Origin of the sequence: Capnocytophaga sp. (assembly GCF_030532915.1) — a bacterium.
Lineage (GTDB): Bacteria > Bacteroidota > Bacteroidia > Flavobacteriales > Flavobacteriaceae > Capnocytophaga.
This window is the reverse complement of the sequence record NZ_JAUNKD010000008.1, coordinates 42,031-98,817: the sequence shown is the minus strand read 5'-3', so window position 1 is coordinate 98,817 and position 56,787 is coordinate 42,031. Positions and strand designations below refer to the sequence as shown.

Genomic DNA, 56,787 nt, shown 5'->3' with positions numbered 1-56,787 from the left:
AAGAGCTTAAAAACGGCGGCGAATTAAGGTTTGTTATGGGGTCGGTAGCACCGACCGGCAATTAATTTGAAAAATGTAGGGGCGAAAGATTTTTCGCCCTTTTATCTTTAATTTACATAAACTTATGATTAAAAGAGGATTGGAATCAAAAGAGAGGTATGATTATCTTATCAAAGCAAGAAATTTTCATTACGAAAATTTTAATAAATGGATTTCTTATTTTTATATAGCCATCGGGGCTTTGTTTGTGGGATATTACACTATCTTACCCCACAAAGAAATGGATACCGAAAAAACCATCGTTCTTGTGCTAGGATACACAACTTCTCTTTTTTTATATTGGTCAAGTAAAGGATATTATTTTTGGAATATCAACTTCATTATGCTTATTAATGATTGTGAAGAAAACACTCTAAATTTAGACAACGAAGATAGGGTTTATTTTGTATTTGCGAACAAAAAAATTCAAAATAATTATCTAAAACCTCATACAGGAGCTAACATATCTACTTCAAAAATTGCAATATTCTTTTCATTTGTCATTACCTTGGCTTGGGGAGTTCTTTTAATGAAGGCTATCTATTCAGAACTGAACTTGTTTTGTAACTTGGTGTCAGTCGTGTTGGTTACTCTATTTTTAAGTTACATCGTACCTAAAAATTTCCTCAAAAGTAAAATAAGTCATTTTCCAGATTTAAAAATCAAACAACACAGAAAAAAATAATCAATCATAGCTGATAAAATCAGGAATCGGCTTGCGAATGCGCAACGTTGCGTTCTCGGAAGTAATCCGGACGGATGCACCCGCAACAACGGAAGGCACTATCCTCCTTCCGCAGTATCTTACCCAAGAAGGAAACCATCTCGGGATTAATCTAAACTTTGATGCACGCATCGGTTACAGATTCTGAAAATAAGTCAATTGCCTGAAATGGTTCAAGTTACATTAAACCATTTCAAGCAATTTAGTTTGATGCCTACCATTACGAAAATCTTGTAACAATCTTATCTACAATTACTTGCGCTAATTTTGTTTTGCTTTCGATAGTCCATCCGGCAATATGTGGCGTGAGCATCACGTTATCGGCTTGCAACAAATATTTAAAATCGTTGGGAAGGTTGTCATCAGAAAAGAAATCTTCAAACGACGATTTTTCGTATTCCAACACATCAAGCCCTGCACCTAATATTTTTCCGGATTGTAGTGCTTGAACTAAATCACTGGTAACCACACTTTTACCCCGAGCCGTATTGAGCAACCAAAACGGATTGGCAAAGCGATTGATAAAATCGGCGTTTACCATTTTCAGTGTAAGCGGAGTTTGTGGCGTGTGCAAACTGACGATTTCCGCTTTTTGGAAAAATTCGTCAAGCGACACCTGCCGTGCGTTTTTATCGCCCACATCAGGTTTGATGTCGTAACAAATCACTTGACAATCAAACCCTTGCAATTTCTTAGCAAAGGCTTTTCCCATATTTCCGTAACCAATAATGCCCACGGTTTTATAGTCGAGCTCCCAACCGCGATTTTCTTCACGCAACCACACTCCTTGCCTGATTTCGGTATCGGCTTTTTTGAATTTGTTGAGCAACGCCAGCAACATTCCCAACGTATGCTCGCCCACCGCATTTCGGTTTCCTTCGGGGGAAGCAATCAGCTCAATACCTTTGCTCTGAGCAAACTCACAATCAATATTTTCCAATCCCGCCCCCACACGCGCTATAAATTTGAGGTTTGTGGCTTTTTCGATGAACGATTTATCAATAGAAAAACGACTGCGCAACACAATGCCGTCATACAAATGGATTTTGCGCTCCACTTCCGCCTTGGTGCCGGTGTAATCTTCGTGATTTTCAAATCCGTTTTGTGCAAGTTGCTCAATTAGTAACGGATGATTTGTGTCTAAATGAAGTATTTTCATTCTTGTTCTTTTAAACTATTTATTATAATGTTGATATCGGCTGATATTCATCTCGTTATCAATTTCCGTATCGTTAAAAACCTTGTTGTAAAGCGCTGTTGCCGTAAATGGAGCATTCATCACGCCACGCGTACCTAATCCGTTGATAATCCAAACGTTGTTGTAATTAGGATGCTTCCCCACCAATGGGCGACGGTCTGAAACGGTCGGGCGAATGGCGGCTTCCTGCTCCACAATTTCGTATCGGCAGGTTATCAATTTGTTGAGTTTTTCGATTAATTCGCTGCGCGCTTCATCGGTAATGGTATCACTTAAATCATCCCACCGGTAAGTAGCCCCAATTTTGTAAAAATCATTACCCATCGGGAGCATTACGCCATCGCTTTTAACGATTTCTTTTAATTGCAAATCAGGCACATAAATCGTTAATGTTTCACCTTTGCAGGGTTTCATTGGCAGGTAATTGAAAAAAGGATTTTTCACAATTCCGTAACCTTCACAAAAAACAATGTTTTTAGCCGGTACGGATTTGTAGTGAATCGCTGTATCAGTAATTTGTAACTCACTGTAATCAAAGGTTTTTTGATGGAATACGCCCTCGTTTTTCCAGCGAGTAAGGCACGCATTGAGATAGGTTTTTACGTCCAGCCTGCCCGTTTGCCACACCTGTCCAAAACCAAATGGTGCCGGAAGGTGGTTTTTATCTACTGAAATAACATTCGGATTCAGATAAGCCGCAAGTGTGTTTTTATCAGAAGCACAAAACCAGTTGTTTTGCTCTTCCACCGAAGTGAATTTTCGTAAAACCGGAATGGGAATATTGATTTTTGCGTTGATTTTTTGCTCAATTTCGGCGTAAAAATGCGTTAAAAGTTGCATTTGCTCATCGGCTTTCCAAACAGGCGTAAAACGCTTTAAAACAACGGGATTGTAAACCCCTCCGGCAACCAAACTTGCAATTTGCGAGTTGTTACTGATAATGCAAAACGATTTACGATTCTTTTCCAGTAAGTTACAAAAAGTAACCCCCGCCAAACCCGCGCCTACAACGATAAAATCAAACATAAAAATCAGATTAATTTTCGCGCAAAAGTAATTTATATCTCGCAATAAAAAAACTGTTTTAAAAACAGAGTTGTTCTTAAAACAGTTTTATAAAGATATTTCTGTGAATTTAAATTAATTAGCCCACATATCTTGTTCTTTACTTCGGATTGATTCTTTGATTTTATCCGATTCCAAAAGTTGGAAAAGTGAGTTGTCTGGCAGATAGTCCTTAATCGGTCTGTCGCCGTAAACGTTGGCTTCCTTATAGATAACGGCACTGAACAATCGCGCGTTGAGCAAATGGTCAAATGACATTGGTTTGGCATTATTCTTACGGTTAAAGGTTTTTGCCTCGTGCAATACCTCGCGCGCTTGCGGGTAGAACACCCAGAACAATTCCACTAAGGCAGAACCCGTTGCGTCATCAGCATCAATGAAGTTCACATCGGGAGCTACGGGCGCAATTGCCAACAAACGATACTTTAATTCGCCTTGACGCTTATCAAAGTACCAAAGCCCTCTGATGCGATACTGAGCGATGTCAGCCGCTTCTAAATTTCGGCGTGTTACGTACTCCGGAGAAAGCGATTCTCCGGCATTGAGTTGGTCGTAACCTGCTGAAAGTGTGTCCACTTTTGACAGGGCTGCACTCAAATCATTGAATGTTCTTTTTTCCGTGAAGTACGAATCAACGTAAACATCCTTTAATTTTCCGTTTTTGATGTTTTTCAACAACACATCGTAAAGCGAACGACGATACGAATCCACATCAAGGGTGTCTGTCGGGAAAAGCAACGGGAAGTTCATTCTTTCGTTCAAATCAATTATTTCCCATACTTCAACAGACCAAAGAATGTCTCTGTCATCCACATATCCATAAGGCAGTGGTTTGTCGTTGTCAGCCTCAATTTGAGCTTCACTTTTTTCTCCAATTTCATTTACTTCTCTTGCGTTCAAGAGGTTAAACTGAGCCGAAGATTGCTGAAAAGCAAAAAGGGCAACAATACATAAACCGATACTTTTCCAATTAAACATAATCATATTTTTAGTTTGTTATCTCTACTGAAATAGGAGCAACTTTAGGCAAGTGATAACTTGAATTACCTACAATTTCGGCTGAAATGTCAAAGATTTGAATCACATCACCGCGTTTTGCTCTATTTAAAACAGATTTTGCTTGGTCGTTCATTCTACCTCCATTAACCTGAACACTTGGTTGTCCCGGAACAGAAACTTTGAATGATTTCACACGCACTTTCAAGTCAAAATCAAAATCTTCCATTGCAGCCTCAATAGGAACGACTGCCAAGTTTGCTTTTGGTAATTTAACATTACCGATTTCGCCCGCAATTTTTGCAACAGGGCGCGGTAAATTTTTAATTCGGAACTGACGTGAAGATGAGAATTTTTTCCCGTCAATTTCACCTGTTACGTTAATGGTAACCTCACGCCCTTGACCGGGTCGCATTACGTAATTTGTACCTGATTTTTTTGACAAACCGGCAGCACTTGCCGAAATTTTGTTATCAGGAACGCCCGGCATTGAAATGGTAATCGGGTTATCAACACCGCGGTACACCACATTCATTTTATCGGCTGAAATTACGGCAGCATTCGGTTTCGGGATAGTTGAAAACGATTGACTTACAGCTACTGCAATACGCTCACCATCTTGATCAAAATATAAATTTCCTTCAATTTTGTGCTCACCTGCATTACCTGCACCTACGTTCAACTTAACACGACCGTCTTCAATGGTGTAATCAGAAGGTGTAAGCGGACGCCCGTCTAACTTCAACTCAACTGAGTTAGGACGTGTAGTGGCATCTTTTCTACCTAAAACGATAGCCCCGTCAAACTTCTCACCTTGATAGTACGCACCTTTTGATTGTTCAAGCAAAGTGGTATAGTTGGTCATTGAAACTTGTTGTTTTAAAGCTCCTTCCAAAGCGGCGCTATAAAAATCTTGCTCAATGGTACGGATATCTGACTGCATCATTGAAAGTTTGGCAAGTGATGCAACGTATGGGAAGCCTTCAAAGTTGTAATTCAACCATTTTTGTGTGGTTCCGTCCGTTTTCTTTTCATCAGCGGTGCTAAACTCTCTGTTGATTTTGTCAATAACGGGTTTGTATCTCGGGTCGTCGCCCAAAATTTCTTTTATTGATTTTTTGTAGGTTTCAATAGCATCTACGAACTGCTGACCTTTTTCGGCATACCCTTCTCCTTTAAAGAAGATTCCGTCGGTATATTCTGATTTATCCAATTTTTGGTAATCAATTTTACCGGTAGCGGCATCTTTTGCCTCTTCAATGGTGGTGTTTAACCCGCCTTTGATTCCTTGAATATGGTCATAAAACACATCCGAAGCACTTTTAACGAGTTTTGCTTTATCGTAGTTATCTTGCCATAACGCTTTGTTTTCATCTAACTTTTCTTTCAAAGTTTGCATTGCGGCGTTGTTATCTTCGTTTGCTTTTCGGTTTGATGCTTCAAATTTTTCATTGACTAACCCGAATGCATTTAGCACCTCTTTACCCATATTCAATGCAAGCATTGCGATAAAGACCAAATACATAAGGTTAATCATCCTCTGTCTGGGACTTAATTTTCCTCCTGCCATAGTATTATTTTTTTAAATTGTTACTAAAAAAACTAAATTATTTACCCATAGCAGATAACATTCCTCCGTAAACTGTATTTAGCGATTTCAAGTTGTTTTTGAATGACAACATTTGCTCGTTCAATGAGTTTAAGTTATCAACCACGCCTGCTTGTGCAGTAACTTGATTTTCGGTTCTTTCTAATTGTAATTTGTAAAGACTGTTTAATGATTCTAAGTGAGTTGCTGCCAATGAAAGCTCTTCACCGTATTTGTGAGTTGCTGCCATTGAGTCTGCCACCGGAGCAATTTCTTTAGCTGCACCGGCAAAGTTTTCAATTGAACGTCCTAATGAACGCATTAGGTTAGCGTCTAATTTTGCTTCGGCTAAAATTCCGTCAAGTTTTTGTGAAAGCGACTCTTTCAAAATTTTGTCTTCTTTCTCTTGAACAGGAGCTGCTTTTGCAAAGTTTTGACGTGCAGCGCCTCCTGCCAATTCCGGATACACCAATGACCAGTCATATTCTTCTTCAACAGGCTCAAATGCTGCGATAAAAAAGATTATAGCCTCTGTAATTAGCCCCACTGCCAATAGAACGGTTCCGTTAAGCGGACCAAAGCTCCAGTGAGTTAATTTGAACAATGCACCCAAGATAACGACTGACGCCCCGATGCTGTAAACTGCGTTGAAGATTTTTTTTCTTCCTGTATTCCCTTTTGCCATAAGATAAAGTATTTAAATGTTGTTTTTAATATATTTGTTTACTTAATTTAATTTCTTGATTTTGTTTTGAGATTATCTAAAACCTCTTGCGCTCTTGGCTTGTTGTGATTCGCTCACCCCCATAAAGTCTTGTACGGTTCTGAACCCGATGTAACTACGTGCTGAATCTTGATATTCAAAATCACGTGTGTTTACACGAAGCATATACGCCACGTCTTTCCACGAACCACCACGAATTACTTTTCGTTTGTTTTTCTCGTCAATCACACTGGGGTTCATTGTTGACATATACTCGTATGAGTTGGGGTCGTATGAAGTGTTTGTCCACTCCGAAACGTTTCCTGCCATATTGTACAGGTTGTATCCGTTTGGTTCATACGATTTTGCTTCAACGGTGTACAAAGCATTATCAGAAGCATAGTCACCGCGCAAAGGTTTAAAGTTTGCCAAGAAGCAACCTCTGTCGTCAGTTGTGTAGGGTCCTCCCCACGGATAGGTAGCTCCTTCAAGCCCTCCGCGTGCGGCATATTCCCACTCTGACTCAATCGGCAAACGGAATGCATTTACTTGGTCATTCCCCTTTGCTTTTTGGTATGAGTTTTTGTTTAAGGTTCGCCACTCACAAAATGCCTTTGCCTGAATCCAGCTCACACCCACCACCGGATACTCTCCGTAGGCTTCGTGCCAAAAATAATCGTTGTGCATCGGCTCATTATATGAGTAGTTGAAGTCACGAATCCAAACCGTTGTGTCAGGATATACCTTTACCAACTCTTCTTTGATAAAGTCTTTTCGGTTTCCTTTGGCACGAGCGGCTTTCTCCATATCTAACCACTGGTATTTGAAAACGAACTTTTCAACATCCATAATGCGCTTTCCGTTATACGATTGTTCTTCGGGCAAATACATCTGATCCATTACCTCTGAGTAATACTCATCAGGGAACTTTTTAGTATCCCAAATAAGGTTTACTTTTCGGTTGAGACGACGACTGCGCTCATCACCGTAAGTGTTTTGCAAATATTGCTCATAAGGCGTTAATTTCTCAGAATTTGCATTTTGGTAAGCGTAATCACCCACGCCTCCACTGGATTGACCGGTTTGTTCAGCCAACTCAGCCAGGTTAGTACGGATGATTGAGTCACGTACCCAATTCACAAACTGACGGTACTCACTATTAGTGATTTCGGTTTCATCCATATAGAATGAGCCGACACTAACCGTCTTCACAGGGGCATTCATACTTCCTGCCCTGTCATCATCGGAGCTTCCCATAATGAAAGACCCACTGGGAATCAGCGTCATACCGTAAGGTTTGGGTTGTTTCCAACTCTTGCCTTTTACCCCAACAAGCTCTCCTTTGTTATCTCCACCTCGACCGCAAGCGTAAACTACAACAAGCATCAGTAGCATTACAAATATTTTTCTTGCCATAAACATTGTTTAAATTCACATTATTTCAGGTTGCAAACGTAGATAATTATTTTCACATCTGCAACACAGTTTCCTTGAAATTTATCCTCGACCAATTAAGTTTAACACTAATTTTACAATTCTTTAATAGGAAATGCCCAAATATCTAAAAAAAACCAAATAAAAAAGTGATGACAAAATCAATTTTTTAACAAAACATTATTTTTATCAACAACCCAAAAAAGGCAAAAAAGCCGTTTTTTGGAATGATGAAAACAGCTTTTTTGCAATTGAGTGTAATTTGGAAGCTGATTTTTCTTCCTTTTTTACGGAATTATTTCAATTCTGTCACGCCCACATTCCATAAAATGAAGGCCTGCATATCGGCTGCCTGCTCAATTATTTTGCTCACGGGCGTGCCTGCTCCGTGTCCGGCGTTGGTTTCAATGCGGATTAACACGGGGTTGTTACCGCTTTGTTTGCTTTGCAATTCGGCTGCGAATTTGTAACTATGCGCCGGCACTACGCGGTCATCGTGGTCGCCGGTGGTTACCATCGTGGCGGGATATTGAATGCCTTCTTTTACGTTATGAACGGGTGAATAGGCTTTCAAATATTCAAACATTTCTTTGCTGTCGTCGGCTTTACCATAGTCATACGCCCAACCGGCTCCGGCTGTAAAGGTATGATAACGAAGCATATCCAACACGCCCACGGCAGGAAGCGCCACTTTCATCAAATCGGGGCGTTGGGTCATTGTTGCCCCTACGAGCAGCCCGCCGTTTGAACCTCCGTGAATAGCCAAATGCTCGGAAGAGGTGTATTTCTGGGCAATTAAATATTCCGCGGCTGCGATAAAATCATCAAACACGTTTTGTTTTTGCATTTTAGTGCCGGCATCGTGCCATTTTTTGCCGTATTCACCGCCTCCGCGAAGATTGGCAACCGCATACACACCGCCATTGTCAAGCCATACGGCGTTGGAAACGCTAAACGAAGGCGTCAGGCTGATGTTAAACCCGCCGTAACCATATAATATGGTAGGATTTTTTCCGTTTAGGGGCGTTCCTTTTTTATAGGTGATAATCATCGGAACTTTTGTACCGTCTTTTGAGGTGTAAAACACTTGTTTTGATTCGTAATTATCGGAATTAAAATCAATTTTAGGCTCCCAATATAAATCATAGTTTCCTGATTTTAAGTCGATTTTATAGATTTTAGACGGCGTATTGTAATTCGTGAATGAAAAATAAGCATCGGTATCTTCTTTTTTGGCAGAAAAACCACCGGCAGAACCCACGCCCGGAAGCGCCACCTCGCGGATTAATTTCCCTTCATAATCATATTGTTTCACTTTTGAAACGGCATCAACGATGTATTTAGCAAAAAAGTAATCGCCTGCCAATGAAACAGATAATACATTTTCGGTTTCGGCAATAATGTCTTTCCAGTTTGCGGGTTTGGGGTTGGAAGCATCAACGCTTACCAAACGCTTGTTAGGTGCATTTAAATTAGTAATTAAAAACAACTTGCCTCCTTTACTATCAATCACCTGCGTGTCGTTGTCAAAGGTTTCGGTGATGCTCACGAAATCGGAATTCGGTTTGGATAAATCCTTAACAAACAATTTGTTACCCGAAGTTGAATTTGCCCCCGAAATGAACAAAAACTTCCCGTCATCCGAAATTTCACCCGAAACGTAGCGGTATTTTTGCTCGGGCGTTCCGCCAAAAATGAGTTTATCGTCTTTTTGCGCCGTTCCTAATTTATGATAGTACAACTTGTGCGTATCGGTTTTTGCCGAGAGCTCGCTTCCTTTGGGTTTGTCGTAGCTGGAATAATAAAACCCGTCGTTGCCGTTCCACGAAGCACCGCTGAACTTAATATCAACCAGCGTATCGCCCACCACTTCTTTGGTTTGGGTTTTGATAACGATGAGTTTTCGCCAATCGCTTCCGCCTTCGGAGATGAGATATGCCAAGAGCGAGCCGTCCTTAGAGAAACTCAATCCGCCGAGCGAGGTTGTTCCGTCTTTTGAAAATTCATTCGGATTCAAGAAAACTTCTTCCTTGCCGTCTTTGTCTTTGCGGTACAACACGCTTTGGTTTTGCAATCCGTCGTTTTTATAATAATAGGTGTAATCGCCTTCTTTGAAGGGTGCACCGATTTTTTCGTAATTCCAGATTTTTTCAAGTTTTTTCTGAATGACTTCCCGATACGGAATTTTTTTCAGATAACCGAAGGTAACTTCATTTTGGGCTTTTACCCACTGGGCGGTTTCTTCACTACGATCGTCTTCAAGCCAGCGATAGGGGTCTTTCACTTCCGCACCGAAATAAACATCGGTCGTGTCCACTTTTTTGGTTTGCGGATAGGTGATTTTTTCAGTTGAAGGCTGTTTTTCAGGCTGATTGCAAGCCACTGCCAGCAACAAACATCCCAGCGGAACCATTTTTTTCTGCATCTTGTTCATAATTCGTTTTGATATGTTATTTTATAATCCTTTATTTGATTTTGCGCCGAAAGATAGCGCTTTTTTTGTAATAAACAAAAAGAGCTGCCGAAGGACAACTCTTTTAATACGGTTTTCAACTTTATTTGATATTAATAGAACAAAGCCACACCAATACCTACGCCAAACGTACCACTATTGAGTTCTACCTTTCTGTCTTGCACATTTGTATAGCTTTTGTAATCATACCCCAAAAAGCCTGTTAGGGCAAAACCTTCATTTAAGAAGTAAGCCACACCGGCTTTTGCTCCGGCAATCAAACCTCTGTATTTTTGAGCGTCGCTATCGCCTCTTGATAATGTACCGTAGCCAACTTTGGCTCCTACAAACGGAACAATATCACCACCTAACGGGAAGAAATAGTGTGCGTTAGGGGCAATGGCAAATGCATTGGTTGACGAACTGGCTCCTTTCACTTTTGAGTATTGGTACTCCAAGCCCAAACCTACCGCCAAGTTATTAATAATAAAATAATTGGCATTCGGAGCGATTTTAAATGTTGAAGTTGTAACATCGGCTGATTTGTTACCATCTCTTCGGATAACGGTGCTTTCTGATGTGTAAGAAAGTCCAAAATCAGACCCTACAAAGAAACTTCCTTTTTCGGTTTGTGCATACGTTAAAGCACTGACCATCACTGATAAAACGAATAAAATCTTTTTCATATTGCGTTTGAATTTTAAAAATTATCAGGGCAAATGTACTACTTTTTTTGTGTTGTCCAAATTTTTGGTTCGTTTTTTCGGCGTAAGTATAGACTTGTGAAAAAAAATCAGCTGTGATTGCCAAAATGATTGTACATTGCTTTTTTTCTTTTACCTTTGCCGAAAAACGATGAAAATTAACGGCTTTTTCAGTGTGTTTCTGCGCTACTTTCTGCAAGGTATTTTAATTATAGGTCCTTTAAGCGCTACCATTTGGATTATCTGGGCGATATTTTCAAGCGTGGATAACCTTATCCCCGGCATTTCAAAGGAATATCCCGGTGCGGTTTTTGTACTGTTGTTTTTAAGCACGACGCTCATCGGTTTTATTGGGAGCAAATTTTTTCTGGGCAGGCTGCTTGTGGGCTGGCTGGATTACCTGCTTGAACACACCCCCGGCATCAAATTTATTTATTCATCTATCAAAGACGTACTGACTTCGTTTGTTGGTGATAATCGGAAGTTTAACAATCCGGTATGGGTAAAAGTGCAGAACCAGCCCGAGGTTTGGCGCATTGGTTTTCTTACACAGGAAGATATGAGCTTTGCCAATATGCAAGCGATGGTGAGCGTGTATTTGCCGCACTCGTATGCCATTTCGGGTTGGGTTATTGTTACCGCAGCCGAAAACATAAAACCTGCCGAAGGGCTTTCGGCTCACAAAGCAATGGAATTTGCCCTAAGCGGTGGAATGACCGGTAACACCAAAAACGATTGAGATACGGAACAATACGATTTTCAAAAAAACTCAAATCACAACCTGTTTTATTTTTTCGTACCTTTGCAAAAAATATAAAGTTATGAACGCAACAACTAAAAAATCAGAAAAGAAGTCCGTTTTGGATAAACCTGAAAAAACTACAGAAAAAAAAGAAACCATTTTTTACGACGAAAACGGTAAAAGAATTTCCAGAGCCGGATATATGATGCGGTTACTGTCAGGTACCGGCAAAATTTTAGATATGAAAGCCGTTTTAAAATAATAGCTTTATGGGTAGGTATTTGATAGACACGAATATAATGGCTTTTCTGATTACGGACAAAGCCAATTTAAACGAAAACGTGCAAGATATCATTGATGATTATACAAACCAAATATACGTGAGCTCTGTTACGGCAATGGAGCTGGTACAACTGTTTCGTATCGGAAAAATTCGACCGAAATACAAAACGGCAGAAGCTATGATTAAAGCCATTGTGAATGATTTTTACTTTACCATTTTGCCTTTCGGAGCAGAACAGGCAAAAACGCTGTCAAAATTGGAAATCGTTTCGGGACATAATGACCCGTTTGACCATTCCATCATATCACACGCCATTAGCGATAAACTTATTTTAATCTCTTCGGATAAAAAATTTGAGTGCTACACCCCACAAAAACTCAAATTTATATACAACAAACGTTGATTTTATAACTCACTGTTACTGCTTTATTTATAAATACATTCCCCGCTAAAAACGCTTTTGCTGTCGGAATGATTTTTTTCGTACCTTTGCAAAAAATATAAAGTTATGAACGCAACAACTAAAAAATCAGAAAAGAAGTCCGTTTTGGATAAACCTGAAAAAACTACAGAAAAAAAAGACTATTTTTTACGACGAAAACGGCAAAAGAATTTCCAAAGCCGGATATTTTATGAGAAAAATTAAAGCCGAAGGAGGATATATTAAAATTTTGGATATGAAAGCCGTTTTAAAATAATCCGTATGAGATGTTTATTGGATACCAATATCGTTATCTTCATCATTCACTGAAAAGAATGACGACATTTCAAAAGACACAAAAAGTATTTTAGAAGATTATCACAATGTCTTATACGTTAGTTCATTAAGCCTAATGGAAATTAAATACTTATTTGAGAAGGGTAAGCTAAAAACAAAATTCAAAACCACCCAACAAATATTTGACTTTATCACAAATGAGTTGGATTTTAAAATTCTCCACACCAAAAACGAACACACCCAAACTTATGCAACACTAAACATAATCGAAGAAAAAACCGACCTCATTGACCGTTTTATTATCTCACAGGCCATTACTGAGAAAATAGCACTGGTAAGCTCTGATAAGGCTTTTGAAAACTACACCCCACAAAAACTCAAATTTATATACAATAAACGTTGATTTTCAACCACTCTCAAAATACTCAAACCACTTTAAACCATAAAAAAACCGAACTTGCGCAATGCGCAAGCCCGGCAAATGTATGAAACACTAATTTATTACCATCCCGGATTTTGTTGTAATTCTCCGTGTTTTTTATCCCAAGCGGGAATAGGCCACACAAACTTGAAATCATCAGCCGAGCGATTCAGCTCATAAAACTGATTTACAGGAGTTTTTGACAATATACTCATCGCTTGTTGTTGGGGTTCTTTGCGTATTACGGGCTCTTTCCAACGTTTTAAGTCGAGTAATCGGAAGCCTTCAAACGCTAATTCACGCAAGCGCTCGTTTTTGATTTCTTCCCAAAGAGCATTTCCAGAGGCGGTAACCGCTGAAAGCCCGCGTGCCTGTCTTAACGTGTTTAGGTGTTCACGAGCTTTTGTTTCGTCACCCTTCTTGAAAGCGGCTTCACTGGCTATCAAATACATTTCGGCAATACGAAAAACTTTTGGTGCGTGAGCATATCTAGGTTCACTGCCCGACTGTAAAGTGGGATTTCCAGGAAACTTGTTAATAATCTGAATATTAGGCACTTTTGTACTTCCAAAACCAATTCTTACATCTGTTTTCTTGAAATAAACAGCTTTTCTGTAATCGGTGTCTTCGTACAAATCAACCACCCATTGACTTGGGATAAATTGAGGGCTGTAATTTCCTTCCGTTAACGCTGCATAAATGCTATTTTCTGATGGCAATTGGTCTTGGATAGATACGAACAATTGTGTAATACTTTCTTGTCCGTTATCTTTATACCAAATGTCTTGAAGAGTGGAAGCATTTTGTGCTAACGGATAATTTGCCAATAAACTTTCGGCAACTTCTTGAGCCTCTTTCCATCTTCCCATAAAGAGCAACACACGAGCTTTAAGAGCTTTTGCCGCATCAATGGTAAAGACTTCAGCACCGGGTCGAGGCTGTGGTTGAGGTTGGGGCATTTCCCAAGGCAATTGAATCATAGCTCCATTTGCATCTTTCAAATTCAATAGTTTTTCAGCCTTTGCAATGTCTTCAAGAATAAAATCATAAACCTCTTGCACGGTAGCTCTTTTGTTTTGGGTTTTTACGTTGTAAACCTTTTCTAACGGAACGCCTAAATCAGATGATGCTGTAGCAGGGTCATAGATTTTACAGAAAGAAGTTACCAAACGGGTGTACATATACGCCCGTGCTAAATGTATCTCACCAATATAAAGATTGAGTTGTAAACGCTCAGCATCATTTTTAGGTGTGATGTTTGCCTGCCCCTCCAAAGCGACATTGGCATTGGAAATAAGACTATATGCCCCTGACCATATGCTGTTGAATCCGGAGTGAGATGAGTTTAGCGTTTCCCAACGATGTATAGGACCATATCCTTCAGCGTAATGGCTCCGCAGCGCATTGATTAAATCACCTTGTATGTCATTATAGAGCATATACTCTCCGTACACTTGGTTACGAAGTTTAACGTACATACCGTTGCGCCACAACTCTATATCACGTATGTTTTTAAAAGTTCTGCCCACTGCGATGCTTTCGTACGGAGACTGATCCAAATCAACACAACTACCCAGCGTTAAAGCTCCTGCAATCGCTATTATGTATTTATTAACTATTTTCATTGTTTGTCTGTTTTAAAATTTAATATCTATCCCGAAAGTATATTGCTTGGTATTCGGGTTACCGCCCCCTGCTGATGGTGAAAGGGATACATCAAACTCAGGGTCTATGCCTCTGTAATTTGTGAAAGTCAACAAGTTACGACCCGTGGTATAGAATCGCAATTCTTTAAAGAAACCTATTTGTCGTAATATATCTTCCGATAAGGAATAACTCAATGTAATATCTTTCATACGTATATACGACGCATTTTCAATCAAACGGTCGTCTTTCTCCGTGAAAGGTTGGTTATGTTGATAGCTCGGGAAGGTGGCAATATCACCAGGTTGTTTCCAAACATTTTCCAACACTCTTCGGCTTTGATTTGAATTCGGCCAACCGATGGTTGCAATAGGATTTTCGGTACGGTATCGGTCTATATTGACGCTATATTTCCCAAAAGTATAGGCAAATGCCATATTAAATCGGAAGTTTTTATATCCGGCTTCCAAACCAAATCCTCCATTAATCGGTGCATAACGACTGACTCCTGTGTTTTGTTTTAATTTTTCCGAGTTAAAATCAGTTGTTACCTGCGCTGTGTTATTATTCATTACCGTAGGGTCATCACCCGGTAAAAACCATTGCGCTCTTCCGTCATCGGGGTTTATCCGATAAAACATCGGGTAGTAATAACGTATAGGCTCACCTACGATGTATGCCTCTGATGTCACATCAACTACAACCGATTTTTTACCTTCATGAAGCGATAACACTTTCTCTTGATTGTAGTTAAATGATAGAAAAGGAGCTATGAAAAAGTCTTTTCCTTTAAGCACATCAACCGATAACGATACGTCAATACCCCGATGGCGCAATTCACCTCCGTTTTCTGAAATTCCCGCATTTCCTGAGAAGGTGGGACGAGCGATACCGGTGAGCATATCAGAAATGAGACGATAGTACAATTCCGTATTCAAATACACGCGTTTGAACAAGCCTACGTTAAGCCCCAAAGTCTGTTTGATTTGCTTTTGCCATTGCAAATCAGGATTTCCGGGTGATGACAACACGTATGAAGGTCTGTCTTTATAAAACTGTGTGTTACTGGCTAACGACAGATGCAGGTAATCGTTTATGGCATCAGCATTTCCGCTGGTTCCCACGCTGTATTTTAAATCCAATCGGTCAAGCCACGAGGCTTTTTTCAGGAAGTTTTCCTCACCCGCTTTCCAAAGCGCTCCCACCGCCCAAAAGTTGGTATATTGATTGTTTTTCCCGAAACGAGATGACCCGTCTCTACGAACTGATACATCAAAGAAATACTTATTGTCGTGGATATAATCCAAACGCAAGAAAAACGAGTTAAACGTAGTAACCTGGTGCCCGTCATACACCTTTATATTCTTGTTTCCGTGAATAATCATCGTTGCCTCGTCAGAAGTTTGTCCCTCTGACCTACCTCCCAGCGTAGAATATTCATCTTTTATACTTTCTTGCCCCAACAAAAAGGTTAGTTCTCTCTTGGGTGCAAAATCAAGTTTGTATTCAGCCGTGTTGGTCAATGTTTGTTTAAGAATAGGGGTACTTGAACGAGAGGTAAATGGAAGGTCTTCTCTATAATTACGTAAGTTGCTTTCTTCTCGGTAAGAAGGTTTTTCATACGAATGCGCTCTACTATCCCGATATTCTATTCCGAGTTGTGATTTAATGGTCAAATTTTTAATTGGTGTAGCTGTTAAACTCAATTGCGGAATCAAACTAATATTTTTAGTTACTGACGGAGTGTTCTCGGCAATATAATGTGGGTGAGGCAATAACAAATCCGGAATTACATCATAACGTTTCCCTTTCTCATCAACATCTCTGTAATGTGGCGGATACAAGATTCCCAAACTTCCGTAATCGGCATTTGATCCCGTGTTAGGATTCTGCATATATTCACTATACCCCGTTGAAATACTTATATTAGTTTTAAGCCAATTGTTAAGTGTAGCATTTAAGTTAAGTCGTGCTGTAAAACGCTCAAAGTTAGATTTATACATCATCCCTTCTTGGCTGAAATATCCTCCCGAAATATAGTAACGTGTTTTGGTGTTCCCCCCTGATGCCGAAACGGTAATTTGCTGACTGGGGCGATAATCTCTAAAATACACTCTGTCCCAACGTGTATTGGGTGGGTTTTCCTGACTTAAAAGATTATTTCGCCACTCTTCGGTAAATTCTCCGTTGTATCCAAACCCCATTTTTTCTTTTTCAACCATATATTGGCTATATTCTTCTAAGTTCATAAAGTCATCAAAAAAGGCACGACTGGCTAAAAATGACAATCCATATTGTGAACTTACTGAAAAAGTAGCCGAATCACTACCCTTTCCTTTTTTAGTGGTGATGTAAATAACCCCGTTGGCGGCTCTTGTTCCGTAGATAGAAGTTGCCGAAGCATCTTTCAAAACCGTAACACTCTCAAAATCATTTGGATTCATAAAAATAACCACACTTCTTGACACCGGCGACCCATCAAGAACATACAAAGGTTCTCCCCCACCATTAACGGAACCTATTCCGTGCAAGCGAATCGTTCCGGCAGAGCTAGGCTCTCCCGAACTTGATGAAATCGAAAGACCCGCCACTTTTCCTTGCAAGGCATCAAGCAAACTCGCCGAAGGTTTGTTCGAGATTTTTTCACTATCCACCTTCACCACCGAACCCACTACCGTGCTGACGTTTTTAGCAGTTCCGTAGCCGACAACCACCACATCATCAAGTTCGGTAACATCTTCTTTCATAACGATGTTAATCATTTTTGTGCTTTCACCTACTCTTTTCTCTTCGGTTTTAAAACCAATAAACGAAAAGCGCAACACGTCACCGGTGTCTGCTTTAATAATATACTCCCCTTCCATATTGGTCATCACTCCAAGATTTATACCCTTGATAATGACGTTTACCCCCGGAATGGGATGATTGTTGTCATCAGTAACACGCCCTTTAACCTCTCGCGTTTGCGCAAAAGAAACACCCATCAGCAAAGTAAAAAATAATGCTGATAGTTTCCATTTCAAATAACTTTTCCCGTGATTTTGCATAGTAAAAATTAATTATTTTTTTATGTATCGGGACAAAGATATAAAATATATCTTACCATCATCAAAATAAGCAAAAAAATATTTACGTTTTTTAAACTTTATTTGAAAATAGCTTAAAAGTTTGTTTGAGAATTGTTTGAGAAAGTTTGAAATGGTTTGAGAATTGTTAACAATTGTAATCTTTGGCAAAGTTTGCAAACTTTGCCAAAGATTAAATGTTTAAAGATTGTTTTGAAGATAGTTTGAAATGGTTTTGAGGTTGTTTGAAGGTTCAAACAACGCTCAATCACAAATTTTATCGTACAAACACATAGCCTTGCTTGGTGAAATGATTTCCGTGTTGGTCCTGATATTTCAAAATATAGAAATACGTTCCGGTTGGGAGGCGTTTCCCTTTGCCAACCACACCGTTAACGTTGGCATAACCTCTGAAAATTCCGCCTTTACGTTGGTAATCTTTTGCTTGAAAGACCTTCTGACCGAGTTCATTAAAAATTTCAATATGCAAGTTTTTGTAAGCCTCAATCGGTTCGATTTTCAAATAATTTTCCGAGCCGTTTTCGGTGGAAACGCCGTTATAAATCACCATCTCTTTTTGTAATTGCGGTTCGGTGTCGGTTGGCGGAAGGCTCAAATCGGGTTTCTTTTGCAAAACGGTGATTTTTTGTATGTACTCCGAGGCATTTCCGCAAGCATCAGTGGCTGTCCATTTATAAACGATAACTTTTTGTCCGTTTTCGGTAATTTCATCGCTATCTTTAACAATTCGAAGCGATTTGGTGCAGTTATCGGTTGCCAAAAGGTCGGTTTGAGCCGGAATTTTTCCTTCCTCAACGGAAATATCTTTCGGTAATTCGCCCGTAAATTCGGGTTTTTCAGTGTCGGAAACCGTGATGAGTTGCGTGTGTGAAATGCTGTTGCCACAATCATCAGACGCCGTCCAAACACGGGTAATGGTGTAAAAACAGCTCTCGTTGCTTTTTGTTTCTTTGAACGATACTTTCGGGTTACAGTCTCCTGAAACAGAAAGGTTTTTAGGCGCCGGTGGAATTTCACCTTCACAAGAAACACCTGCGTTTTGAGGTAATTTTTCTGTAAAAGCTAAATGTGAGGTAGTTACAATTATTTTTTGTGTATGTTCAGTTTTGTTACCACAAGCGTCTGTAACTTCCCATTTGTAAATAACCACTTCATTTCCATTTTCTTGTAAAGTGTGCTGTGATTTTACAACAGTAAGATTTTCCGTACAATTGTCGGTAGCGGTCAATTCTTTTTGTTGCGGAAGTGCTTCGCCTTTTTTGACAGTCATATTCGCGGGCAACTCACCTACAAATTTGGGTTTTTCATCATCGGAAACCGTGATGAGCTGTACGTGCGTAATGGGAGTGCTTCCGCAGTTGTCAGAAGCGGTATAAGTGCGTTCAAGTACGTAATTATTCGCACAGGTCTGATTTTTAATCGTTTCGGTAACCTTTACGGAAGGATTACAACCGCCCTCAACACTCAATGTTTGCTTTTCAGGAATAGCCTTCGCACAGGTAACCGTTTCATTTTGAGGCAATACGCCAACAAACTGCAACGGCAACAACGAATTACCGTCTGCCGGAATGATTTTAAATCCACCGTAAGGAATCCTCGCATTGTTTGTTATTTTATACGGGGTTACATTAGTAATCGCATAGGCAATATGGTCAAGCACTTCCACCTTAAAAACACCCGCCGGTAGGTTTACTTTTTTCCCTTTGCCGAAAGTGGTAACGCCCACCAACACATTAGGAATGGTAAAGGTATGTTCGCCATCGTTTTCGGTTTGTTCTGCAATCACGTGCTTGTAGGTTTTCCCCAAATCATCTGAAAGCAAGATGCGCACCTTGCTGTTTCTGTCAAAAAAATTATTATCAACCGCCCATTTGAGCGTTACGCTTTCGCCCACTTGGTACACATCTTTGGTGGAAGAGGTAATCTCGAAAGTTTTTCCTTCTTTTAAATTGACTTGTGTTTCAAATACATCGTACATCACGGGGCGTTTTTTCTGTGAATTTCCATCACTTACACCCAACCAAAACGTGTAAGTTCCGTCTTTAACGGGCTTGGCGTCGGGGTTAAAAGCTCCGGTATCAACATAAAGAGGTTGAAAAGAAATAACGTTGTGCTCGGTTCCTTTCAAAGTGATAAATTTTGCTTGATTTTTTTTGTGAATATCTGCCTGATGTGCCATATAGGTCAGTTTGGCGTCATCAGGGTCGGTAGCATTAATTTGAAACTGAAAATACGTATATTTAGGCAAATCATAGCTTTTTTTGAGTTTACTACGGTCAATCACTGGCGGTTGATTGGGAATTTTTTCCCCAAATGGAAAATTAACGTAATTATTAAACACAGAATCTTTAACCAGTTTTGTACGTTCTCTATCCTCATAATAGTGTAATTTTGCCATTTTTTGACGTATAAAATGAAGACTAACTAATGAAAAGAAATCACCTGACTCATCACCGTAACTCATTACAGACTGCCCACGGTTTGTTTCGGTAAAATAAGTGTAGTCACCACCTGTGGTAAAAGTATGTGATGACCCAAACATATGTCCCATTTCGTGAGCAATTACATCCAAAACCGGAACAGCCATTGACCCCCCCTTTAAAACGTTATATGCCCCATCAAAATAGGCAAGTCCACCTGCTGACCCTACCCTATTCCCACCTATTTTCATATTGGTGGTCATTACCATTCCCAAATCATAATTTTCATTTCCGATGAGTTTATCAAGGTCAAGTGTAGCTCTGCCAATCATTCCTTCGGCTGTATTTGCTTTAAAAAAATCTGTATTAGAGTCTGTTATAATTAATTTTTCATCGTTAATCACTTCAAAACGGATACCTAACTCACGCATAAAAAAAGCATTGAGTTGCACTTCGGCATTTGCCCAAAAGCTTTTCACGTTTTCAACACTGCCCTTAAATACACGAGAATAATCAGAGAATGATATATATGAAACAGGTAATGCCAAACGATATGTAAAAAGCACATCGCGATTGGCAACTTTGTTTTCACTCGCAGCAGTTTTGCCCGAACGAGCCGCCGGTCTGCCGGTTTTTGAAGGCATACAAGTCCCGTTTTTGCAAGTTCCGCATTCGTGTTTGTGTTCGGAGGCAATCTCTAAAAACCCTTCGGAATTAGTAACAAGCTGAATGCGTTCGTGTTTGTATGTAACTTCACCCGAAACCGTGGTTTTGTTGATGGAAAGAATCCCCACGAGTTCGCCCTCTTGAAAACTGACAAAAGTGCGAATACCCTCCTTTTTGGTAAAAGACGTTTCTTGCTCGTTCCACCGCAACAAAAGTTTTTCACTTTGCGATACGGGAACTTCCCATAAAACATCGTTACCTTTTGAAAATAAAGCAATCACATCAATTGCCTTAACCTGCGTTTTAATGGTTTCTTGCGCATAAATCGTTTGTAGAAAAACCACAAAACAGCATACAAATGTTGTTAAATATTTCATATTTTTAACCTATTATAATTATCTAAAAAAAGAAGAGGCTCCGCCGGCAGAGCCTCTGCCGAATTACCGCACAAACAAATAGCCTTGCTTGATGTGTTTTTGCTTTTTCGGGTCTTGGTATTTCAAAATATAGAAATACGTTCCGGTGGGTAGGCGTTTGCCTTTGCCCACTACACCGTTTAGGTTCGTATAGCCTCTGAAAACCCCGCCTTTACGCTGGTAATCTTTGGCTTGATATACTTTCTGACCGAGTTCATTAAAAATTTCAACGGAAAGTTGCGTAAAATGCTCCAAGGGTTCCATTTTAAAGTAATTTTCAGAGCCCGTTTCGGTGGAAACTGCATTATACACAATCAGTTGCGCATCGGCAAGATTATCAGGGTTAGGCGTGCCGCCACCGGGTGTTTCGGTTTTCTTTGAAAGTACGGTTACTTTCTGGTGATGCTCGGCGGTGTTGCCGCAAGGGTCGGAAATAATCCATTTGTAAATCAGCACGCGATTGCCGTTTTCTTGCGTTTCTTCGGTACGTTTTTGCATTTGAACAGTGTTGGTGCAATTGTCTTGTGCCGTTAATTCCGCCTGCGAAGGTATGTTTCCTTCCTCAACAGTAATGTCAACAGGCAAATTACCCACAAAAACAGGAGCTTGCGTATCCGAAACTGTGATGATTTGCGTGTGCGACAAACTTTGTCCGCAGCCCGTAACGGTGTACGTACGTTCAATCGTGTAATTATTCAAGCAATTTCCGTTTTTACGAACATCTGAATGCGTTATGGTAGGCTTATCACACCCGCTCACTTGCACCGACGAAGTATCCGCATTGGGGATGTTATCACAACTAACCGATACGTTTTCAGGTGTTTTTGTCAGCTCCATACGTGTTGCGTTTCTCGGCAAGATAGTAATCGTCTGGGTGTGTGTCACTATATTAAAACAATCATCTTGGGCTTGCCACGTGTATATTTTCTTTACAACGTCTCCTTCTTTTTCTTCCTTCTCATTTCTATCTACATACATTTCCCTTGTTCGGCAGTTATCTTTTACTGTAAGAAATGCTTGTTGAGGAACGGTTTCTCCTTCATAAATCGTTATGTTTTGCGGAAGCGTTTCCTGAAATACGGGTGGTTCGGTATCGGCAATGGTGATATACTGCGTATGCGAAATGGCAGGTTGGCAATCATCAGTGGCTATCCATTTACGTACAATTTGTCTGCCACAGGCATTTTCACCCAACGGATTTTCCGTATAGATCAGTTGCGGATTGCACCCACCACTGACGGTTACATTTGCCGGCGTTGGGATAGGGTCTTTACAACCAAGCACCACATCGGCAGGAACGCCCGCAAGTTGCAAAGGCTGTGATGTTCTATCGGTTTCATAATAAATATATTGCGTGTAAGCCGCCATATTGTTGCAACCATCGGTGGCTGTCCACGTTCGGGTAATCGGGTTTTTGGTTGCATCTTGTGCGTAGGCTATCGAAACGTTACCCGTGGTGCAAGTTGATTCGGCTTTCACATCTGCTTTGGGCGTGCTTTCAGCTTCCGACTTGGTTTTTACGTACAACACCGAAGGTGTATCAACAAATTTAATGGCAGAACGCGTTACCTCAAAACCACCCCTAAACGGGTCATCTTCGGTAATAGCAAAGGCAATATGGTCAAGCACTTCGATTTTAAAAGCTCCCTGTTCGATGTTAGGTCCTTTTGTTCCTCCTTCAAAATAAAGTTGCTTTTTCCCGATTTCAATATTGGGAAGCGTTACCTCACAACTGCCGTTGTTAGGGGCTTCGGCTACCAGCACGTGTTTGTAGGTTAGTCCCAAATCATCAGAAAGCAAAATGCGTACTTTGCTGTCATTGCCAAATATAGCACTATCCACGCCCCATTGCAAGGTAACTTTTTGTCCGGCTTGATACTGCTTGTTAATAGCACTCGTGATTTTAAACGGCGTTCCGTTTTTGATTTCTACTTTGGTTTCCACGGCATCGTAATGCGTGGCGTGGTTTTGGTCAGCAGGGTTGTAATCATTTACGCCCAACCAAAAGGTAAATTCCCCTTGTGGGTGGTTTTTTGTAAAATCTGAATAAGGAATGTCATAATATGCAGTAGGGTGATATTCTTTTTGAAACGTAATCAGCGGATTGTTAGTCGGTTTTTTAGCTATAAACTTAGCTTTACCTTGTTGTTTTAAATCGGCTTGATGAGCAGCATACCAAAGCTGTGATTGCTCCTTATCCGTAGCATCAATACGGAACTGAAAATACGTATCCTGCGGAAGCACGTACTTTGCTTTGACTTTGGCTCGGTTGATAACGGGTGGTGTGTTGTTTGTCCGATATCCGTAGCTGTGGTTAGTGTAGTCACCGTCTTTACGGTTGAACTGCGTACGCTCGGTATTGATATAATAAGCATTTTTCGTTAACCAATAATTACGTATAAAGTGGGTACTTACTAATGAAAAAAAGTCACGTGGGAAATTAAACCCATAACTCATTACTGATTGTCCTTTTTCAGGTTCAGTAAAATACGTAATGACACCTCCGTGTGTAAAGGTATGCTGTGAACCAAACAGATGCCCCATTTCATGAGAAATTGTTTTAAAATTATAAATCGCAAACCCCGATCCCTTTAAATTGTCATAGTAAGCACCCCCTACAACTGCCTGACCGGAAACATTGCCTCTAGCTTTTGTGATAACAATTCCTACATCATAATTTTCCTTTCCTATCAAGCTGTTTATGGAATAAGTGGTCGCTGAAGAACTTAAATAATTAGCCGATTTATAACTATAGTCATCTTTGCTGTAATCAGTAATAATAAGTTTGTCATCTTGCACCATTTCAAATTTAATTCCAAGGTCACGCATATACAATTCATTAAGATAGCTTTCTAACTGCGCTAAAAAGGCTTTAGTAGCAGTCATGTTATCTTTTAAGTCGTTATGATACGTGTCACTACTAACCACCACCGCCAACCGATACACACGAAGTACTCCATCAGTAACAATGAGTTGCGACGGAGCTTTTGAGTTAGGGCTCGAAGGTGCTCCTGCTGAGGGTCGGGCAGTTTTACCCGCCTGCGTATGGCATTTTCCGTCGGCACAAAGCCCGCATTTATGGTCTTCTGCTTTATGGTCAGGATGCTTAATGAGCAAAAAGCCATCTTCCGAAGTTTCTATCAAATAGCTTTTGCTCCCATAAGTAACATTCCCGCTTACACTTGATTGAGCAAGAGCCAACGTAGCCACAAAATCACTACCTTGGTACCCCACAAACGTACGCACGTTATTGGCTTGGGTGAAGGCAGAACTACGCTCATACCACGTAAGGGACAATGTTTTTCCGTCAGGAAGCGGCAATCCCCACGTTTTAGTCCCCCCTGTTGAGAAAGTTCGGATAACTTCTTCCGACTTAACATTCGTCTTAAAAGTTTCTTGGGCAGCTACTCCCCAAAAGGAAACCATTACCACCCATAATAGCCACAGCTTTTTCATCGTAATTAATTATATGTATTGTTATTATTTATATTTTTGCTATTTTTAGTCCTTATTAATATTATTAGTCATAAGGCTTTTATATGCCGAAAAAGCATCTCTTAACGAACATACAAGTACCCTGCCTTTCGGAACAGACCGCCGGCATTATCCGTACAGGTCAATACATAGAAGTAAGTCCCCGTTGGCAAACGTTTTCCCTTGCCCACTACCCCACTAACATTGGCATATCCTTTAAAAACAACCTCTTGCGGGCTATGAAATGTCTTCTTAAAAACCATCGTTCCTAATTCATTAAACACCGAAAGCTCAAACTGCTTATACGCAACATTGCCTGACGTTATCTGAAAGTAGTTTTTAGAATCTATTTCCGTAGCTACACCGTTATAAATAACCATTTGTAAGGCTTCGGAAGACAACTTTGGCAAATCAAAGTCCCCTTCCTGAGTTCCCGAACCTGCATTCTGCCCCCCTGAAATACCCTCCGAGCTATTAGCTTCATTACTTTCATTTCCTGAAGCCCCATTTTCATTATTCGGATTATTATTTTGGGCATCTGAATCTCCCTTCGGACTATTAGGGTCATTACTTTCGCCTTCCGAAGCTCCATTCCCGTTATCTGTGTCATTATTTTGATTGTCCGAATCTCCCTTTGGGTTTGTTGCGTTGTTATTTCCCTCTCCTGAATGCTCATTCCCGTCATTCTCATCAGTATTTTCTTCCGTTTCGTCTATCTTCTGCACGGGCTTTTCGATACAAATAAACTGCGTAAAGCCTATTTCCTTCCCACAATTATCCTGCACCAGCCACTTGCGGGTCAAGATGCGTTCGTATTCCGATGTATTTTCAAGGGTTGTTTCCTCGTAAGTAATCTCTTGTTTTAATCCTCGGCGACAGGTAGTTACTGCCTTAGGGTCTATTCTCGGAGGTATTTCACTTCCGTGCGGCAATACCAAGCGCTGTTCGGGCGTTTGTGTAAACCGAAGCGACGATGCAGCGTCCAACTCAAAGCCTCCAGCGAACTGCCCGCGCTCATTCAGCGGATTAATCACCGACACCGCATAAGCGATATGGTCAATCACCTCCACTTTAATGACCCCCGCACGCACGCGACGCGTATTCTGCTTGTAAGGAACCGAGCCGAAGGACGTCTGAGGCATCACAAGTTCACATTCCCCGTCGTTTTCAGTGCTTTCAGCTAATGTATGTTTGTACGTTTTCCCGAAATCATCTGACAGAAGTATCCGCACGCGCGTATTTTGGAAGACCTTCGGGTCGGCTTGCCACCGCAACGTAAAGCGTTCACCAGCCTCATAGAGTATTTTTAAGGAAGACGCATCAATGCGGAAGGGCTTGGCATCAACAATTTGCACCTCTACCGCCTTGGTATCGTAGCGAACCACTTCATCAACTCGCTTATGGATGTCTTTTCCGGTACTTACACCCACCCAGAACAGATGTTTGTTTCCTACGGAAGTAACAAATGGGGTTTTTAGCCAGCCTCCGTTATCATACTCTTCTTCAAAAAGAAACTCGGAGTTAACAGACGGCGCATACGTATAGAATTTCGCACGTGAAACACGCTGTATGGCTTTGTCGGCAGGTTGCACCATATACAATAAGTTATCCGAATAAGTTCCCATTGCTTTTAACCGAAACCCGAAAAAGGTGTTGGGAGGCAAAAGATAACGGCTTCGGGCAGTCAAAGTATCAATCTTGGGTTCCCGAACGGAACTTTTGACCCCAAAAGGGAAGTTGTCATAGTTCGGAGCGACACTTTTGACACCCGAAAGCTTCGTTCGTTCTTTATCAACATAGTGTGGAAGCCCCAGCAATTCAGTTCGTATATCATTGACACTAACCAACGAGAAGAAATTTTGAGGCGAACCATAGCCCATCACCGACTGCCCCAATCCGGTTTCAGTCTTGTGTGAGAAGTTTGAGCTGCTTCCTGATTGTTCGTGTACGTGCGAAGCTCCCAAAAGGTGTCCCAACTCGTGGACAATGGTGTATAGTTGCGTGCTGATGGTAGTTGCCGACGCCTTATGCTTGGTAAAATACCCTGAAGATTTGTATGCCAGTCCGTGACTGCCTGTGCTATGGGTAATGAACAGCCCCATATCATAGTTTTCGCTGCCTATCAGCTTGTTAATTTCGTAAGTTGAATTGTTAATAACATAATTGGAAGATACTTGCCGGAAGACTTCCTTTTCAGGAAGGTTGCAAATGAGGCGGTCATCATTAATTACCTCAAAACGAATGCCTACATCTCGCAAATACAATTCATTGAGCGTAGCCTGTGCAGTTGCCCAGAACGCTTTTACACGTGCCACATCCGACAGGAATTCCCTTTGAAAGATACTATAATCCACAGGCAACGCCAGCCGAAAGACACGCAACACATTGTCATCAGGGAATATTTTGGTTTCCTTAGCGGAAGAATTACGTGCCACAATGGTGCTCACCGCCCTCGGACGTGTGTGCAAACTGTGGTCATCGGGGGTTTCGGAGCAACAAAGTCCACAACTGAAAGGTTGGGAATCGGCTTCAAAGCATAAAAAGCCTTCGTCGGAGGTTGTAAGACGTAATTCGCCCTGCTCGGAGAATACATTCCCACTAACAGAATTCCCCCAAACGGAAATCACGGCTGTTAATCTGTCGTTTTGATACCCTACAAAGGTGCGTATACCCTCGCTTGCCACAAATGAGGAGGATTGCTCGTGCCACACTAAGCTTAAAGATTTGCCTTCCGCCACAGGGATTTGCCACGCAACAGCCCCTTTTGAAGTAGTAAAAAGCGTAACTACGGACTTTGCCGGCACAGAAGTGATGGTGCGTTGCGCAAAAACAGCAACCGAAAGGAATATAAAAAGTGAAAAAACAATAAATTTTTTCATTCGTTGAGAACTCTGGATATTAAAAATGGTAATTTCCCCAAAACAATGATTTTACATAAAGCGGAACGTCATCACAAAATCATTGCTTTGGGGAATTAAATTTCTTTTGGAGTGAAACTAATTGGCGTACTGATAGTCTTGGGTTTCGTTGGCTTTGGCTTCTTGCACATTAAGCACATTGTCGTTAGCATCACTAACAAAAACCACCACGCGCGTATTTTTTAATTTCCCGGCATTTAAAAGCCTGTACGCAACTTGCAGGTTTTCTTTTTTAACCTCCGTGTTTTTGACTACCGAACCCAACTCATTGCCCAATGGATTTCCGTAAGCGGCACGAAACACATCATTGTGTTCAAAATTAGAAATATACCTACTGCCTCCATAATGGTCGGTGTAGTTAGTTTGTCCATCTATGCACTTATCTTCAACAACAAAAACACTGTATTTCAAGTTTTCAAACTTTTCTTTGAAATCAAATGCAACGGAAATCGTTCCACCAGTTTCAGTCAATTTTGATTCTATTTTTATTCCGATGGGTGATGTTTTCTTCGTTTTCAGGAAATTATCCAAATTTTCAATAGCATTAGACGCATACAGGCGCTTGTTACGGTTCATTGCAAAATAGGGATAACCCGTTAAGTGTAAGTCGGTGTTTCTCTTAGCCCTGTAATATTGAACAATGGGTTTTCTCTGTTCTATTTGCATCAAGTCATAATTTGAATCGCCACCTGTGTGAACGGCAACCGGCACAATTTGCGCTTTAATGGCAGGTAAATTCTTCTTGATATGGTCAAGAACGCGAGACACATTGGGGCAATGTCCGCACCACGTGCCCGTGATGTCCTCCACATAGGCTTTGTAAACAAAAAGTTTTTCGTTAGGGTTTCCGTTAGGTGTTTCACCGGAGGTATCCTCCGGTTTTTCTTGTGGTTTTTCGTTTCCTTGTTGGTCAGGTTGGAGCGACGACGTTTCGTCTTTACTACAAGAAAGCGTGAAAAAAGAAGTTGCGATTAGTAATCCGGCAATTATTTTTTTTGTTTTCATATACTATTATGTATTTATTATGCGGGGCAAAGGTACGAAGAAAACACGCTTTTTTACAATAAAACATATTTTTTAGCATATTTTTAACCTATGATGTTAACAAAAGTTATACGACAGAAAACCTGTTGGGCAAAAAATATTTTGCCCCTACAATGACACGCAACGAATGTAGCGGAAGCGATATATCGCTTCCCTACCACGTTTTTAAAATTGCTTCAAACCCTGAAAAAACCTCATCGGCTTCCGTTAGAATTTGGGGCGAACCAATCCCGATGGTTTTCATTTGGGCACGGCGGGCGGCTTCAATTCCGGCTTCGGCATCTTCAAAAACCACACAATCGGAAGGGGCAAGCCCTAATTTTTGAGCGGCAATCAGGAAAACTTCGGGGTCGGGCTTGGCTTTGGAAACGTCATTTCCGTCCACAATGGCATCGAAATACGAAATAATTCCGAGTTTTTCGAGTATCGGACGGGCATTTTTGCTTGCCGAACCCAATGCGATTTTGATATTTTGCGTTTTTGCCTTCTCCAAAAAGGTTTTTACGCCCGGCAGAATATCATTTTCAGTCATTTTTTCGACATAGGTGAGATAATCGGTGTTTTTTCGGGTGGCGAGTTCGTCAAATTTTTCAGCAGAAACCGAAACACCTGCCCAACCGAGAATTTTCGTAAGCGAATCCACCCGACTTACGCCTTTGAGTTGTTCGTTCAGCTCGTGCGTAAGCTCAAAACCGAATTCCTTTCCGATTTTTTGCCACGCCAAGAAGTGGAATTTTGCCGTGTCCACAATCACGCCATCTAAATCAAAAATATATCCTTTCATTATTAAAGTTGTTTAAAATGTAATTGTTTAAAGGGTTTGAGATTGTTTGAAAATCATTGCCCGACTGCCAATCACTAACCACTAATTCCTATTTGCTGATAGAATCCTTCACTCGAAGCGTTAAAAACCCTGCCAGAATCATAGCACAACCGCCGATGATTAAGGCATAGACGGGTTCGTTGTTAAAAAACTTACTTACCAACGAGCCTAAAATCGTAGCGGCAACAATCTGCGGAAGTACGATAAAAAAGTTAAATACACCCATATAGTATCCCATCTTGTTGGACGGCAACGCTCCCGAAAGAATTGCATAAGGCATTGAGAGGATACTCGCCCAAGCAATGCCCACACCCACCATTGAAAGCAAAAGCATATTCGGGTCGGAAATAAAATAAATGGAAATTAATCCTAATCCTCCGAAAATCAAACAGATAAGATGTGTTACTTTTCGGTTTGTTGCCCTTGCCATTACGGGAAGCAAAAACGCCACCAATGCCGCCACGCCGTTGTAAACGGCAAACAAAACCGCCACCCAGTCTGCTCCTTCGTTGTAAAGCTCTGAGGTAGTGTCTTTTGCCGAAACGCCATAAATATGCCCCGTTACGGCAGCCGTGGTGTAAATCCACATTGAAAAAAGGGCAAACCACGAAAAGAACTGAACCGAAGCGAGTTGCTTCATCGTTTGCGGCATATAAAGCATATCGGTAGTGATGGTAACGAACCCATTTTCGGAAAATCCTTTACGGTGTGCAAAAGCCGCCACCAAAAAGGAAGCGCCCAAACCTACAAGCCCGAAAGCAAGTATAAATAGTTCTTTTTCAATTTTTATCTGATATAACACCGCAACTAAAATAATCCCGAGAATTAAAGCAATACTCCCGACGTTGGTAAGTTTTCGGCTTTTCGCTTGGGGTGTAACGGCTTCGGTGTATTTTTCTTCGTGTTTTTCCGCCTCAAAGGCTTTCAGCTCATCGGGCGAATATTCCTTAGTGGAAAAGACCGTCCAGCAGACCGCCACCAAAAACACAATCGCACCGGCATAGAACGACCATTTTACCGAATCGGGAATAACGCCTTCGGGAGCTGTGTTGCTTATTCCCAGATAGTTCGTGTAAATATAGGGCAATGCCGAGCCGACCACCGCTCCCACACCGATGAAGAAACTCTGCATTGCAAATCCTGTTGTTCGCTGACTATCAGGAAGATTATCACCCACGAAAGCTCGGAAAGGTTCCATTGAGATGTTGATGGAAGCGTCCATCATCCAAAGGGTTCCGGCGGCAATCCAAAGTGACGGAGAATTGGGCATAATGCACAATGCGATGGAAGACAAAATCGCACCGATTAAAAAGTACGGTCGTCGTCGCCCAAGGCGCGTCCACGTTCGGTCGCTGATGTATCCGATAATGGGTTGCACAATCAGCCCCGTAACGGGAGCGGCAATCCACAGAATGGGAATGTCTTCAACTTTGGCTCCGAGCGTTTCAAATATGCGTGAGGTATTGGCATTCTGCAAGGCAAACCCGAATTGGATACCGAGAAAGCCAAAACTCATATTCCATATTTCCCAAAAACTTAACTTTCGTTTTTCCATATTATTATTTTTATTGAAAAGTGAAAAATAATTGCTTTTAATCAACGTTTTAGTAAAACTTACAAATGTAAAGAAAATTACAAACCTGTATCCACAAAAAACTGCTTGGGAATTTTCCTTATTCGACAGGAAACCCAACGTATGGTTTGCTAAAATATTGAGAAGTAAAATTGTTCGTGCAAATGTAGGGATATTTTTTAAGAAAACAAAAAAGAAAATAGGTATTTATCAATTAATTTCTGTACATTTGCACGAAAGTCTTTTTTTGATAGGATTATGAAACTTAACAAACAGGTTAAATTTTGGTATTATGTGCGAAATTACACTTTGCGCTTTTTTGGCAACCGAAGTGGCGGCTATAAAGCAAAAATTGCTCATTTACAACAGCATTTAACCGAAAAAGACAAAGCCAACATAGAAAAACGTGTTGCGTACTACTGCAAAATGCAGGATGCATCAAACTTGTTGTCAAAACAAAAAACCATTGCCGATTTACGAGCGCCCAAAACACCCAAAGCGTATTTTTTTGACACCTACGAGTACGCCCGTTTTTTTGACGAAAATCAGGCTATTGACTTTGTTTTTGGCGATGTTACACACGTCCCCAACACGCCCAGCATTGTTAAAAGTCGCCCGATTTCAGCAAACAATCAAAACAGCGTTTTACTCAATCTGGACAAGGCTCGACACTTCATATGGGTGAAAAATGACAAGCCTTTTTCTGAAAAGAAAAATCTGCTTATCGGCAGGGGTGCGATTTATCAGCAACACCGATATGATTTTTACGAAAAATATTTCGGGCATCCGCTTTGTGATTTAGGGGCTGTGGGCAACGTGGGGCTTACCCGACCCGAGTGGATTAAACCCAAAATTTCTATCAAAGAGCATTTGGATTGTAAGTTCATTTTAAGTCTGCAAGGCAACGATGTTGCTACCAACTTAAAGTGGATACTATCGTCAAATTCTATTGCCGTGATGCCCAAACCCACCATTGAAACGTGGTTTATGGAAGGGACACTCATCGGCGGGAAGCATTATATCGAAATAAAACCCGATTACTCAGACTTGGAAGAAGTGCTGTCTTTTTACATCAATCATCCCGAAAAATGTGAAGAAATCATCAAAAATGCTCACCAACACTGTTGGCAATTTTTCAATAAAAACATTGAAGATTTGTGCAGTTTGTTGGTTTTAGAGAAGTATTTTAACTAACTCTTTATTTTACGATGGAAAATATATTAAACAAAAAAAATAGCCCTATCATAAACTATTTACCCGTTGCAAGTTGCCTACTTTTGATTACATCCTGCATCGTGTACATTAATAAGTTTCGCGATTTGTGGTATGCTGTTCCTGTCACTTTTTTGATAGAATATATATATAACAAGCGCTGGACAGGTTTTGTTTGGAATATCAAAAGGCTTTATTACATAATAATTTTGTTATTTTTTACTCTCTTTTTTGTTTATATTCCCTTTGAAAATACTGTTGAATATCGAGAAATACTGTTGAGAAATCGCCTTCCTTTGTTGGGTTTGGGAGTCGTAGGCTTTTTAGGCTTAAACAAACATCACAAACTCAGTTATTATTTGCATACACTATTAGTAACTTCATTGGTAGCAATCGGTTTTTTGATTTTTGGAAAAATTGGTTTTTGGAATTTTATATCCTCAGAAAACAGAACGCTTCTTTTTACCACGGCACGTATTGAATTTATAAATTCGCATATGATGTTCAATCTCTATTTGAACGTAACTTTGGTAGCCATTTGGTATTTACTTTCCAACCGATACAAAACTCTTTCCACCGTACAAAAAATGGGATATATTGTCAGTTACGCCTTGATATTCTTTATTTTACTTATTTCAGAAGGAAGAAGTGGTTTACTAATGTCTTTGTTCATTACCGGAGGCATTCTTTTTTTGGAAATATACAAACGTAGTAAAATTTGGACTCTGGGACTAACTGGCTTGTTTGCAATTTTTATTATTTTTAGGCTCACATATCATCCTCGTATATCCAGTGAAAAAGTAAGCCAAGAACCTCGTTTATTTTTGTGGGAAAATGCTTTTTCATTAATTAAAGAAAAACCTATCATAGGTTGGGGAGCCAATGACGCACAGCATCAGTTCACAAACCAAATTTGGTTTGACACTACAGGTTTTGTACAAACTTTTTGGCGTCCCTCCGATTTTGTGGACACCCATAACCAATTCGTTCAAAGTTATTTAGAGTTTGGAATTGTGGGATTTACGCTACTCTTGGCTATCTATTTGAGCCCTTATTTTATAGCAGACACATCTCGTAAAACATTTTGTCTTTTATTACTAATAATCAGTGTTTTTCAATCAATGTTTGATATGTTTATTACCGGACAATTTGCTTCCATTTTTGTGCTTATCAGTTTTATGGTGCTTTGGGCAAAGAACGATGTTAAGCCAACAAACGACTTATCCACGCCGTAAAACCATATTGTTCAACGATTGCTTCATCAAGCTTTTGATATGGCATTGATAAAAACGCCCCAAATGTTGAAGGGTCATCATCACCTAACACAAAAATATTCGCAGGATGATAAAAATCATATTCTTTCACTAAAACATTATTGGTTATCAGTTTTTTAGCATACCCGATACTTTCAAAGGTTCTGAAAGAAAGCCCATTATGTATCGGATTATGTAAATCAAGTACATACTCAGATTGTTGCACTTTCAAAATGTTTTGCTTAAACGTAAAAGGTTTCGGTATTATTTGCATACACTGATTGAGTATTCCTCGTTTCTTTCTTTTAAAAAGATAGAAATCAGGGATTAAATTATGTTTAAGTAAAAAATCGCCAATAGATTCAAGCCATTTTATTCGGTCTTTCATAAAAGTCCCTACGAAAAAAACACTTCGTTCTTTAATGTTTTTGGGATCAGGTAGCAAATCATCAAAATAAAAATTCGTAGTAGGTATAAATACCGCATTCATTTTTACGTCATTCTTATCAAAAACATAAAATTTATCAAACAAATTAACGTATTGTTTAATCAAGGGGAAGCGTTCTATGCCGTCCCATTGATAGGCAACCATTTTTTCAGCCATACTCTTGGCTATCGTTACCGTTTGATAACTGAATTGGTCAGCACGGATAAACAAGGCATAATCTACTCTGCCTATTTTTTTTATAAATTCAATATCATTGCTTTCACGCAATTTACCTTTAATTTTCGGTTTATGGGTTTTGTCTTTATATAAAAATTTGCGCGTTGCGTGGATAAGCACATCTCTAAATGGAACTCTCACTCTGCTCGCGCGCTCCGGCATTTTGTGAACAACAAATCCCAAGTACTTCAAATTTTCTTCAAAACGAGTATCTAACTGAAAATCAGAAGGTACTGCAAGAAGAATTGATTTCCCCTGAAAAATAGTTCTATTTATCTTATATAATCTTTCCAAAATGCTCTGTTTTCTTTATTCCAACGATGGCAACCAAACGGAAGCTCGTTTTTATTATACAAGAATGCTTTTTCTACTTTGTTTTCAATGGCAAATTTACAGGCTTCTTTGTAATCGGGTTTTGAAAAGGTGATGTCATTTCGCTCAGGTTCAATACTAAAGAAAACATCTTCGGCATAAAACGGACTAAAATTTTCAGGTTTTGTATATATTTTTAGCTGTTCGGCAAGTTTTTCCAACACCTCAATAAATTTTTCCCTTTTGCGAAGCGAAAACCCCCCGTTACCTACCTCATTGTATAACAATGATTTATTCTTTTGCGCTTTGTTATTCTTTTTATAGTTAATAAGTTTTTTTGATAGATAAGCCACTGTATCCCAAATACTTTTCTCCAATGGAATACTCTCCTTACTACCCAACCACGGAGCACCAATATAATCGTAATCTCTTCCACACCAATATTGCAGTTCGTCTTTAAAAACGTATGCATCTGTCTGATAAATAAGTATGTATTTTTTAGAAAAACTTTTGTAAAAATCAACACTGAGCATCAGTTGGTTATACCCGTAAATATCTTTAAAAAAAATATCATCAAAAGCTAAAAAATCTGCCTTACCAAATTGTTTGTACGGAGTAATATCCAAACTGGTGGGATGCACAAACGTAATAGGATAATTTTTAAACACACGAAAACCTTGCCTAAGTGCGATAATATCGTCCGCTTCAGGATTTTTCTTATATATAGGTATAACTACATCAACCATTTTGTGCAAAATTTCGCGCAAAAATACAAAAAATATATGATAAAAAACGTTTTTTAAATCATTCTTAACAAAACCAACTGTGGCAAAAAACCCGCAACCCAGCTTAAAAGCAGTACCCAAAGCGCCCGTTGTGCCAAATAAACACTCGCAGAAGCCACCCAACCGCTCATAAAAACGCAAAAAATGGTTACATACGCCAAATCAATATGGTAAAACAGACTCAAAAATACCGAAAAACCTGTAATTCCGCCCATTAACATCACCGATAAGCTCCCCGCAAACCTAAAAAAGTGCATAAAAGCAACCAAAAAACAGCCCACTGCCAAGTTCATCATATAAAAATACAAAATCGGATAACGTTCAATGGTCACAATTGTAAAAGCAATGACCAATAACACGCCAATATAACCATAAAGCAACCATTTTTGCTTCTCAACAGCCACCAAAAAAGGCGAATTTAACCAGTTAAGCAAATACAGCACAATGTAAACCAACGTAGGCACCACCACCGAAGCCGTTACTAGCAACCCCCACGTGTACTTCATCTCCTCCACCGGCACGTGAAGCGGTGCGGCAACCAAATACAAAATAGCTCCGTATATCGGAAACCATATCGGGTGAGACAAAAATGATATAATCAAAGCAAGGTATCTCATTGATTTACATCGGTTTATGTTAGAAATAATTACTTCTGAATCATTCGTTTGAGTTCATTGAGTTTCATCAGGGCTTCAACGGGTGTTAAGGTGTTGATATCCAGCTGTAAAATTTCCGATTTGATTTCTTCCAAAAGCGGGTCGTCCATATTGAAAAAACTCAGTTGCACGTCTTTTTGAGCCGATTTCAGCGTTTCGGCAGTGTTTTGCGAAGCGTGCGAGGCTTCCAGTTTTTTGAGCATTTTGTTGGCTTTCTGAATCACAAACTGGGGCATTCCCGCCATTTTCGCCACGTGAATCCCGAAGCTGTGTGCCGAACCACCCGAAACTAACTTACGGATAAACAACACGTTATCTTTCGTTTCTTTAACCGAAACATTGAAATTTTTAATCCGATCGAAACTTTCGGTCATTTCGTTGAGTTCGTGGTAATGCGTTGCAAATAAGGTTTTTGCCCGCGACGGATGTTCGTGCAAATACTCGGCAATCGCCCACGCGATGGAAATCCCGTCGTAGGTGCTTGTCCCCCGCCCGATTTCGTCCAAAAGCACCAAACTTCGCTCGGATATGTTGTTCAAAATCAGTGCCGCTTCGTTCATTTCCACCATAAAAGTCGATTCGCCCATCGAAATGTTATCGCTGGCTCCCACGCGGGTAAAAATCTTATCCACGATGCCGATACGTGCCGAATCTGCCGGAACAAAACTCCCGATTTGGGCAAGCAACACGATGAGAGCCGTTTGCCGTAAAATCGCGGACTTACCCGACATATTGGGTCCCGTAATCATTATAATCTGCTGAGAATCACGGTCAAGAAACACATCGTTGGCAATGTACGGCACGCCCACGGGCAATTGTTTTTCAATCACGGGATGACGACCGTTTTTGATGTCCAAACCAAAAGATTCGTCCATTTCAGGGCGATTGTAATTATTTTCAAGGGCAAGCGAAGCAAATCCGCAGAGACAATCAAGCTGCCCCACCAACATTGCATTCTGCTGAATTGGCGTGATATAATCGGAAAGCCACGTAATTAGCTCGGCAAAAATGGCTTGTTCCAGTTGCGAAATTTTTTCTTCCGCTCCCAAAATTTTCGCCTCGTAAGTTTTCAACTCTTCGGTGATGTATCGCTCGGCACTGACCAGCGTTTGCTTGCGAATCCAATCCTCCGGAACCTTGTCTTTGTGCGTGTTACGAACCTCGATGTAGTAACCGTGCACGTTGTTGTAATCGATTTTTAAGGAAGAAATTCCCGTGCGTTCGGTTTCGCGTTTGAGCATTTCGTCCAGATACGTTTTTCCGGAAACGGAAAGCCCTCGGAGTTCGTCCAATTCGGCAGAAAATCCGCCAGCAACCGTATTTCCTTTCAGAATATTCACCGGAGCTTCCTCATTGATTGTAAGGCGAATACGTTCACAAACAGCTTCGGCGGAATGCAGTTTTTCGCCCAAAGTTTTCAAATCCGGATTTTCCGCCTTTTGGCAAATTTCCTTTATGGGCGGAATCAATTCAAGCGAATTTTTGAGTTGCACTACCTCGCGGGGCGTGATTTTTGCGGTCGCTACTTTTGATATAAGTCGCTCAATATCACTTATTTTTGAAATATATTCCTTAATTTGCTGTAACACATCGATATGCGTGATGAAGTAGGAAACCACCTCGTGACGTTGGTTAATTTTGGCAATGTCCTTCAACGGAAGTGCCAGCCAGCGTTTGAGGGTGCGGCTTCCCATTGCGGAAATGGTTTTGTCAATAACATCAAGCAAGGTTACCGACTGGCTCGACGTTCCCGCGTAAAGCTCCAAATTGCGAATGGTGAATTTGTCGAGCCACACATAGGCGTTTTCCGAAATGCGTTGCACTGAAGTGATGTGTTGCAGTTTATTATGTTGTGTTTCAGATAAATAATACAAAACCGAACCCGCCGCCAACAAGGCTTCGTGAAGTTCATCAACACCGAAACCTTTAAGCGAATTGGTCTGAAAATGCTGCGTAAGCGTTTGGCGGGCATAATCTTCCTTATACACCCAATCTTCCAAAAAGAAAAGATGAAAATCCTCGCCGAAAGCATCGGTAAATTCTTTTTTCTGTTTTTTGGCAACCAGCACTTCACTGGGTTTGAAATTCTGTAAGAGCTTGTCAATGTTGGCTTTATCACCTTGTGCCACGAGAAATTCTCCGGTGGAAATATCCAAAAAACTGATTCCGTTAGTGGTTTTTCCCAACCACACCGAAGCCAAAAAATTGTTTGATTTGGAATGCAGAATATCGTCATTGAGGGCAACTCCGGGCGTAACCAACTCAGTAACACCGCGTTTTACGATTCCTTTGACGGTTTTGGGGTCTTCCAATTGGTCGCAAATCGCCACGCGATAGCCTGCTTTTACCAGTTTGGGCAAATAATTGTTGATGGAATGGTGCGGAAAGCCGGCAAGCTCGGTGCGCTCGCTTCCGTTGTTGCGGTTGGTAAGCACAATATCAAGCACTTGGGCTGTTTTTACGGCGTCTTCGCCAAAGGTTTCGTAAAAATCACCGACCCTGAAAAGCAATAACGCATCCGGATATTTTGCCTTAATCTGATTGTATTGCCTCATTAAAGGGGTTTCCTTCGTTGTATTTTTTGCCACTATTTTCGGTTTTTATGTAATGAAGATTGTAATATTTTTCGTATTTTTTGTTTGCTTTTTCGGGTTAAGTAACTTCTGTTAAAATAGAAGAGTTTCAGCACCATTCCCACAAAAATCAACAATAAAGAAAGAACGAGATAAACTTGCGAAAAAAGCGTGTTGAGACACAATACCACCAAGAAAATCAACAAGTTAATCACCGCCAAAAGAAAACTGGCTTTTCCGTGTGAAAGCCCCATATAATCAATCATCACGTGGTGAATGTGATTGCGGTCGGCTTTGAAAGGCTTGCCGTGACTAATGGTTCGGGCAATGAACACACGGGTTGTGTCAAAAAACGGAATGAACACAATGGCGAGCAACACCCACATTTTGTTGGACGGACTGATGAAAGCCTGTTCCAGTTCCGAAGGGCTGAGTGACAGGAATTTAATCGCCAAAAACCCAATGATGAAACCCACTACCATTGAGCCCGTATCGCCCATAAAAATTTTCTTCTTGGAAGATAAATTATATCGTAAAAAAGCCAGTAAAAAACCAATACACAACAGCGAAAGCAAAAAATAATAGCCGTTGTCGGACATATAAAACACGTAGGCAAAACAGCTGAAAATAACTATCCCGACCATCGCTGCCGAACCGTTAATCCCGTCAATCAAATTAAAGGAATTCACGATGGACATCATCACAAAACAGCCGAAAAGCACCGAAGTCCAAAACGGAATTTCATTTATCAGTAAAAATCCATCTAATGAATTGATTGTGAGTTTCGTTCCGAAGAAAAGAATCAGTGTAGCTAAAATTTGCCCGATAATTTTGGTGCTGGGGTTCACGCCCAGAAGGTCGTCTTTAAGCCCTAAAAAGAACATAATACTAACGGCAGAAATTACGTTAATCCCCATATAATCAACATCATAATCACGTATAAAAAAGATTGTAAAAGCCAGACTTACATAGAACGAAATACCGCCCATCGTGGGGGTTTTTTGCGAGTGCGAACTCCTCTCATTAGGATTGTCCATCAGGTTTCTTCGGATTACCACATAAATAATTCCGGGCAAAACCAAGTAAGCAACCAAAAATGACAACAAAAAAATCCAAGCTGAAGCTGCCTCTAAACTATGTAAAAAACTGAGTTCTTTCATATAAGAAAAATTACCTCGCAAAGATAGCAATTTTCAACAAAAGCTACAATTTTAAATACAAATTAATTTGCGGAAAAAATACGAGTCGGGCATCAAACCGATGATTCTTTTCGGAAGTCGTACAGCGAAATTGCCTTGCACAAATCACTTGCCGTGAGGCTTTCCTGCCCTTGAAGTTGCGCGAGCCTGTCGCCTGACTTTCCGTGTAGGTAAACCCCTAAAATACTTGCCTGCAACGGCGTATAACCCTGTGATAACAAACCCGTTAAAATCCCCGTCAGCACATCACCACTGCCGGCAGTTGCCAATCCGGCATTGCCTGTTGAATTAACCCAAAAATGAGTGCCGTTGGTAGTTATGGTATAGGCTTCTTTGATAATCAAAACCACTTTGTGTTTTTTGGCAAACTTCTTGGCTTTGGCTAATTTTTCAAAATCGTCTTTCCAAGTGCCAATCAGGCGTTCAAGCTCTTTGATATGTGGCGTAAGAATCGTGTTTTCAGGTAATTGCGATAATTTATCGGGGTTTTGAGCCAATATGTTAAGTGCATCGGCATCAATAACAAACGGAATGTGAGCATATTTTTCAAGCAGTTCAAACAAGGCTTGCGCCGTTTGATTGTGGGTTTCCATTCCCACGCCCACACCAATTGCCGAAGGTTCAAACGTAACCTCAACCGAAGTGATGTAACGTTGGTGTTTTGAGGTAATCACCATAGCCTCAGGCACAGCGGTTTGCAAAATATCGTAAGCACATTTGGGGGCAAGCATCGTTAAAAGTCCGGCACCGGCACGCAACACCGCCGTACCACCAAGCACCATCGCTCCCACCTTTCCGTAGCTACCGCCAACCAACAGTGCGTGACCAAACGACCCCTTGTGTGAAAAGCGCCCTCTGGGTTTGTAAATTTTTTGAATTTGCTCTTTGGTAACGAAATTATAATCGGTTGAAATGCCTTTAAGAACCGAAACATCAAGCTCAACATCAAGCACTTCCCAATGCGGAATGTATTTGCCCGTTTGTGGCAACAAAAAAATCAGTTTGGGCGATTGAAACGTAAGCACCACATCGGGTTTTACAAAAACCTCATCAGAGAGCGGCACTTTATCGGCGTAAAACCCCGACGGAATGTCGATACTCACCACATAGGCTTTTGAGTGGTTTATTTTTTCAAAAATACACTGAATCCATTCGGGAACGTAGCGGTTAAAACCCATACCAAAAACGGCATCAACAACCACCTGATCGCTTTGAATCTCAGGTATTTCCGAGCAGGAATATAAATCGGTGATTTTCACTTTTTTGGTGCGTACCAACGCTCCTAAACTTTTCAAGAAATCATCTGTGGGGTTTTCGTTAAAATTCACGATATTGACCTCCACCTCACGCTTGGCTTTTACGAGCATACGCGCCACTGCCAGTCCGTCTCCCCCGTTGTTTCCCACACCGGCATAGATAACGATTTTTTTATCGGCAGCGGTATTTTTTTGCAACCATAAAAAAACTTGTTTGGCAGCGCGTTCCATCAGTTTACGGCGGGTAATCCGTTGTTTTTTTATGGTTTGCTGGTAGGCTTGCCGCAACTGTTGTGTAAATAGAATTTTCATATTTCTACAAAAAAGGAAAATGAGATTTAGCGTTTTTTAACATCGTTTCTTGCCCAATCACTTCAAAAAATCTTTCTTCTGAAAAAGAATGTCATTACCCCAAACATCGAAACGAATGCCCAAAGATATGAATTTTAAGGTAATAAACAAAGAAAACATCGAAAAAATACATCATTTACACAAAAATAAATGACAAATTGGTATTTTTTTACTTTTCTGGGACACGGAAAATCTTTTTGATTGTTTGCAAAAAAGGAATCAATTTTTAGGAAGTTAGCTACAAACTCTGTTTAGGAATTAAAAGTTTAACAATCAAAAAGTTACGCATCTAATACTCAAAAGATTTTCCAGATAAAAAGGGATTAGTTTAATTAAACCAACCCCTTTACAAAATATGCATAAATCTATCTACTATTTATTCAAAGCTGTTATTTGGATAGTCCACTCGGCATTATTGCCGTTAGCTGCCTCTACTCGGTATTTATTGGGTTTAGACCAATCACCAGGGATACCCAATTTTGGTGCATCATTAATAGGAAATATGCGTGCCGCGGTAGAAAGATTTACGATAACAGTTAAATTATTTAAAGAAACTTTATCTCTTTCAGCTACTGTAAAAGAAGTATTTGCATTGGGTACATTTACTTCAAAAGATACTGTTTTTTCCAAATTATTGATTTTTGGTGTACCTTTGACAGGTAAATTTACAAATTTTACTATGTTTTGCCCACTTGCATTAGAGACTTCATCACTTATAAAACGATACTCAACACGAGAAACTCCAGTAATGTCATTATCTTCAAATTCAGGCAAATCTTCTAATCCTTTTTTAAGGCACGATGCTGTACTTAGAGCCATTAAAGCCAATAATATGTATACGTATTTTTTCATCTTCTTATTTTATTTTTAAACTACCAACCTGGATTTTGTTCATCTTTGATTCCGTGAGCAGCCCTTGAATCAAGTGTTGACTGCGGGATGGGCATCAGATAACGTTTTGTTGAAAACGTCCGTTCCCAAGCACCATTTCGGGTAATTTGAGCAATCATAATTTGGGTTCTGTCTTTGGTGATTTGGATTTTATGAACGGGTTTGTTTAATGCTTGAATTACACTTCCTGCCGCTTGTCCTTCATTGGCATCTCCTCCATACTTGCCCCAACGAAGATAACTCCAATACAAATCACCTTCATAAGCCATTTCAACACGACGTTCACGAATATAATCTACCCAAGCATCAGGAAGTGAGGTTGCGGTTGAAGCAGGTAACTTGCCGTGTTTAACGCGTGTTTTATTAAGCATTTCAACAGCTTTTACCGGATTGTTTTCCAAAAGATACACTTCTGCCAAGTTCATATAAACCTCTCCTAAACGAGCCAGTACATAATGAAAATTTGTCGGATTACTTACATACACACGTGGTTCTACTTCTCTGACACATTTACGCCAATAATATCCCGAAGCGGTTGTGTACCAAGAGTCAGATTGCCCCTCACGGACCCCTGCCCATAAATTTCCACAAATGTTGGTTTCTATGTTTTCTTTCAGCCAGGAACTTTGGTCATGAACTATTGTGGCATAGAATCGTGCATCCCGATTTTTATATATTAAATTGCTGATATTTTTTTCTGTAGCATTTGCCTTTACTTTGTAATAATGAGTAATTACCTGTCCTTTTGCATTTGACCCCAAATCAGCTTTTTCGGGTACTTTATGGCGAACGGTATTGAGGCTTCCTTCTGTTAAAGTAGTAATATCACCAACTTCAATATTATCGTTAAATTGTGAGGTTTCATACCAATTTTTAGCCATTCCATCACGTTCATCTTTTACTAAGTATTGGTCAATAAGGTCTTGTGTTGGGAAATATTGTGCCCAACATTCAAATGTGCGCCCTTTGGCATCAGCAAAGGGCGTGCCTCCTACTGCATTTACTTCATTGTTGTTAACATTTGGAACTACAATTTGCATTTCTGTGATTCCTCCTACGGTTGTGTTTTTACTCAATCGGTAATGCGCTAAAATAATTTCAGGAGCCGTTTTTCCTTCTTCCAAAAACATAGAGCCATAATTATCAACCAATTGATATTTATTTGAATTAATAATGGCTTCACCAGACTCTTTTGCTATGGTTAAATAATTTGTATCTTTGGTGTAAGCATACGCCTGCAATGCTGCACGACAACGAAAAGCGTGGGCTGCATATTTATTAGCCCTACCCGGAAGAGATGTTTCAGTCATTCCATTAACTGCCTTTGTCAAATCATCTAATACATATTTGTAACTTTCTGCCGGATTTTGAGTATATGGTGTACGAAATTCATCTTTACTTTCAGGTGTTAATACTTTTGTAATGGGAACGAAACGTCCTTGCCAAAGCGTTTGATAAAAGAACAAAACACCTCTTAAAAAGTGCCCTTCTGCTTTAAGTTCAGGTTGTTGAGCTTTTTCAATTATCAAATTACATTCTCGTAAGTTGGCAAAAAAATCCCCTAACCCTTGTGCAGAACTTGTGTTATTGGTTAAACGCGTATCAATAGGAAAAGTAGCTAAATGATTTAAATTGCTGTGTATCCCATTGGGGGTATTTGATTCTAACCAAGCATATCCATTGAAATTAGTGATTGTACCGTTATAAGCTTTGATTATAAAAGCTTCTGTACCTTCTTTGGTTCCCCATACGGCCTGGTCATCATAACTTTCAAAAGGTTGTGTGTCAAGCTCATTACAACCAAATAATGTTATGCCTAACAAACCCATTAAACTATATTTTACATATTTATTCATGATTTTCTATTATTTAAAATCCAACATTTACTCCCAAAGAAAACATACGTTCGTTGGGATATCCAAAAAACTGAGTGTCTGTTGTTTCAGGGTCCATACCATATTGAGTAGCTTCTGAAATAGTAAGTATATTTTGACCACTAAATGTCAATTTCATAGCACTCAACCATTTGTAGTCTTTTAGTATGTTTTTCTTTAAATCGTATGCAATCGAAAAATCTTTCAACCGCAAGTAAGCCCCATTTATTAAGTAAAAGTCACTCCCGTGGGTATTGTTATTTCCGTTAACTGAATGACTTGAAAGCAAACGAGGAAAGCGAGCCGAAGTGTTATCGGGTTTCCAATAATCTAACTGAAATTCATAAATAGGTGTTGTGCCTGCATTGGGGTTGCCTCCCCTTATGGCATCTCCTACGTACATATCAAATCGGGTAGCTCCTTGAAATAACATATTGAATGACAATGATTTGTATGAAAAACCTAAGTTTAACCCATAGTTGGCACGCGGGAAGTTGTTTTTACCTATACGCGCCCTATCGGCATTGTCAATTTTACCGTCACCATTAAAATCTTGATATTTAATATCCCCAGCTGTTAAATGATGTGAACCGATGTGTTTAGGGCTTGAATAAACATCTTGTGCATCAGTGAAGAACCCATCTGTACGAAGGCCTATTCCGTAATAACCAATTTGTTGGGTTGTTCGCAAATATGGATTTTTGCGATTCTCTAATGCTTCATCAGGATTAGTAGCAAACAATGACTCAAAGAAAGTGGCATTTGCTGAAATGTGATATTTAAATTCATCTCCTATCGAACCTTTCCATCCTAATTGGGCTTCAAAACCTTCCCGCCTGTGTTCTTTGTTAGATGCAATTTTCGGCAACGATTTACCCAGTGGAGCCGTATACCCAACAATATTAGGGTCAGGAGCAGTTAAATATCCTGTTGTTTTATAAAAGAAATAGTCAAATGAACCAAACAAACGATTGTTGAGTGATTCAAAATCAAAGCCAAAGTCCAATTGTTTAGTAGTGTACCAAGTAATATCCGGTGACGGAATATTCCCTTCTGAAAATCCCTGTAACAACTTTCCGTCAATTACATAAGCCGAATCATCTAACACATATGAAGGTAAATACGAAAATCTATTAACTCCGGAATCCAACCCTACTTCACCATAGGAGGCTCTAAACTTCAATAAGTCAAAGATATGTTTTTCTTTGAGTGATTTCATAAAAAACTCATCAGAAACTATCCAACCGGCAGAACCTGAAAAAAACGTTCCCCAGCGCTTATCTTTCGGAAATAAATCCGAAGCGTCGTGACGTACACTTCCTTCCAAAAAATAACGATTGGCATAGTTGTATTTCAATTGCCCTACAAAACCTGCTCTACCTGATTCCCAGTCACTTCCTCCTCCGTCTAAATCATCTTTTGGACCGGCTCCAAATTGGTCAATCGGGAAATTATAATTAATTCGCTTGTGAGATGTATTTCTGAAAAATGTATAAGAAGCCTCATATCCAGCCAACAAATTCAACGAATGTGCATTAAAATTAGACGCATATTCTAAAAAATTTTGAGTTGTGTATAAGTAATCGTGTGCCATCTGTTGGTACAATTCGGGTTTTGCCACACTTGCTGGCGTAGTAGAGTCCCAGTCATATACATCACCATCTTTTTTCCACCTTTTGTCATCTGTAACAAAATAACGATAATTGAAATTCGTACGAGCTTTTAAGCCTTTTACCCAAGGGAAAGCCCATTCAAGCCCCACCATTCCATTAACTTGTTTGTATTTTTGAATGGAATATCCGGCTGAGGCAGAAGTCTCAGCCACCGGATTGTCATTCGTATTGGCATACGGAAGCCCGTATTTATTCAGCGCAGGAGTTAATGGATTATGATTAGCTAATGTATGGCTAAACACTTGATAATAAGCCCCTGCTGTTGAGGTATAAGGATGTTCATTTTCTTTGAAATATCCATCTACCGAAGCAAAACCTTTTAATCCGGAATTTTTACCAATTGTGAAATCTTGATTCAAACGAAAGTTTATCAAATCCAACTTATGCCTACCACTTCGATAATAGGAACCTTTGGTGGTGTATCCCAAAGATACTAAGTATTTGTTTTCTTCTTTCCCTCCCGAAATATTTAAATTATGACGATATTGTTCGGCAAAATCTTTTAAAACCAATTTTTTCCAATCCACATTCGGATAATTTAACAAATCACTGCCATCAAGTATTTTTTGAAGTTTGTCATCGGTATAGACGATAGGCTTGCCATCATTTTGGTTAGCAATATTATTTTGTGTTGCCCAAGCGTATGCGTCCAATCTTGCCGGAGACATTGAAGGTTGCAAAATGGAAACTGAATGCGTATACTGAATGGTAGTTTGCCCCTCTTGTCCTTTTAGGGTCGTTACCTGCAAAATACCGTTCGCTGCACGTGCTCCATAAACAGCTGTTGCCGAAGCATCTTTCAAAATAGAGATAGAAGCAATATCCTCCGGAAGAATGTTTACAAAATCATTATAATCACGAATCACACCATCAATTACCACCAAAGGCGTACCGCCACCGCGTATGGTAATGCTACTGCGGTTATCAAGTCCGGCACTTCCTTTCACAATTAATCCGGGAGAGCGCCCAGCAAGCCCTTGTGTGACATTCGTTACAGGCACTTCTTTTAAATCTTCTGTTTTTACAGAAGATACTGCCGAAACGAGTGCTTTTTTAGTAGAAGTACCATATCCCACCACAATTACATCGCCCAGCTCTTGTGCGTCTTCTTTTAGTAAGAAGTTGATAATTAGTGATTTACCCCTTCCCGCTATTTTTTTAGTTTGGGTTTGAAAACCGATAAAACTCACTTCAAGTACATCGCCTTGTTTGGCTTGAATCTCGTAATTCCCGTCAAAGTCGGAAACCACTCCGTGTGCAGTTCCTTTAACCACGATGTTGGCACCGGGTAGCGGAACATTGCTCTCATCGGTAACCTTTCCGGTTACTTTCACTTGTGCCGATAACGGCAATGCCAAAAGCATCAGCACAAAGGTTATTGTCAATCGCTTAAACATATTTTGGTTGTTTTTAATTATTCCTTGTTTTGGTAGATTCAGTAGTATTTAATACGGGGACAATGTAAAGTAATTAGTTCTATTTTAAAAAATCTATTCAAAAACAGCTATAATTTGCTATTTATAACACATTTTCGTTTGACAAAAATAAAAAAACAAAAATAAATTGCAAAATTTTTTAACATTTAATTTTCAGAAGACAATTTTTTCACATTCGTATGTCATTAATTTTTCACTTCTCTACCAAAAAGAAACTTACCGTTTTCATATGATAAGCAAACATCATAATTTTATCACTATAGCCAGCTGCACATAAATGAAAATAAATAGGTGAAAACGTATATAAAACTTATGTATTTTTCAATCTGTAAATGCACCATTTAGACTTTCAAAACACCTTTTTGTAGGATTTTTGTTAGGTATATTTTATTTTTCAAAAGCACTAAAAAAGCTCGGAAAAATTAGCTTTTTTCCGAGCCTCCAGTTATTTTAAACTTTGTTTAGTTTGATTTTTTACGCATACGCATATTTAAAAACTCCACGCCCAGTGAAAACGCAATGGCAAAGTACAAGTAGCCTTTCGGAACGGCACCAACTTCCTGCCCCGCAAGAACCGCGTGCGAAAGGTGCATACTTTCGGTAATGAGCATAAAACCAATCAAAATCAAAAAGGCAAGTGCCAAAATTTGAATCGACGGATTTCGGTTTACGAAACTGCCCACCGGATTGGCAAACAAAATCATAATTCCTACCGAAACCACCACGGCGATAATCATAATGTACAACGCTCCTTCCAGCCCGTTGGTCATTCCCACGGCGGTTAAAATACTATCTACCGAGAAAATCAAATCGATAATCAAAATTTGGGCAATTACGTTTGAAAACGATACACTTCTTGATTTTTCGGCTTCTTTTGAGTCGGTAACGTGGTCAATATGATTTACTTTTGAATGGATTTCCTTTGTGGATTTGTACAACAGGAAAATACCACCGACCAGCAAAATAAGTGCCTGTCCGTTAAACGCCGCTTTGAACCAGCCCCAGTCAAAACTAAGCCAAGGTTCTTTAAGCTGAACCAATAACGAAATACTGAAAAGCAGTGCAATACGCATAAACATTGCCAAGAAAAGCCCAAGCTGTGTGGCTTTCTTACGCTGATGTTCAGGGAGTTTTCCGGTTACGATGGAAATGAAGATGACGTTGTCAATCCCCAAAACGATTTCCAAAAAAGTCAATGTAAGCAACGCCACAACGGCATCGGCTGTGAATAAAAATTCCATACAAATATCGAATTAATGGTTTTAATTTTCTGATTTTATTTCTTGATTTCGGTGTTTCATTGCCTTGAAAAAAGCGGCTCGGCTCAGCGGTTCATAGGTGTCTTGCTCGCCCAGCATATACAAATTTTCTGAAAATCCTTTTCTGAAACTGAAATTTGCCAAATTTCCGGTGCGGGTACAAACGGCGTGTACTTTGGTAACATATTCGGCAGTTGCCATCAACGCGGGCATCGGTCCGAAGGGTTTTCCTTTGTAATCCATATCCAATCCGGCAACAATAACGCGCATTCCTCGGTTTGCCAAATCGTTACAAACATTTACGATTTCGTCGTCAAAAAATTGGGCTTCATCAATGCCAATCACGTCGCAACCGTCAGCAAGAAGCAAAATGTTGGCGGCAGCCGGCACGGCGGTTGATTGTATTTCGGTGGCGTTGTGTGAAACCACTTTATCGTCGTGGTAGCGGGTGTCAAAAGCCGGCTTGAAAATCTCTACCTTTTGTTTGGCAAATTGGGCACGTCGCAACCTGCGGATAAGTTCTTCGGTTTTGCCCGAAAACATTGAACCGCAGATGACTTCTATCCAGCCAAATTTTTCGGTATGATTGGTTGTATTTTCTAAAAACATTCCTTTTTTAGGATTTTTTTGGTTAAAACGTATATGAAAGCCCGATTCCCAAGAGTTGTTTCAATTGCGTTCTCGCACCGTATTTGTGCGTTTGTCCGTTGGTATCGGTATAGGAATAAAACTTCACGTCGTCATCGTATTTTATGTGTAATCCGATGCGGGCTTGCACGTAATCATTCACTTTAAGATTTAGGTTTGCTTCCCAGTCGATGTCAATATTTCCGAAATTTTTCAGATAATCACCATAAAAATTGAACACGTTTTCAAGCCGCATATTTTTCGCCATTTTTTTGTTCCATCGCCCCGAAATAGAAAAACCAAGCTCGGTGGTTGATAATCCGCCTCTGCGAACCATTCGTTTGGAAGCGTCATATTCTGCCGGTCTAACCCCAAAAGCTCCCTGATTTGACAAAACTTCGTCCAAAACCAAGGTTGTTTTTTGTGTTAAAGGCGATAAAAACAAATTGAAATTATTGCCTGCGGGTGCATACTCAATCCCCAAACCTAAATAAACATAAGCCGGCGCAAAAAATTTGGAAATCGGCTTTTCGGTATTCGGATACGAATAGCCGTTACTGAACTGCGTAAGAAACTGAAAACGAGCCGTATAATACCAAAATGAAGATGATTTACCGCGATAACCCAACGAGGAAATAAACGAAAGTTTATCATCTGTCTTGCGTACCTCTCTTCCCTTTTGGGCATTCATTCCGTAATTGATTTCCAGTTCGTTATCCCAAAAATAAGTACGCTCGGAAAAACGACGGCGAAATTTGGCATTGAGCAAACCCGAAATGGAATTTTCACCCCCCGCACTCCAATTTGAAAAAGATACCTCACTCAAATTCAGGTTAATTTGATTGAATCGAAACCATTTTTCCTGCATACGCTGATAGCGATGAAAGATGAATTTTAACGCTTCTTCATCTTCCTGAACCTCAATAGCTTCCATTTTAACCGGTTTTTCAACCGCCTTGGCTTTACGAATCTGAGCCGAAACGCAAACGGCAAAAAACACGCTGCATAGTAGTAATACGTTTTTTTTCATTCTCTCGGATTTAAGTTCTTTTTTGATATATCAATTTATATTTCGGTTTTTAATTTTTCACACAGGCTTTGAACGTCCAGCCCCACCATTTTTTGCAATTCATCAGTGCTTGCGTGGGTGATAAACACATCAGACAATCCAATCATTACCAATTTATTAGCAAACGAATATTCGGCAGCAAACTCAACAATGGCACTTGCCAATCCTCCTTTTTTGGGGGCTTCTTCCACCGTAAAAATCGTTTTATAGGTTGCAAAAATAATGTGTAAAAGTGATTCGTCCAAAGGTTTTAAGAAACGGACGTCAAAATGTGCGTAATCTTCACTATTTTTTAACAACGAAATGGCTTGCACCACATTATCGGCAATGGTTCCGATGGTTAAAACGGCGTATTTAGTTCCTTTTTTAAGTTGCTCTCCTTTACCGATTTCAATTTTTTCAAACGGTTGCTGCCAGTCAAACGAATTGCATCTGCCTCTGGGATAGCGAATTGCAAACGGAAAAGAAAGTCCCAACTGCGCCGTATACAGCAAGTTACGAAGCTCAACGGCATTACGCGGTGAAGCGATGACCAAATTCGGTATCGGACGCAAAAAAGCCATATCAAACACCCCGTGATGCGTGGCACCGTCTTCGCCTACAAGCCCCGCACGGTCAATGCAAAACACAACAGGCAGATTTTGCAAAGCCACATCGTGAATTATCTGGTCGTAAGCACGTTGCAAAAACGTGGAGTACACCACACAAAACGCCGTGAAGCCAGAAGCTGCCCAACCTGCGGCAAACGTAACGGCGTGTTGCTCGGCGATGCCCACGTCAAAAACCCGATTCGGAAACGAGGCTTGCATATAGGTCAAGGAACTTCCGCTGGGCATTGCCGGTGTGATGGCAATTATTTTTGAATTTTGACGGGCAAGCTCATCAAGGGTAAGCCCGAAAACATCTTGATATTTATCCGGAAGAGACACATTTTCAGCAAATTGTTCGCCGGTGATTTTGTCAAACTTCCCGGGCGAATGGTACATAATTTGATTATTTTCCGCCTTTTGAAGCCCTTTGCCCTTGGTGGTTGTTACGTGCAAAAGTTTTACGCCTTTTTTATCTTTTAAAATCTTAAATTTTTCAATCAGCGCATTGAGGTTATGTCCGTCGATAACGCCCTCGTACCGCAAGCCCAAACAACCAAAAAAAGATTCATTACTTCCTTGATTTTCTTTAAGTTGCGTAAAATAATTTTTCAATGCCCCTACCGAGGGGTCAATCCCGATGGCATTGTCATTGAGGATAATAAGCAGATTGGTATCGGTGGCTCCGGCGTGGTTCATCGCCTCGAAAGCCATCCCGCTGACAATTGAGGCATCACCAATCACGGCAATGTGGTTTCGCTCGGTGTTTCCCGTTAAGGCACTTGCCATTGCCATTGCCAACACCGCCGATATTGAAGTGGAGGAATGTCCCGTCCCGAAAGCATCATAAGGGCTTTCATCCATCTTCGGAAATCCGCTAATGCCTCCCGCCTTACGAATGGTTTTAAAAGCCTCCCGTCTTTGGGTGAGTATTTTATGTGCGTATGCCTGATGCCCCACGTCCCACACCAATTTATCTTGGGGCGTGTCAAACACGTAATGTAGCGCGATGGTGAGCTCTACAACCCCCAAACTTGCCCCCAAATGCCCCCCTTGCGCTGAAACCACATCAATGATATGGTCACGCACTTCTTGTGCCAAAACGGCAAGTTGCCTTACGGGCAAGGCACGCAAATCGGCGGGTGAATGTATCTGCTCTAAAAACATTGGGCAAAGGTACGCAAATTTTGCTAACCAAACAGAATTTCAGTCTGCAAGCAATTGTTTCGTTTTGTACGAAATCATAAAATTTTGTTAAAATTAATTTTTCAATGCAAGATTTCTGCAAAGCGCGATTTAATAGGGTGAGATAACATCAAAACGAATATTGCAATGAATACGTCAAAATTTTCAATGCTTACCGTCGGACTGTTGGTCTTTGCATTCCAATCCTGCCTTAAAAATAGTGATATTGAGCCAACCCCGTTACCCTCGGCGGTGGTAACGGTTCGCCCACAAACGGACGGAACTTTTTTCCTCCAACTGGACGACAGCACCAAGTTACAACCCACCAACCTAAAAACCTCGCCTTACAGAAAAGAGGTACGCGCACTGGTGAGTTACAAAACCGAAGAAGCCGACAAAAAGGCGCGTGTGCGAAACGTTCACATCAATTGGATTGACAGTATCCGAACCAAAAAACCCGTTCCGAATTTAGGAGCCGAAAACACCGCAAAATACGGAAACGACCCCATTGAAGTTGTACAAGATTGGACCACCGTTGCCGAAGACGGATACCTAACCCTGCGGGTGCGCACCCAATGGAGCCGAACCAGAGTAAGACACGCTTTGAACTTGGTTACCAACGTGAACCCTAACGACCCGTATGAATTTGAATTGCGCCACGATGCCAAAGGCGACGTAGGCGGGACAATGGGCGATGTGCTGATTGCTTTCAACCTCAACGAATTGCCCAACAAACCCGATACCGGAAAGGTGAAACTCAAACTCAAATGGAAATCGTTCAGTGGCGACAAATCACGCGAATTTAATTTACAGTTACGACAATAGTTAAAATGCATTGATTTTCAAAATATAAACTTAACATTCACGAAAATAAATATTTATTGGTTACACAAAAAATGAATTTAATTTGATAAACATCTTTACTTACTGCTAACATAAAATATTTACCGCATAGAAGTGGATACTTCCCTAATACAAATCGATTTTCACTGGTAATTAATTATTTTTCACTATCCAAATACACTTTTAGTTATTACATCCATCTATATGCGGTAATATTTTTTTAGAACACAGTGCTTATGACATAAAAACTTTGTACAATTTCACGGCATAAAAGCCGATAAAAAAGAAAACTTTTTACTCATACAAATGCAGTTAAACAACAAGTTACAAAGAATAATCGTTTCATTGCAAAGACAAATAATCATCTCACTCTAAAAAATATCGTGATGAATCAGATTATTTTTGTAACTTGCAAACTGTAACAATGTTTTATCATTTGCTTATCCGTTAAATACCTTTGTCAGAGTGGTTTATGTCTGACAAAGGTTGCAACGGAAAACATTGACAAACGAACCCCGATAAAAAATTTGAAATATTCCCTTTTTGAAGAAAATGGAGTGGGCTTTTTCTCACAAAAAAAAGTCCACTTCATTCCCTTTTAAAAGAAGAATTTTGACAAAATAAAATGACGCAAAACCAAAACGATAACGAGCAAATGTTGCTGCATTTGGTGCAAAAAGGCAACAAACCGGCGATGAAAAAGATGTACGAAAGTTACATCCGTTATCTTGGTGCCATATGTTCCCGATACATTCAAGATGAAGAAGACGTTAAAGACGTATTGCAAGAGAGCTTTTTAAAGATTTTTGCATCGGTAAATTCCTTTCAATATCGAGGAAGCGGTTCCTTAAAAGGATGGATGGCAAAAATTGTGGTAAATGAAACCTTAAAATTCATCAAACAAAACAGCCAACTAACCCTTACCGAACTCAAACACGAAAACGGAAACATCATTGACGATGAACCCAATACCGAAGGCATCGACCCGGCGGTAATCCATCAAATGATTCGCGAGTTGCCCGACGGCTACCGAACCATTTTCAACCTATACGTCATTGAAGAAAAAAGCCACAAAGAAATTGCGGCATTATTAAACATAAAAGAAAGCACTTCGGCATCACAATTACACCGAGCCAAAATGCTACTAACTGAGAAAATACGAGAGTTCCAAACACTTAATCCCATTTCATTATGAAAGAAGATTGGCTAAAAAACATACGCAAACAAATGTCTGACTATGAGATTGAACAGCCCGATGATTTGTGGCAACGCATCGAATCAAAAATGTCAGAAAATGAAAAAAAACAACCCAAACCGGTTCTTTGGTTATGGACGCAACGCCTTGCAGTGGCAGCGGCTGCAATTGCCTGTATACTAACGCTAAACCATTATTTTAATAAAGAAGAATTGCCGAGTGTTGCCGATGTTAAAATCCCGCCAACCGAAGTTACGCCCTTTAACACCGAAACACCAAATACTTTTGAAGAAAATACAATTCACAACGAAAAACAAGAACTTAACAATCTAAAAAACAAAGCACAGACTAAAAAAAACATCGCCCACCTAACAAAAAAAGAAGTTGAAAGCAAATCATTCATTCCTGTGAAACCCGAAAAAACCGTTCAGCATCACAAATATGCAGTCCGACCTTCATTCACTGAAAATGACTACGCAAAATCGGATGCTGATGAAGCGATTCTCTTGGAAGAAATCGTGGAAATTGAAACCCCCAAGCCAATCCGCAACCAAATTGCAATGGGTGTTTTTACTTCCGGAACGGCAGGCTTATCCCTTCATAACAAAGCAAATAGCCCTGTTTCCATCGTGAATGTCGAAGCTGAAAAAACACTTTGGGAAGATAGCCCTTTACTGGGCGTACTCACAATGAGCAAAAGCCGTGAGGTCGAAACCAAAGTCAATCACCAAGTGCCTATCCGAGCCGGACTCTTGTTCGCCTACCAAATCAGCAACCGCATCAGCATTGAAAGTGGTTTGACCTATACGCGTCTTGTTACCGACACCTACGAAGGAAGCGAAGCCTACCATTTCACAACCACGCAAAAACTGCATTACCTTGGCATTCCGCTTCGGGTTAAATATCAAATATTTGCACGAAATGCTTTTGGTTTTTATGCCACTGCCGGAACGCTTTTTGAAAAAAATATTTCCGGAAGACTTGAAAAAAACTACTTTTTCGATAGTCAAAAGCAACAAACCGATTATGAAGATGTTCGGGTAAATTCACTGCAATGGTCAAGCAATGCCTCAGTGGGGGTGCAATACAACATTTCGCCCTTGATTGGCATTTATGCCGAACCCGGTGTGAGTTATTATTTCAATAACAACAGCCCGATAGAAACTATTTACAAAGCCAAACCATTTAATTTTCACGTAAATTTCGGGTTGCGGTTTTCTTTCGGAAAATAGAAAAAAATTGCCGTTTTTCTACTCGTATCTGTAAATTTGTTGCTTATTTTGTTTATAAATTCGGTTTTCATTATAAAAAAATTGTTGCCGAAAAACGCTAAAACCGGCTGTTAAGCAAAAAAATTACAGCCCAAAACGCGATTATCTGAAATATATTTCATACCTTTACACGAAGTTTTGAAAGCATACGCAAAGATGTGTGCTTTCTTAACTTCTTATTTTTTGATTACTATTTTAAACAAAAAAATAATTGATTATGGAAAAATTCAGAATTGAATCCGACCTTTTGGGCGACCTGCAAGTACCGGCACAAGCCTATTACGGCGTGCAAACCCAACGCGCCATTGATAATTTTCACATCACGGGAAGCAAAATGAGTGAATTTCCGGAGTTTGTCCGTGCCATTGCCTACGTAAAACTGGCGGCTGCACAAACCAATCACCAATTGGGCTTGCTTTCCAACGAGCTTTTAAAATCCATTTCACAGGCTTGTAACGAGCTGATTGAAGGCAAAATGCACGACCAATTCCCTGTGGATATGATTCAAGGCGGGGCGGGAACTTCCGTGAATATGAATGCTAACGAGGTGATTGCCAATCGTGCTTTGGAAATTATGGGACACCAACGCGGTGATTATCAGTATTGTTCCCCCAACGACCACGTAAACCTCTCACAATCAACCAATGATGCGTATCCGACAACCATCAAATTGGCGATTATCCGAATGAATGATTCGCTAGTAAAACACCTGAAAGACCTCGTGGACGCATTCCGAAATAAAGGAAAAGAATTTGCCGACGTTATCAAAATGGGGCGTACGCAATTACAAGATGCCGTTCCGATGACGCTCGGACAAGAATTTGAAGCCTTTGCAGCCACTTTGGAAGAAGAAATCACACGTTTGAACAACCTTTCCGATTTATTTTTGGAAATCAATATGGGCGGAACCGCCATCGGAACGGGCATTAACGCTCCGAAAGAATTTCCGAAAATTTGTGCCGAAAAACTGGCTAACGCTACGGGCGAAGCCTTCATTCCTGCCGCCGATTTGGTTGAAGCCACGCCCGACACGGGTTCATACGTGATTTATTCGTCGGCTTTGAAACGTATGGCTGTAAAACTTTCCAAAATTTGTAATGATTTGCGTTTGCTTTCGTCCGGCCCGCGTGCAGGTTTGAACGAAATCAATTTGCCGGCGATGCAACCCGGTTCGTCCATTATGCCGGGGAAAGTAAACCCCGTAATTCCGGAAGTGGTAAACCAAGTTTGCTTTAAAGTTTATGGAAACGATTTGACAGTAACGTTCGCTGCCGAAGCCGGTCAGTTGCAACTAAACGTAATGGAACCTGTTCTTTGTCAATCGATTATCGAATCTATCGTGTTTTTGGAAAGAGCCTTGGATACGCTTCGTGAAAAATGTGTCGTGGGCATCACGGCAAATCGTGAAGTTTGTTTGAATATGGTTAAAAACAGCATCGGAATTGTAACGGCTCTCAATCCGTTTATCGGCTACAAAAACAGCAC

41 protein-coding genes are annotated in these 56,787 nt (G+C 40.3%); 11 read left to right on the top strand and 30 right to left on the bottom strand.

The window, feature by feature from the left end:
* The first annotated feature begins 124 nt into the window (after positions 1 to 124).
* Positions 125 to 724, top strand: a complete 600-nt coding sequence (locus tag Q4D72_RS04055) for a hypothetical protein (protein WP_303076197.1) — start codon at positions 125 to 127, stop codon at positions 722 to 724.
* Here Q4D72_RS04055 and Q4D72_RS04050 read toward each other — a convergent pair whose 3' ends face one another.
* The 9 genes from Q4D72_RS04050 to Q4D72_RS04010 form a co-directional block, all read right to left on the bottom strand.
* Entirely contained in the window at positions 725 to 895 is a 171-nt protein-coding gene (locus Q4D72_RS04050; RefSeq protein WP_303076196.1) for a hypothetical protein, read from the bottom strand. It abuts the gene before it with no gap.
* A gap of 88 nt (positions 896 to 983) precedes the next feature.
* A complete protein-coding gene (locus tag Q4D72_RS04045; protein ID WP_303076194.1) occupies positions 984 to 1,922 on the bottom strand; it encodes a 2-hydroxyacid dehydrogenase in 939 nt (312 codons plus the stop codon).
* A 15-nt stretch (positions 1,923 to 1,937) separates the two neighbouring features.
* Positions 1,938 to 2,987, bottom strand: a complete 1,050-nt coding sequence (locus tag Q4D72_RS04040) for an FAD-binding oxidoreductase (protein WP_303076191.1) — start codon at positions 2,985 to 2,987, stop codon at positions 1,938 to 1,940.
* Positions 2,988 to 3,101: 114 nt separating this feature from the next.
* The gene (gene gldN / locus Q4D72_RS04035) at positions 3,102 to 4,004 is read right to left on the bottom strand and encodes a gliding motility protein GldN (RefSeq protein WP_303076205.1); all 903 of its coding nucleotides are present in this window, start codon (positions 4,002 to 4,004) and stop codon (positions 3,102 to 3,104) included.
* Positions 4,005 to 4,014: 10 nt separating this feature from the next.
* The gene (gene gldM, locus Q4D72_RS04030) at positions 4,015 to 5,592 is read right to left on the bottom strand and encodes a gliding motility protein GldM (protein WP_303076189.1); all 1,578 of its coding nucleotides are present in this window, start codon (positions 5,590 to 5,592) and stop codon (positions 4,015 to 4,017) included.
* Positions 5,593 to 5,629: 37 nt separating this feature from the next.
* Positions 5,630 to 6,295, bottom strand: coding sequence for a gliding motility protein GldL (gene gldL, locus Q4D72_RS04025; protein WP_303076187.1), 666 nt, complete (start codon positions 6,293 to 6,295; stop codon positions 5,630 to 5,632).
* A gap of 72 nt (positions 6,296 to 6,367) precedes the next feature.
* Positions 6,368 to 7,735: a gliding motility lipoprotein GldK gene (gene gldK / locus Q4D72_RS04020; RefSeq protein ID WP_303076185.1), complete on the bottom strand. Its 1,368-nt coding sequence runs from the start codon at positions 7,733 to 7,735 to the stop codon at positions 6,368 to 6,370.
* A 307-nt stretch (positions 7,736 to 8,042) separates the two neighbouring features.
* Positions 8,043 to 10,172 carry a prolyl oligopeptidase family protein gene (locus tag Q4D72_RS04015; protein WP_303076184.1) on the bottom strand — a complete coding sequence of 710 codons (2,130 nt, stop codon included), beginning with the start codon at positions 10,170 to 10,172 and terminating at the stop codon, positions 8,043 to 8,045.
* Between the two features lie 140 nt (positions 10,173 to 10,312).
* On the bottom strand, positions 10,313 to 10,885 hold the full coding sequence (locus Q4D72_RS04010; protein ID WP_303076182.1) for an outer membrane beta-barrel protein: 573 nt from the start codon (positions 10,883 to 10,885) through the stop codon (positions 10,313 to 10,315).
* Positions 10,886 to 11,054: 169 nt separating this feature from the next.
* Here Q4D72_RS04010 and Q4D72_RS04005 point away from each other — a divergent pair, with 169 nt between their 5' ends.
* From Q4D72_RS04005 to Q4D72_RS03990, 4 genes are all read left to right on the top strand, one after another.
* Positions 11,055 to 11,642, top strand: coding sequence for a DUF502 domain-containing protein (locus Q4D72_RS04005; RefSeq protein ID WP_303076180.1), 588 nt, complete (start codon positions 11,055 to 11,057; stop codon positions 11,640 to 11,642).
* 82 nt (positions 11,643 to 11,724) lie between these two features.
* Entirely contained in the window at positions 11,725 to 11,907 is a 183-nt protein-coding gene (locus Q4D72_RS04000) for a hypothetical protein (RefSeq protein WP_303076179.1), read from the top strand.
* A gap of 7 nt (positions 11,908 to 11,914) precedes the next feature.
* Positions 11,915 to 12,331 (top strand): type II toxin-antitoxin system VapC family toxin, encoded by a 417-nt coding sequence (locus tag Q4D72_RS03995; protein WP_303076178.1) that lies wholly within the window; start codon positions 11,915 to 11,917, stop codon positions 12,329 to 12,331.
* 316 nt (positions 12,332 to 12,647) lie between these two features.
* Positions 12,648 to 13,049, top strand: a complete 402-nt coding sequence (locus Q4D72_RS03990; protein ID WP_368502029.1) for a type II toxin-antitoxin system VapC family toxin — start codon at positions 12,648 to 12,650, stop codon at positions 13,047 to 13,049.
* A 98-nt stretch (positions 13,050 to 13,147) separates the two neighbouring features.
* Here the strand turns inward: Q4D72_RS03990 and Q4D72_RS03985 are convergent, their stop codons facing one another.
* The 8 genes from Q4D72_RS03985 to Q4D72_RS03950 all read right to left on the bottom strand — a co-directional run bounded on the left by Q4D72_RS03985 (position 13,148) and on the right by Q4D72_RS03950 (position 31,113).
* Complete coding sequence (locus tag Q4D72_RS03985) at positions 13,148 to 14,692, bottom strand: RagB/SusD family nutrient uptake outer membrane protein (protein ID WP_303076176.1); 1,545 nt, start codon at positions 14,690 to 14,692, stop codon at positions 13,148 to 13,150.
* Between the two features lie 12 nt (positions 14,693 to 14,704).
* Positions 14,705 to 17,758 (bottom strand): SusC/RagA family TonB-linked outer membrane protein, encoded by a 3,054-nt coding sequence (locus Q4D72_RS03980; RefSeq protein ID WP_303076175.1) that lies wholly within the window; start codon positions 17,756 to 17,758, stop codon positions 14,705 to 14,707.
* Between the two features lie 295 nt (positions 17,759 to 18,053).
* Positions 18,054 to 21,260, bottom strand: coding sequence for a reprolysin-like metallopeptidase (locus tag Q4D72_RS03975; RefSeq protein WP_303076173.1), 3,207 nt, complete (start codon positions 21,258 to 21,260; stop codon positions 18,054 to 18,056).
* A gap of 63 nt (positions 21,261 to 21,323) precedes the next feature.
* Positions 21,324 to 24,755 (bottom strand): reprolysin-like metallopeptidase, encoded by a 3,432-nt coding sequence (locus tag Q4D72_RS03970; protein ID WP_303076172.1) that lies wholly within the window; start codon positions 24,753 to 24,755, stop codon positions 21,324 to 21,326.
* Between the two features lie 101 nt (positions 24,756 to 24,856).
* Entirely contained in the window at positions 24,857 to 27,652 is a 2,796-nt protein-coding gene (locus Q4D72_RS03965) for a reprolysin-like metallopeptidase (protein WP_303076171.1), read from the bottom strand.
* 117 nt (positions 27,653 to 27,769) lie between these two features.
* Positions 27,770 to 28,696: an Omp28-related outer membrane protein gene (locus Q4D72_RS03960; protein WP_303076170.1), complete on the bottom strand. Its 927-nt coding sequence runs from the start codon at positions 28,694 to 28,696 to the stop codon at positions 27,770 to 27,772.
* A gap of 193 nt (positions 28,697 to 28,889) precedes the next feature.
* Positions 28,890 to 29,519, bottom strand: a complete 630-nt coding sequence (pgmB, locus tag Q4D72_RS03955; RefSeq protein ID WP_303076169.1) for a beta-phosphoglucomutase — start codon at positions 29,517 to 29,519, stop codon at positions 28,890 to 28,892.
* Positions 29,520 to 29,607: 88 nt separating this feature from the next.
* Entirely contained in the window at positions 29,608 to 31,113 is a 1,506-nt protein-coding gene (locus Q4D72_RS03950) for an MFS transporter (protein WP_303076168.1), read from the bottom strand.
* Between the two features lie 276 nt (positions 31,114 to 31,389).
* On the opposite strand from Q4D72_RS03950, the gene Q4D72_RS03945 reads away from it, so the two are divergent.
* The gene (locus tag Q4D72_RS03945) at positions 31,390 to 32,325 is read left to right on the top strand and encodes a glycosyl transferase family 90 (RefSeq protein ID WP_303076167.1); all 936 of its coding nucleotides are present in this window, start codon (positions 31,390 to 31,392) and stop codon (positions 32,323 to 32,325) included.
* A 296-nt stretch (positions 32,326 to 32,621) separates the two neighbouring features.
* Positions 32,622 to 33,578, top strand: a complete 957-nt coding sequence (locus Q4D72_RS03940) for an O-antigen ligase (protein ID WP_303076165.1) — start codon at positions 32,622 to 32,624, stop codon at positions 33,576 to 33,578.
* On the opposite strand, the gene Q4D72_RS03935 is transcribed toward Q4D72_RS03940, so the two are convergent.
* The 13 genes from Q4D72_RS03935 to Q4D72_RS03875 form a co-directional block, all read right to left on the bottom strand.
* A complete protein-coding gene (locus Q4D72_RS03935; RefSeq protein ID WP_303076164.1) occupies positions 33,547 to 34,554 on the bottom strand; it encodes a hypothetical protein in 1,008 nt (335 codons plus the stop codon). The two genes, Q4D72_RS03940 and Q4D72_RS03935, sit on opposite strands and share 32 nt — an antisense overlap.
* Positions 34,533 to 35,318, bottom strand: coding sequence for a DUF5672 family protein (locus Q4D72_RS03930; protein ID WP_303076162.1), 786 nt, complete (start codon positions 35,316 to 35,318; stop codon positions 34,533 to 34,535). Before Q4D72_RS03930 ends, Q4D72_RS03935 begins: the two co-directional genes overlap by 22 nt.
* Positions 35,319 to 35,371: 53 nt before the next feature.
* Positions 35,372 to 35,974, bottom strand: a complete 603-nt coding sequence (locus tag Q4D72_RS03925) for a hypothetical protein (protein WP_303076160.1) — start codon at positions 35,972 to 35,974, stop codon at positions 35,372 to 35,374.
* Positions 35,975 to 36,003: 29 nt separating this feature from the next.
* The gene (gene mutS / locus Q4D72_RS03920; RefSeq protein WP_303076200.1) at positions 36,004 to 38,568 is read right to left on the bottom strand and encodes a DNA mismatch repair protein MutS; all 2,565 of its coding nucleotides are present in this window, start codon (positions 38,566 to 38,568) and stop codon (positions 36,004 to 36,006) included.
* 32 nt (positions 38,569 to 38,600) lie between these two features.
* Positions 38,601 to 39,746, bottom strand: a complete 1,146-nt coding sequence (locus tag Q4D72_RS03915; RefSeq protein ID WP_303076159.1) for a glycosyltransferase family 4 protein — start codon at positions 39,744 to 39,746, stop codon at positions 38,601 to 38,603.
* A 92-nt stretch (positions 39,747 to 39,838) separates the two neighbouring features.
* Complete coding sequence (locus tag Q4D72_RS03910; RefSeq protein WP_303076158.1) at positions 39,839 to 41,353, bottom strand: NAD(P)H-hydrate dehydratase; 1,515 nt, start codon at positions 41,351 to 41,353, stop codon at positions 39,839 to 39,841.
* A gap of 411 nt (positions 41,354 to 41,764) precedes the next feature.
* A complete protein-coding gene (locus Q4D72_RS03905) occupies positions 41,765 to 42,244 on the bottom strand; it encodes a hypothetical protein (RefSeq protein ID WP_303076157.1) in 480 nt (159 codons plus the stop codon).
* Between the two features lie 20 nt (positions 42,245 to 42,264).
* Positions 42,265 to 44,139 (bottom strand): RagB/SusD family nutrient uptake outer membrane protein, encoded by a 1,875-nt coding sequence (locus Q4D72_RS03900; protein ID WP_303076156.1) that lies wholly within the window; start codon positions 44,137 to 44,139, stop codon positions 42,265 to 42,267.
* 13 nt (positions 44,140 to 44,152) lie between these two features.
* The gene (locus Q4D72_RS03895) at positions 44,153 to 47,227 is read right to left on the bottom strand and encodes a TonB-dependent receptor (RefSeq protein WP_303076155.1); all 3,075 of its coding nucleotides are present in this window, start codon (positions 47,225 to 47,227) and stop codon (positions 44,153 to 44,155) included.
* Between the two features lie 500 nt (positions 47,228 to 47,727).
* Complete coding sequence (locus Q4D72_RS03890) at positions 47,728 to 48,507, bottom strand: TerC family protein (RefSeq protein ID WP_303076154.1); 780 nt, start codon at positions 48,505 to 48,507, stop codon at positions 47,728 to 47,730.
* Positions 48,508 to 48,528: 21 nt separating this feature from the next.
* A complete protein-coding gene (locus tag Q4D72_RS03885; RefSeq protein ID WP_303076153.1) occupies positions 48,529 to 49,134 on the bottom strand; it encodes a thymidine kinase in 606 nt (201 codons plus the stop codon).
* A gap of 22 nt (positions 49,135 to 49,156) precedes the next feature.
* Positions 49,157 to 50,182 (bottom strand): DUF3078 domain-containing protein, encoded by a 1,026-nt coding sequence (locus Q4D72_RS03880; protein WP_303076151.1) that lies wholly within the window; start codon positions 50,180 to 50,182, stop codon positions 49,157 to 49,159.
* Positions 50,183 to 50,217: 35 nt separating this feature from the next.
* Complete coding sequence (locus tag Q4D72_RS03875) at positions 50,218 to 51,975, bottom strand: 1-deoxy-D-xylulose-5-phosphate synthase (protein ID WP_303076149.1); 1,758 nt, start codon at positions 51,973 to 51,975, stop codon at positions 50,218 to 50,220.
* Positions 51,976 to 52,140: 165 nt separating this feature from the next.
* Between Q4D72_RS03875 and Q4D72_RS03870 the strand changes: the two genes are divergently transcribed.
* From Q4D72_RS03870 to aspA, 4 genes are all read left to right on the top strand, one after another.
* Positions 52,141 to 52,818: a NigD-like protein gene (locus Q4D72_RS03870; protein ID WP_303076148.1), complete on the top strand. Its 678-nt coding sequence runs from the start codon at positions 52,141 to 52,143 to the stop codon at positions 52,816 to 52,818.
* A 643-nt stretch (positions 52,819 to 53,461) separates the two neighbouring features.
* A complete protein-coding gene (locus Q4D72_RS03865) occupies positions 53,462 to 54,031 on the top strand; it encodes an RNA polymerase sigma factor (protein WP_303076146.1) in 570 nt (189 codons plus the stop codon).
* Positions 54,028 to 55,263 carry a porin family protein gene (locus Q4D72_RS03860; RefSeq protein WP_303076145.1) on the top strand — a complete coding sequence of 412 codons (1,236 nt, stop codon included), beginning with the start codon at positions 54,028 to 54,030 and terminating at the stop codon, positions 55,261 to 55,263. Before Q4D72_RS03865 ends, Q4D72_RS03860 begins: the two co-directional genes overlap by 4 nt.
* Before the next feature lie 256 nt (positions 55,264 to 55,519).
* Positions 55,520 to 56,787 (top strand): aspartate ammonia-lyase (aspA, locus tag Q4D72_RS03855; protein WP_303076143.1); only part of this gene is annotated, 1,268 nt, incomplete at its 3' end.

Excerpts from the sequence above, each read along its gene's own strand:
- gldK (WP_303076185.1), bottom strand. The coding sequence starts at position 7,735 with ATGTTTATGGCAAGAAAAATATTTGTAATGCTACTGATGCTTGTTGTA.
- Q4D72_RS03880 (WP_303076151.1), bottom strand. The coding sequence starts at position 50,182 with ATGAAAAAAAACGTATTACTACTATGCAGCGTGTTTTTTGCCGTTTGC.
- Q4D72_RS03945 (WP_303076167.1), top strand. The coding sequence starts at position 31,390 with ATGAAACTTAACAAACAGGTTAAATTTTGGTATTATGTGCGAAATTAC.
- mutS (WP_303076200.1), bottom strand. The coding sequence starts at position 38,568 with ATGAGGCAATACAATCAGATTAAGGCAAAATATCCGGATGCGTTATTG.
- Q4D72_RS03965 (WP_303076171.1), bottom strand. The coding sequence starts at position 27,652 with ATGAAAAAATTTATTGTTTTTTCACTTTTTATATTCCTTTCGGTTGCT.
- Q4D72_RS03915 (WP_303076159.1), bottom strand. The coding sequence starts at position 39,746 with ATGAAAGAACTCAGTTTTTTACATAGTTTAGAGGCAGCTTCAGCTTGG.
- Q4D72_RS03890 (WP_303076154.1), bottom strand. The coding sequence starts at position 48,507 with ATGGAATTTTTATTCACAGCCGATGCCGTTGTGGCGTTGCTTACATTG.
- Q4D72_RS03975 (WP_303076173.1), bottom strand. The coding sequence starts at position 21,260 with ATGAAATATTTAACAACATTTGTATGCTGTTTTGTGGTTTTTCTACAA.
- Q4D72_RS04000 (WP_303076179.1), top strand. The coding sequence starts at position 11,725 with ATGAACGCAACAACTAAAAAATCAGAAAAGAAGTCCGTTTTGGATAAA.
- Q4D72_RS03950 (WP_303076168.1), bottom strand. The coding sequence starts at position 31,113 with ATGGAAAAACGAAAGTTAAGTTTTTGGGAAATATGGAATATGAGTTTT.
- Q4D72_RS03860 (WP_303076145.1), top strand. The coding sequence starts at position 54,028 with ATGAAAGAAGATTGGCTAAAAAACATACGCAAACAAATGTCTGACTAT.
- Q4D72_RS04040 (WP_303076191.1), bottom strand. The coding sequence starts at position 2,987 with ATGTTTGATTTTATCGTTGTAGGCGCGGGTTTGGCGGGGGTTACTTTT.
- Q4D72_RS03900 (WP_303076156.1), bottom strand. The coding sequence starts at position 44,139 with ATGAATAAATATGTAAAATATAGTTTAATGGGTTTGTTAGGCATAACA.
- Q4D72_RS04010 (WP_303076182.1), bottom strand. The coding sequence starts at position 10,885 with ATGAAAAAGATTTTATTCGTTTTATCAGTGATGGTCAGTGCTTTAACG.
- gldM (WP_303076189.1), bottom strand. The coding sequence starts at position 5,592 with ATGGCAGGAGGAAAATTAAGTCCCAGACAGAGGATGATTAACCTTATG.
- Q4D72_RS04015 (WP_303076184.1), bottom strand. The coding sequence starts at position 10,172 with ATGCAGAAAAAAATGGTTCCGCTGGGATGTTTGTTGCTGGCAGTGGCT.
- Q4D72_RS03905 (WP_303076157.1), bottom strand. The coding sequence starts at position 42,244 with ATGAAAAAATACGTATACATATTATTGGCTTTAATGGCTCTAAGTACA.
- Q4D72_RS03885 (WP_303076153.1), bottom strand. The coding sequence starts at position 49,134 with ATGTTTTTAGAAAATACAACCAATCATACCGAAAAATTTGGCTGGATA.
- Q4D72_RS03895 (WP_303076155.1), bottom strand. The coding sequence starts at position 47,227 with ATGTTTAAGCGATTGACAATAACCTTTGTGCTGATGCTTTTGGCATTG.
- Q4D72_RS04045 (WP_303076194.1), bottom strand. The coding sequence starts at position 1,922 with ATGAAAATACTTCATTTAGACACAAATCATCCGTTACTAATTGAGCAA.
- Q4D72_RS03910 (WP_303076158.1), bottom strand. The coding sequence starts at position 41,353 with ATGAAAATTCTATTTACACAACAGTTGCGGCAAGCCTACCAGCAAACC.
- Q4D72_RS03930 (WP_303076162.1), bottom strand. The coding sequence starts at position 35,318 with ATGGTTGATGTAGTTATACCTATATATAAGAAAAATCCTGAAGCGGAC.
- Q4D72_RS04005 (WP_303076180.1), top strand. The coding sequence starts at position 11,055 with ATGAAAATTAACGGCTTTTTCAGTGTGTTTCTGCGCTACTTTCTGCAA.
- Q4D72_RS03980 (WP_303076175.1), bottom strand. The coding sequence starts at position 17,758 with ATGCAAAATCACGGGAAAAGTTATTTGAAATGGAAACTATCAGCATTA.
- Q4D72_RS03925 (WP_303076160.1), bottom strand. The coding sequence starts at position 35,974 with ATGAGATACCTTGCTTTGATTATATCATTTTTGTCTCACCCGATATGG.
- Q4D72_RS03865 (WP_303076146.1), top strand. The coding sequence starts at position 53,462 with ATGACGCAAAACCAAAACGATAACGAGCAAATGTTGCTGCATTTGGTG.
- Q4D72_RS04055 (WP_303076197.1), top strand. The coding sequence starts at position 125 with ATGATTAAAAGAGGATTGGAATCAAAAGAGAGGTATGATTATCTTATC.
- gldL (WP_303076187.1), bottom strand. The coding sequence starts at position 6,295 with ATGGCAAAAGGGAATACAGGAAGAAAAAAAATCTTCAACGCAGTTTAC.
- Q4D72_RS04050 (WP_303076196.1), bottom strand. The coding sequence starts at position 895 with ATGCGTGCATCAAAGTTTAGATTAATCCCGAGATGGTTTCCTTCTTGG.
- Q4D72_RS03970 (WP_303076172.1), bottom strand. The coding sequence starts at position 24,755 with ATGAAAAAGCTGTGGCTATTATGGGTGGTAATGGTTTCCTTTTGGGGA.
- Q4D72_RS03995 (WP_303076178.1), top strand. The coding sequence starts at position 11,915 with ATGGGTAGGTATTTGATAGACACGAATATAATGGCTTTTCTGATTACG.
- gldN (WP_303076205.1), bottom strand. The coding sequence starts at position 4,004 with ATGTTTAATTGGAAAAGTATCGGTTTATGTATTGTTGCCCTTTTTGCT.
- Q4D72_RS03960 (WP_303076170.1), bottom strand. The coding sequence starts at position 28,696 with ATGAAAACAAAAAAAATAATTGCCGGATTACTAATCGCAACTTCTTTT.
- Q4D72_RS03985 (WP_303076176.1), bottom strand. The coding sequence starts at position 14,692 with ATGAAAATAGTTAATAAATACATAATAGCGATTGCAGGAGCTTTAACG.
- Q4D72_RS03875 (WP_303076149.1), bottom strand. The coding sequence starts at position 51,975 with ATGTTTTTAGAGCAGATACATTCACCCGCCGATTTGCGTGCCTTGCCC.
- Q4D72_RS03870 (WP_303076148.1), top strand. The coding sequence starts at position 52,141 with ATGAATACGTCAAAATTTTCAATGCTTACCGTCGGACTGTTGGTCTTT.
- pgmB (WP_303076169.1), bottom strand. The coding sequence starts at position 29,519 with ATGAAAGGATATATTTTTGATTTAGATGGCGTGATTGTGGACACGGCA.